This window comes from Xanthocytophaga flava (assembly GCF_030068545.1).
GTDB lineage: Bacteria > Bacteroidota > Bacteroidia > Cytophagales > 172606-1 > Xanthocytophaga > Xanthocytophaga flava.
Genome location: NZ_JASJOR010000004.1, coordinates 403,699 through 461,369, shown reverse-complemented (window position 1 = coordinate 461,369; position 57,671 = coordinate 403,699). Strand labels below are relative to the sequence as shown.

Here is a 57,671-nt window from a genome sequence, read left to right as displayed (position 1 = left end):
TTTTAACTGATTCATTGCCCGATGTACTTTCACTTTCACAGCACCTTCTGTTGTATTCAGGATTCGGGCTATTTCTTCATATTTAAGCTCCTGAAAGCGACTCAATACCAATATTTCACGATATTCTTCCGGAAGTTTTCCCAGTGAATCGTACAAGGTTGTCAGTTCCTGCTCCTTATAAATAGAGTCATCTGCACCAGCTCCACTACTGATTCGTTCAGAATAGTTTTGTACATCTTCATGCAAAACCGATCGCTTGTTTTTCTGACTGTGATCAGCTAATACATTGCGAGCCAGATGGTACATCCATGTTTTAAATTCTCCCTCACCTGTGAATGTATGACGATATTTCAGCATCCGAAAAAACACATTCTGCACCAGATCCTCACTTGCATCATCTTTGCCTGTCATATAATAAAGAAAGCTGAACAGTTTACGATGGTATCGTTCAAAGAGCAATCCCATCTTATTCAGATCGCCAGCTTTTACCTGGAACATAAGTGAATTGTCAGTTGGTGAGTTCAAGTCTGATTCAATAGGTTTTGCATCTGTTACAGTAAGGGAAACCGACCGTGTGAAAGAAGGTTACAGTAGAAAATGATTTTTTTATGATTTTTTTTTGAGTCGGCTCTAGATCGGACAGTGATATATTTTCGGACATAATTCTTAGATTATTTCCACTAGAACACAGAAACGATTTACTTCAGTTTGATGTCTTTAATTGTTAGAAAAGGAGATTATTAGTTAATTATAGAAAATATTTTCTCAAAGAACTACTTACTCCTGTTTTTGGAACAATCTTTGATGATTGTTTTCAATAACGGTTTGTATATCAGTACATTCCTTCGGGTCAAAATAGATTAGATAGCTTATTATCTGAGAATCTGGACTTTTGTGCTGCTAGTGATTAATAGTAAACTGGCATGATAATTTATATTAGTTTTTTGGTGTATGGATTACACTCTTAGAATTTTAAGTATATATAAAGTCATCTGATTAATTAAATCAATGTGTTTTAAAGCAGATTCTTAATGAGAATAAAACAGGTGATCAGATAATTTTATCATTGAGAGTCTAATGGATAATATCAGCATAAGCATAGATGCTGAACAGCTTATTTACATCTATGGAAACAATTACACTTGCAATTAATGCGACAGGAACATTTACAAGTATTGCTATAGTTCTGGGAGTACTTTCTCTTATCTATTTTGTAATCTATTACCGTATCCGGCAACAGGTCAGTTCCAATAATAAAGCACGGGTTTGGGCTGGTATCTCTACTATTATTGGTACACCTCTTCTAACTATAATGATTGTAGGGACTACCATGGCCTATTATTATTATGAAGATATTTTGTCCAGCAAGCCGATGAGTTATAGTTTGTATGATGTGACAGATGATATGATTCGGGAAATGAATCTGGTTGGTAAAACCAAAAAGGAGGTAGTCAATCTCTTAGGGGTAACAGATACAACTCATTCTGAATTAATTTATGACTTTTCCAGAGAAGAAGATCCGGGAGATCAGTCGGTTAAGCAGCAGTTGGGGAAATATATTCTGATTGTTTCCTGCCAGGGAGATAGAGTGGTAAGTTACCATCGAAAGAAATAATGACATACTCAGTAATCTCTGAGACAGACTACTTTGAGTCTGTCTCAGAGATTACTGAGTATTATAAATAGAGTCAGGGAACTATGCGCCACAGATACATGCCCTCATTCGGACTAGTAAGTATAGTATCACCAAAAGTGGCGGATTGAATAAAGAGACCTGTAATATAAGGGTTATTATCCTCATCCAAGGCGATTCCCTTACCGTGATCCATATTAGCTCCTCCTGCATTTTTAGCCCACAGAATATTTCCCGTAGGATTGTACTTTATTACAAAGATATCTGCAGACCCGTTGGAGGTTAAAGCCTCATTTCCAAAAGATATAGTGTTATAAAAATATCCGGTAGCATATACATTTCCAGATAGATCCGTAGTGATAGCAAATGCATTCTCCTGGCTGTCTGTTCCTGCACTAATTGCCCATTGTACCTGTCCTGAAGTAGTATACTTTACCAGAAACATGTCTGCCCATCCATTGGATGTTAGAGTTCTATTGTCAAAAGTGATAGTTTTATTAAAAGATCCGGCAATATATACACCTGAAGATCCATCTAATGCAATGCTGTATCCATAGTCTTCTTCTGTATTACCTGCACTTTTAGCCCATTGAAACTCTCCGTCAGTTGTGAAATTGGCAATGAAAACATCTTCTTTACCTTTGGAAGTGAGAGTTGTTGATCCAAAAGTTAGGGAATATTTGAATATACCAGTAATATACACAGTACCCTTATTGTCTACTGCAATATCTTTCCCATAAGAAGCAAGTTCATCACCTGTGGTTTTGACCCATAGAAGTGCCCCTGAAGGAGTGTATTTGGCAATGAAAACAGTGTATCCTGTTGAGGTTAAGGTAATTGTACCAAATGTGGCATTAGTATGAAAGCTTCCGGTTATATAGATGTTTCCTGATTTGTCCAATGCAATACCTTCTGCAGATATACTGCCATCACCAGATGCTTTTTTTGCCCATTGCACATCCCCATCTGCATTGTACTTGGCCACATACATAGCCAGACCTTTGTCGTGGGTTGTCATAGTGGTTGTGCCAAAAGTAATAGAACCAAAGAAGTAACCAGTTATATACGGATTGCCAGATAGATCTATAGCTATATCCAATGCAGCCGCTTGACCCGTACATCCTGCAATTTTAGCCCATAACAATTGACCAGTTGAATCATACTTAGCTATAAATATGTCATTGTTTCCTGCTGAACTAAGAACTGTGGTTTGAAAAGTACCTGTTCCATACAAGCTACCAGCAACATATGTATTACCTGATTTATCAACGGCTACTGATTGAGAGTAAATTTCTCCAGTAGCTTTGCTTGCAAAAGATGTAATTGATTTTGCTGGTTCCTGTGGTCCGGGTATGGGAGATGTGGGGTCTTTTTTACAGGAGAAGAAAAATAAAGGAATACTAGTGAATAAGACATATGTTGCCCATAAATGCTTTTTTTTCATAGCATGAGAGTTTAGTACATGAAAAATGACAATAGCAGATATTGTTCTTTTTAGGAGGGAAAGATTGTGTAAGCACAAGGCTATGACATTACTCGTCAGACACGCTGAATAACAAAAAGGTTGTATGGATTGTGAATTTTTTGTTCTTATTATCTTAATACTTGCGATTTTACTGATGCCTCTTAAAAGAGTTTAATCAAGATAAACGTGAAAAATACGGTGTAATTACCGTAAAAACACCCTCTGTTTTTATTTTTTTGGAATGCATATTACAGAAATCTACCACAGTCAGGTAGTCGTATGTATCCTCTATTCAGCGAAGTGTTAGTATATGCCTAATCTTGACATTATTACGGACAGTAAAAAATCTATTCAGCATTCATTTGACCGGATTGCAACAGATCTTATTCACAACTGGCACTTAAAGGTAAATGATACATTGTACTCCTTTACAGAAATTGAATTTTACTTTTTTATGACAGACATCCACCAGGATACTGCTTCCCGTGAACATAATTATGATAAAGGCTTCTGGCGTTTTCATCAGAAAGGGCTTGATATAACTTTTCAGTCACAAGATAATAGTGATGGCGGTATTCTGATCAGAGGGTTGAAAACTCATACAGAATATATTAATGGACCTGTATTGGTATTGGAGCATATTTTTCGCAAGATGGATTCTATAATTATGTTGAATAAAGAATTCGGGCTTGTGCTCAAACCAGAACCCAGTGATGAACTTATCTATAAAACCCAACGCCATGGATTACCCAATAATCCGGAAAATGAGTTTAAGGAAGAGTTATACAGGTATTTTATCAATCTGGAACATTGGAACAAGCGGCATATTAATCCATTGGAAAAGGCACGTATCAAGAAAAACTCTGTGTTAGTAGGAAATTCATAGTACACAAAATACCAGAAAGATGTAGATAGAAGCCTATTTTTTTGATAGTAAGGCTCTTGCAAATGCATACATAACCTGTAATTTAGCTGTCCCATTTAGTCTGGATGACTTATAACAGACAAAACCAGCTTGTTATCTCAATACTTTGTATGCTTTTAGACATTACACCGCTTAGGCGTTTTCGGGATTACCGCTTGCTTTTTTTTGGTCAGTTGATTTCCTTCTTCGGGTCAATGATGACATTTGTTGTTGTACCTGTACAGATGTTTCAACTGACACATTCCAACCTATATGTAGGATTATTAGGTGTATCGGAATTTATACCTATGTTTTTACTGGCATTCGTGGGTGGGGCATTGGCTGATGCTGTGGATCGTCGTAAAATGTTACGTATTACAGAAATCGGACAGACTATTACCATAGGGATTCTACTAGCAAACTCATTACTGCCGAATCCTCAAATCTGGATTTTATTTCTGGTAGTTGCTATTCAGGCCGGACTAGCCGGACTACAACGGCCTTCCTTCGAAGCCTTGATTCCACGTATAGTACCACCTGAGTATATGACAGCAGTTTCCGCGTTGAACTCACTGCGATTTAATATTGGAGCAATCATTAGTCCTATTGTAGGTGGATTGATTGCTTCTCAGTTTAGTGCCTCCTGGGCTTATGCGATTGATCTGGTTACATTTATGGCTTCATTACTGGCTGTATGGATGATCCAGTCTGTTCCACCTCCTGACAATGCTGACCAGCCTAATCTTGAATCTATAAAAAAAGGTTTCCGATACGCTATAAGTCGGCAGGAATTGCTGGGTACATATCTGATTGATATCAATGCTATGTTATTTGGTATGCCTAAAGCTTTGTTTCCAGCATTGGCAGTGAGTTTTGGTGCTAATTCTATAGGATTTTTTTATTCAGCTATTGCAGGTGGAGCATTGGTTGCAACACTGACTTCCGGATGGGCAAAACATACACATAAACATGGACTATTTATTGTTATTGCTGCAGCCTTATGGGGTGTAGCTATCATCTTTTTTGGATTATCGTCTAATCTATACTATGCGTTGGTATTTTTGGGAGTAGCTGGATTCTTTGATATGATTAGCGGACTTTTTCGGGGAACTATCTGGAATCAAACAATTCCGGACCATTTGCGTGGACGGCTTGCTGGCATTGAGATGATAAGCTTTATGACAGGACCTATGCTGGGTGATGCAGAAGCCGGATTAATAGCCTATTGGTTTGATCTGAAGACTTCTATTATTTCTGGCGGTGTTATGACTGTAGTAGGTTCGGTTGTGCTGGCATTACTTTTACCAAAGTTTGTGAGCTATGATGGACGGGAGGGATTGAAGCGAAAGATGGAAGAAGAAGAAATACGGCAAACAGAGTTGTCAGTATAAGAAAATGTGATGATATAGAATGGTTTATGGGTGTTGGGGATAGTAATAATTGTACATCTAACAATTATTTTTTTGGAAGAAGATAATGGATAACTGCAAAAAACTGTTAGTCTATTGAATGGTAAGTATGTAGATTTGGGGTCTGAACTTGTTTTCTGGCAAGGACTTTTTTGCTCAGCCTCATCTCTATAGTATTACGCTTATGTCTCATGTACCTCAATTAATTATAGACCTGGCTTTGATCTTAGGTGCTGCTGGTGTCACTACTCTCTTATTTAAAGTTCTCAAACAACCTCTGGTACTAGGATATATTCTGGCTGGTGTATTGGTAGGCCCTAACTTCTCACTATTTCCAACTATTACAGATATAGAAACCATTAGGATCTGGGCTGACATTGGAGTTATTTTTTTATTGTTTGGCCTGGGATTGGAGTTTAGTTTTAAGAAGCTGGTTGAGGTAGGAGGAACTTCATCCATAACAGGAATCTTTGAAGTAGGTGCTATGCTACTGCTCGGATATGGTACCGGAAAACTACTTGGGTGGTCTCGAATGGATAGTTTATTTTTGGGTGGCATTATTGCCATTTCTTCTACTACCATTATAATTCGTGCATTTGAAGAACTAAATGTCAAAAGCCAGAAGTTTGCCGGATTAGTCTTTGGTATTTTGGTAATTGAAGACCTTGTGGCTATTTTATTACTGGTATTGTTAAGCACCTTAGCTGCAAGTCAGCAATTTGCTGGAATGCAATTGTTAACCTCTATATTAAAGCTGGCCTTCTTTTTAACAGTATGGTTTCTGGCTGGGATCTATCTGATTCCTACATTTTTGCGTAAGATTCGTAAACATATGACAGATGAGATGCTGCTTGTCATTTCCATTGCATTGTGTTTGCTTATGGTAGTATTGGTTACAGAAGCAGGTTTCTCAGCTGCATTGGGGGCTTTTGTTATGGGATCTATCTTATCGGAGACTATCTTTGTTGAGAAGATCGAGCATATGATGCAGCCAGTGAAAAATCTGTTTGGTGCTGTATTTTTTGTGTCGGTAGGTATGTTAATCGACTATCATATGCTGATTGAACATGCAGGTCCTATTATGCTTATTGCTGGAGTAGTTATAGTTGGGAAATCCCTCAATGTAACATTGGGAGCATTGATCTCCGGACAACCCTTAAAACAAGCTGTTCAGACAGGAATGAGTTTGACACAGATTGGTGAGTTTTCATTTATCATTGCAACTCTTGGATTAACTCTCAAAGTAACTAGTGATTTTTTATATCCTGTAGCGGTTGCTGTTTCTGCGGTCACCACTTTCACTACACCTTATATGATCAGGTTGGCAGAGCCAGTATGTCACCAGATTGACAAATGGCTGCCTGCACGATGGAGAGCATTTTTGAATAGTTATAGTTCTGGTACACAAACAATAACTCATGTCAGTGACTGGCAGGGCGTATTGAAAAATTTTGCTCAGATTATTATCCTTAATACAGTAGTTATTGTTGGCATTATCTTGTTGACTACTTATTTTCTTACCGATGTGATCAAAGCAAAACTGGTCGCTAACTCCTGGGGAAATGTAGTAACTGCTTTCATTGCTTTGACGCTAATGCTACCTTTTTTATGGGCATTGTCTGTACGTAGAATTCGTACCCATTCTTATAACGCACTTTGGTCAAACAGAATATTTAATCGTGGACCGCTAGTGGCTCTGGAGGCAGGACGGGTTATTATTGGCATTGTATTGGTTGGTTTTTTACTGGATCAGCTTTTCTCTCCGCTGATCGCCTTTGTTTCGGCAATATTATTGATAGGGGTGGTACTCCCTCTGTTTACGCAACGATTACAGCAAACCTATGCCCGTATTGAAAAGAGGTTTCTTTATAATCTCACCGCAAAATCGCAGCCAGAAGAACTTGCTCCTGTTAAGTCACAATTACTTCCCTGGGATGCTCACCTGACTCAATTCGAAATCAGTCCTGACTCCCAGATTATCGGGCAAACATTAACAGAACTTGCTTTTCGTGAAAGATATGGAGTGAATGTGGCGCAAATTGAACGTGGCAGTAGAGTTATTCTCGCTCCCCGAGGCAATGAGCATGTTTATCCGGCTGATACCTTGACCGTTGTTGGGACAGATGCACAATTGAAACAATTCCGAACAGTTGTTGAACCATTGCAAAATAATCAGACTGTAGTAGTACCAGATGTAACATTAAAGCAGCTAGTAGTAGATAATAAATTTCCGTTTTTAGGTAAAAGCATAAGAGAGTCTCTTATACGTGAAAAAACCAGAGGTATTGTGATTGGTATTGAACGAAACGGAAATCGTATCATTAACCCTGATCCATCTACTGTTTTTGAGAATGGTGATCTGATATGGCTGGCTGGAGAAAAACACGAGATTAAGAGCATTGAATAGATAAAGCAATAATTTTAAGTATTAACCGGATAATACGAATTTATCCTTATCGCCTGGATTGTTCTGGTATTTACCAGGCCAGTACAGGCGATTGGTTTTTTAAAAGCAGATAATTAGCAATCTCTATTGTCTTTCAATATGTTCTAACAATTTCACTCTCTGAGGATTTTACTGTATTTATAGAGGTTTTTGAAAAAAGATGCAACTATACCTGTTTGGTTAGTGTATATTTAGAAGGGAAGAAATAATACAATAAGAGTCTGCAGCTATGAGCAAAAAACACTATTTTATCCTAATTATGATTCTGGGGTCATTGGCTACTATCAGTCCGTTTTCGATTGATATGTATCTGCCTGGATTTCCAGCTATTGCAGAAGATTTACATACTTCTATTGCCAATGTGCAGTTGTCATTGACTGCCTATCTGGTAGGTATTTCTGTGGGACAGCTAATATACGGTCCATTACTAGACCGGTTCGGACGTAAAAATCCTTTATATGTAGGATTGAGTCTTTATACCCTGGCTTCACTGGGATGTGCTATGACTACATCTGTTGAAGCTCTGATTGTAATGCGTTTTTTACAGGCTTTGGGAGGTTGTGTAGGAATTGTGGCTTCACAGGCATTAGTTCGGGATATATTTCCGGTTGAGAAAATTGCTCAGGTACTTTCTACAATTATGTTGGTTATTGCCATATCACCTATGATTGCACCAACTGTAGGAGGATATCTAACATCTGTGTTGAGCTGGCACTGGGTGTTTGTGATTCTGGCTGCCATTACAGCTATTATGTTGTTAGGCATCCGGTATAAGTTGCCTAGTGGTAGCCCTCCTGATACTGAATTGTCACTTCGTCCAAAATCAGTAATTAATAACTTTCTTAGTGTAATTAAACAGCCTACTTTTTTGATTTATGCTCTGGTAGGAGGAATTGCTACTTCTGCACCATTTGCTTACATTGCCGGATCAGCAGATGTGTTTATGAACCTGTATAAAGTAAGCGAACAGGAATATGGATGGATATTTGCCTTTCTGGCATTTGCTATGATTGGGCCAACTCAGTTAAATCATATTTTGCTGAGACGGTTTAAAAGTGAACAACTGATTGCTACAGCTCTTATCGGACAGGTGATTATCGGAGCAATTATGATTACAGGTGTTAGCTATAATCTGTTTGGTAAGTATGAATTGATAGGGTTATTGTTTCTATTCTTAACCGGACAAGGGATTATCAACCCTAATACATCTGCTCTCTCGCTAGCACCTTTTGCTCGTCAGGCAGGTACCGCTGCTGCATTGATGGGTAGTTTTCGTATGGCTATGGGAGGATTGGTTTCTGCTGGCGTAAGTGTGATGCATAACAACACTGCTTTTCCGATGGTATTAATGATGGCTTTGTGTGCTTTCTGTGGTTTAGGTATTTTGTTATCAGGCACTCGTATGTTGTTACATGCTGATCAAAACCGCTCAGAATCCTCAATGGCGGCTTAAGAGATACATTACAGTATATACAAACAAAAAAGTCTGGCTATTTTAGTCAGACTTTTTTGTTTGTGGATAGTCTGCTACTAAAGTTATATAGTTCTGGTATAAACTAAGCAGTAATAGTTGTCCTATTCAAATTCTATTTGCAACCTTTGCATAAATACAGTCTTAACCTATATGAATATTTTAGTTGTTGAAGATGATGAAAGAGTGGCTGAACTGATCAAGAGGGGATTGGAGGAACAAGGTTATGATGTAACTCTAGCTTATGATGGGCAAATTGGTAAGAAATTGATACAGCAACAGGAATTTACACTGGTGATTCTGGATATCATCTTACCAAAAATTAATGGATTGGAGTTGTGCCAGCAGATTCGTAAGATCAAGCCTTCTCTTCCTATTATTATGCTTACTGCACTAGGTACTACCAATGATAAAGTGGAGGGATTTGATGCTGGTGCAGATGATTACCTGGTTAAGCCATTTGACTTGCGTGAGTTGTATGTACGCATACGTGCACGTTTGAACAGAAATTCATGGGATACACAAAGTCTGGGATTTTTATTGAAGTATGCAGATCTGGAAGTGAATGTGGATACAAAAACTGTAACGCGGAGTGGAAAATCCATCCAGCTTACGCCCAAGGAATATAAGTTATTGGAATATATGATGCGTAATGCGGGCCGTTTATTAACTCGTACAGAAATTGCTGAGAAGGTATGGGATACATTTTTTGATACAGGAACTAACTTTATTGATGTATACATCAATTATCTTCGAAAAAAGATTGATAAAGACTTTGATGTAAAACTCATTCATACCAAGACAGGAATGGGATTTATTTTCAGAGAAGAACCCCTGATATGAAAATTCGTACCCGGCTCACCTTGCTGTTTACAGCTGTAATGGCTATGTTATTAGTGGCTTTTGCTCTAGTGATTTATCTAGCGTATTCAGATAATCGGGAAGAGGAATTTTTTAAACGTATCAGACAACAGGCTATCACCAGAGCTGATTTACTGTTGAATGCCCGAGTGTCGCCTAAGACTCTACAGATCATCTATGATAATACGCCCAATGCTCTTTCCCGTGAAGAAGTAGCCATTTTCGACTCCACACATACCTTGTTGTATCACGATGCGGTAGAAAGTGATCTAATTAAAGAAACTCCTGAAATGATGCAGAAGATCGAGCAGAAAAAGCAGATACACTTTTATGAGCAGGGAAAGCAGGCTATCGGATTTATTTATCTTCACAACCAAAAACCTTACCTGATCACGGCAGCTGCATATGATGCTTATGGATTTGCTAAGCTACACAGGTTGGGTATTATTCTACTGATAACTTGTTTGGTTAGTACTATCTTCATATTTCTTGCGGCTCAGTTCCTCGCCTGGCAGGCATTAAAACCTGTATCTCAACTGGTACAGGAGGTAGAACATATTTCAGCAACGAAGTTGAATCTGCGTGTACAGGAGGGAAACCGAAAAGATGAGATAGCCGAACTGGGGATTACGTTTAACCGGATGCTGGATCGTCTGGAGCAGTCGTTTAATGCTCAGAAAGCGTTTGTTTCTCATATTTCACATGAATTACGTACTCCTCTTGCTGCCATTGTGGCAGAGTTAGGGTTGGCATCTTCCAGAGATCGTTCACTGGCAGAATATCAACAGGTAGTGCAGCGTACACAGGATGATGCTCAGAAGCTGGTTCGGTTATCTAATGATCTGCTGGATTTTGCCAAAGCAAGTTATGACGAAACCGAAATTGCATTTAAGACCATTCGTTTAGATGAATTACTACTGGATGCCCAACAAAAAGTACTCAAACAACAACCTGCTTATAAAGCCAGCTTTGAATTTCATAATGAACCAGAACAGGACGAATGGATTTCTGTAAATGGCAACTGGTATCTGCTGGAAGTTGCTTTTTCCAATCTTATTGAAAATGGATGTAAATTCTCACCTGACCAACATGTGACAGTAGGAATCAGCTATTCACAGCAGTTTACTATACTGGAATTTAAAGATCATGGTATTGGGATTTCTTCAGAGGATCTACCCTATATATTTCAACCCTTCTATAGAGGAAAAGATCATCCTACTATCACAGGGAATGGAATAGGATTGTCATTGGTTCAAAAGATTATTTCTCTTCATCATGGAATCGTTCTCGTCTCTTCGCAACCTGGTTCCGGTACAACATTTATTGTAAAGATACCTCATCTATAGTATAGATCTGTCTTTTATGAGATTAAAGATCGCTCTCTCTAAAAGCTCTATCTAATGTCACTCCTAAGGAATATAAACCTGAATCTTAATTACATTTTAATAGTATTCTAACAACTTTCTAATCCCGGCAGTAGAGTCTTACTGTACATTTGCCTGTGTTGATGAATCAGCCAGAAACCTCCCTTTTGTTGAATGTCCATAGTATTAAAAAGGTTGGTTAACAGATTGTAGTGAGGTTATAAGTTTTGAACAAGGCTGAAATTGTTATTTACCTGTAGCTTTTGGTGTATATGAAGCCTCTTTTTGCTTATGTCATTGCTTTTCTATTGCTGTGCAGCCGGGTATGGGGACAGAGTGTTCTCTCAATGGTTGAAGCCGTACAGCAGGCTCGTAGCAATAATCCTACATTAAAGGTAGCTGGTTACAATCTGGGTATAGCTCAGAGTGATCAGATCACTGCTACACTGCGACCCAATCTGACGCTGAACAACCAGTCTTTGTTTCTGCTCAGACAAAGTTTGTATCCGGAAGGGACTTCGATCTGGAATCGCCATAACCAGCAGATCTGGTGGCAGCTTACTAAAACTATCCAGTGGCCGGGGCAACGACAAAATAAAATAGAGTTAAGTACGCAGAATTATACATACAGCCAGAAGGTATTGGCTGATCAGGAAAGAAATATTAGTTTGGATGTGGCTCAGAAGTGGTTAGATGTATGGTTGTTGAGAGTAAATACAGAATTGATTAATCAGGCAAAGACCAATGCAGATAGTCTGGTACGGATTAATACCAATCGTCTGAAAAATCAGGTTATAACACTAAACGATCTGACCCGAACAGAATTGCTGGCTGAGCAATATGCCTTACAGTTAAGTACTTCACAACAGGAATATGTGAATGAACTGTCGCAGCTAAAATTTATGCTTGGCACAACAGACAGTCTGGACATTGCCTTTTCTGTACCGATAGAGAGTATACCTATTACTCTTTCGTTTGACAGTTTGCTTAATCAGACACTCTCCAGACGTACGGATATGGCTGTGGCTCAGGCAGGCATTAATGCTTCTGAAGTAAATATCCGGTTGCAGAAGTCTCTGGCAATACCTCAACCACAAATAGGCGTAATCTGGAACCCTCAGAATTCAGTTCCCTATCTGGGTTTTTTTGGCACGATAGACCTACCGTTTTTTAACCGAAATCAGGGGGAAATACAGAAGTCGAAAATAGTGCGTGAACAGGCTATACAAAACCAAAAAGCTGTAGCCCTTCAGATCCAAACAGAACTGCGTGCAGCCTATGACAATTATCAGGTTCAGCGAAAGAACGTAGATCGTTTTCAGACTATCCTGAATCAGTCAGATAAGGTATTGAATACGGTTCGGTATGCTTATCTACGTGGAGGAACCAGCATTATTGATTTTCTGGAAGCGCAGCGGTCCTGGGTCGATACCCGACAACTGTACTATAATACCGTACTCAGTTATCGTCAAAGTTATTTGCAATTGTTGTCTGTATCAGGCCTGATCAGTCAACTGTAATTTGTATGACTTCTTTTAGTGACTATATTATGAAACTCCAACATTTAATACTTATAGTGGTCGGTTGTCTATGGATTACGGCCTGTAGTAAAAAAAGTGAAAAAGCACCTGTACAGCAAGTTAGCCGTCCACAGGTGAAAGACGGAGGACAGACTATTGTCTTTTCCAATGAAAAAGAGTCCGACTTTTTTAAGGGAAAAGTTATCGAGAGTTCCAGCCAGCGGGCTGATCTCAAGGCTCCTGCCCGCGTAGTGGCTACAGTGGTTCGTTCAGATAAAGATGCAGGACAAAATCTGGTACTGTTTGATAATTCAGATTTGACTGCCAACTATACCCAATTGCTTCAGCACACAATTAATATTCAGCGAATCCGCAATGTAAATATTCGACAGAAACGTATTGAACTGGAACGAGCCAAAGATCTGCAAGCCAATGGTGCTGCTTCTGGTAAAGAAGTGCTGGAAGCGCAGACAGCTCTGGCTATGGAAGAAACTAATCTGGCTAATGAAAAGGCTGCAGAGATTGAACATGAAGCGATGCTTCGATTGGCAGGCTTTCAACCTGAAATGCTGCTTAATGCAAAAAATGGCACAGTCTGGATGATATGTGAAATGCCAGAAAATCAGTCTAACAAAGTAAAAGAGGGAGATCTGTGTGTAGTTGTATTCACGTCACTTCCTAACCAACCTTACAAAGGAAAAGTAGAGAGCATTGGCAATGTAGTAGACAATGTAACCCGGATGGTAAAAATGCGCATCAGCATTGTAAATCCTGACGCACAACTACGTGCAGGCATGTTTGCTACAGTTCAGTTTGATGTATCCGAGGGAAATTATATCTCTGTTCCCAAAGAGGCTTTAGTGACTGTACAGGGCAAGGATTATGTTTTTGTGCAAAAAGATAAACACACCTTTGAACGAAGACCTGTAATGACAGGGCAACAACTGGGCTCTTCTATTATTATATACAATGGACTAGCTGCTAACGATAAGGTAGTAACTGAAGGTGCTATGCAACTGAAAGGTCTATCATTCGGCTATTAATAGTATTATCATTCGAATTTCAGTACTTCATCTTACTAAAAGTTGGTTAGTATGTTACAGGCTCAGATTTTCATTGATAAAGGTGAGCGAAAAGACTCCCGTTTATTATTTCGATATATACTTGAATTCCTGATCATCCATAAGATAGAAGGTGCGACAGTATTTGAAGGCATTGCCGGGTTTGGTCCAAACCAACATATTACAGATCCACATTCACTGTTTTCATTTGATGAGCCACCTGTTCTGATCACCTTCATCGATCAGGATGAGAAAGTTCGTCAGGTGCTGACTCTTCTGCGCCATGAAATGTCTCATGGCTTGATTATTACTCACCAGGTGGAAATCTGGTAACGAACATTCTAAGACTTACCCTTTATGATTCGTAATACACTTGTTTTTGCCCTAACCAACCGATGGGTAGTGATTGCTATCAGCCTGGTGCTGATGGGTGTTGGATACTGGTGCTTTACCATGCTCAAGATTGAAGCCTATCCGGATATTGCAGATACCAATGTTATTGTGATTGCTACCTATCCAGGTCGGGCAGCCGAAGAAGTAGAACAACAGGTGACTATTCCTATTGAACGGGCTCTTAATAATGTGCCTCGTGTGTTGGATCGTAGGTCTCGTACTATCTTTGGACTTTCTGTAGTGCAGCTTACATTTCAGGATGGCACAGACGACTATTTTGCACGTCAGCAGGTCAATGAACGACTGGCAACTGCCGAACTCCCCGACGGTGTGAGTCCGGAACTGGCTCCACTTACCACTGCTGTTGGTGAAATTTATCGGTATGTAGTAGAGGCTCCACCTACTTATACTCCTATGCAGTTACGGGATTTGCAGGACTGGGTCATTCGTCCTTATCTACTTCAGGTGCCAGGCATTGCGGATATCACAACCTTTGGCGGACCCATGAAGCAATTTCATGTTCTAACATCTCCAGATAAGTTACATAAGTATAATCTCACACTGCCAGATGTGATAGATGCTATTGAGAAAAATAATCAGAATACAGGAGGCAATGTGATTGAAAGAGGAGGGCAGGGATTTGCTATTCGTGGATTAGGGGCTATCAAGACAGAAAACGATATAGAAAATATTGTACTTACTGCTGTAAGTGGTGTCCCTGTATTCGTACGGGATGTGGCTTCTGTTGAGGTTGCTCCACCACCACCTTCTGGTATTATGGGCTATGCAGTGCCTTCTGAGGGACTAGACGTGGGTAGCGCTACAGAAGGTATTATTTTGCTAAGAAGAGGAGAAAATCCCAGTGAAGTATTAGGAAAGCTGAAAAAGCAAATTGAGACGTTGGAGACGCAACAGCTACCTGAAGGAGTAAAACTACGTGTACTCTATGACCGAAGCTTTCTGATCAATCACTCATTAGAGACTGTAGGGCATACCCTGTTTGAGGGAGTGTCTATTGTGATTATTTTACTGATTTTGTTTCTGGGAAGCTGGAGGGCAGCTCTGGTAGTGACCATCACTATTCCATTCTCTTTGTTATTTGCCTTCATTCTGATGAAGATCAGTGGGATTCCTGCAAACCTGCTTTCGCTGGGTGCTATTGACTTCGGGATTATTGTAGACGGAGCCTGCGTTATGGCGGAACATCTAATCCGTAAATACCGGACAGCAACTGATGTAGAGAAACGAGAGGGTATTATTCGCATTACCATGTCCGCCGCTCAGGAAGTAGGACGTGAGATATTTTTCTCTGTCACAATTATTATCCTGGCCTATATGCCTATTCTGTTAATGACTCGGGTAGAGGGAAAACTATTTTCACCAATGGCTTTGACACTAGCTTTTGCCGTGATTGGCTCTATGGTTTGTGCTATGACATTGATTCCGGTACTGATTTCATTTGCCTATAAGAAATCGTTGACTTCTACTACCAAACCACTAAAAGAACATAAAAATCTGGTACTGGACTTTCTGGATAAAATGTATCATAAGACACTAGTATCTTTCCTAAAGAAACCTCGTGCAATTGTATTAGGTGGATTTGGTGTAGTGATACTATTAATTCTGGTAGGAGGGAGTCTGGGAACAGAGTTCCTGCCAGAATTGGACGAAGGATCTATATTTATGCGTTCGTTTATGCCTGCTGGAGTAACTATCCAGGAAAACGCGAAACTTGCTCCCGAAATACGCAAAATTGTTTCTGAATATAAACCCGTATCGTATGTCATAACCCAGACGGGACGCAATGATGATGGTACAGACCCTTTTCCAACTAACCGTACAGAGATACTGATTGGATTGAAGGACTATAGTTTATGGGCAGATAGTGTGTCCAAAAAAGAGCTTCTTCAGGAAATGCAGACACGTTTGCAGAACCGTTTTCCAGGAGCTTTTTTCTCATCCGGACAGCCCATCATTGACCAGGTGATGGAGATAGTAACTGGAAGTGCTGCGGATCTTGCAATCTCTATAGTGGGTGAAGATCTGGAACTAATGCGTCCTAAAGCAGATAGCATTGCGGCAATTGTTCGTAGTACCGCTGGAGCCGCTTCTGTGAATATTGAACAGGAAGGTACTCAGGATCAGTTGGCAATTGCAATAAATAGAGAAAATGCTGCTCGGTTTGGGATCAATGTATCAGACATCGAACGTATGATTGAAGCAGCAATTGGAGGTAAGACTATTTCTACGTTGTATGATGGTACCAAGCGGTATGATGTTGTAATCCGATATCTGCCTGAAAACAGAGGAAGTATCAATGATATTCAAAAGATACAGGTTCCTTCTGCTACAGGCGCATTAATCCCAATGCAACAACTGGCTGATATCCGTTTTGTAGCTGGGCAAACTAATATTTATCGTCTCAATAGCAAACGTATGGTGACTGTCCGGACGAATATCCGGGGTCGTGACCAGGGCGGATTTGTGACAGAAATAAGTCGGAAAATCAACCAGACTATACATGTTCCCAAAGGGTATGAGGTCATCTATGGCGGACAATACGAAAACCTGGGACGTGCAGGCAAACAGTTGATCGTAACCATACCTCTGACAATTATTGTAGTGTTTGTGTTTCTGTTTATGCTTTTCAGGCAATTTAGCCATACCTTGATTACAATGGCCTGTATCACCTTTGCATTGTCAGGAGGCATTGTAGCGCTCTGGCTGCGTGATTATCACTTTAATGTATCTGCTGGGGTAGGGTTTGTATCTATCTTTGGTATTTCTGTAATGGCCGGAGTGTTACTGGTATCGGCAATTAACAGGGAAGTGGGGTATGGACATACAGATCTGGATAATCGAATCATTCATGCCTCTGTTCATCAGCTTCGGGCTATTTTATCCATTCTGGTGGTGGCAATTATTGGATTGGTACCCGCTGCAATATCCAAAGGAATTGGTTCTGATGTGCAGCGGCCATTGGCTACAGTAATCATTGGAGGATTGACATCTACTTTATTGTTTGCGCCTGTCCTTATTCCTCCACTATACTATTGGGTAATACGTAAAAAAATACATTCTGAGCCACCCTCGGGTGCAGAAGAGGGATCCAAAGATATAGAGACTGTACCTGTATAAGTCATGAAGGTGGTGGAAATTTGTGAGATTATGTTTTATGCTGTATCATTGAGATATGATTCGCTGTCTATTAGATAACCATTGTACAGAAAAAAGCGACCTGGATGTAGTTGCTTTATCTGGTTTTCGCTGGATGGATATTACTCAGCCTGACCCTGAGGAAATCCAGGAGATTGCAAATGAGTTTGGATTGCCTCACTATGCAATCAAAGACTGTCTGGAACCTGATCACCTTCCTAAATATGAAAATACAGGGGCCTATAAGTTTATCATTGTACGTTTTTATAGTCCGCGCAATGGTGGAGCAAAAAATGGTGAGGCTGGCAAGCATGATATACATACGGTGCAGGAACTCTCCTCCAAAATAGGATTTTTTTATAACAACGGGTTTCTGCTCACGATTCATCGCCGCCAGATCCCCTTTATAGATGAGATTAAAGAGAAATATGTAGATACAGGCTATGTAACTTTTCCTGAAGAGGCTGTTGTGAAAGTGGTTTGGAATGTGTTGCATACATATGAACAAGAAGCCGAAGCCTTGGTGAGTCAGGTAGATACATTGGAACGACGAGTGTTTTTAAAAGAACGCATTCCGGATCTGCAACAACGACTCTATGTATTGAAACGAAAAGCTAGTATCTGTCAGCGCATCCTATTTGTGACCCGTGATGTGTTAGCTAAAATTACCACAACTCCCAGAGATACCGCCGCTTTGCAAGATGTTAGGGATTTGCATACTAAACTGGAAGTTGCCTACGCCCAGTTACTGGATGATATCAGTAACTTGTTGAATGTATACATTTCTTTATCTGCTCAGCGTACCAATGACATTGTAAAAGTCCTCACAATTTTTTCGGTGTTTTTTATGCCTCTTACCTTTATTGCAGGTATCTACGGGATGAATTTCGATTATATGCCAGAACTAAGGCACAAGTGGGGATATCCAATATCACTAGGCGCCATGGTAGCTATTTCATTGGGCATTTATATCTGGTTTAAGCGAAAACGTTGGTTATGATAAACTTCGCTATTGTGCTAGATAATCTAGCTTCCAGCTCAGTATGTCAATAAAATCTGTTATGAATATAATGCTCTTAGAAGAAGTAACTGAGCTGTATACACAATATACCCAAACTATACTTGCAAAAGATAATGCTCAAATGCTAGCATTTATCTATCCAAAGTTATTTGATTATATTTCGAAAGATCTGCTTATTAAAAGCTTGAATGCTAGTCAGAAAGATAAATCATTAGAGATATCGTTTGATAATTTTGAGATCATATCAATAGATAAACAATATGTCATAAATGAAGTTGTCTATGTCTTGTTTCAAACGACAAATACAACTGTATGGAAGTTTACTGAGCATGACATAGCTTGTAATCGAAAGCAACGGCAAAAGAAAAATGCCGATTTTGAGAAATTTATCTATATAGGATTTAAGGAAAGATATGGAGAGTCTAATGTTTCTTACAATGAAGAAAATAGCTCCATGTTTGCGAAAGTTGCCAATAAGTTATTAGCGATTAAAGAAGAGAATAAATGGTATTTACTGGAGATAAAAAGTCATTTGTTAGAACTATATCAAAAATTTCTACCTCAGGACCTTGTATCTGAATGTAAATCATACTTACCTCTTGAAATAGAAAGCGAGCCTTTGGATACCAGCCAACAAGACATTATTAAACAAGACGTTTTATCTGCGGATAATCTGGATAGGGTTTACCTGGCAGGTTGGGAGATAAGCTTTAATGATAAGCAACAATTTGAAAATTTTGTGATTACTCAGGCTACAGACAAAGAGACAATTTTGGCTATTTATTCTGGAACTGAACTTGTTTTTGAAGACAAGAAACTCATTCAGGCATATGAGTACACTGACGGAGAAAGAAAAGAACTAGCCTTACAGAAGCATGAATTAGGTTTACCTTTGCCTGCTTTTGAACCTCATCGAATAGTGCAATTGGTTGAAGCATCTGAGGGATTACACCAGCTTGGAGGAGAAGTACCTGCCAATTTTGTACTGCCAGAGGCCAATTGTATAGTTCCTTTCCAATATCTGGGATATATAAATAATGAAGATGTCAACTTTCAATGGTTGCCTTTCCAATTACATTTGACATGTCCTATTTATTTGAACATCCAAAATGTATTTCTTGATTACTCAGATCCTTTACATCCTGTATTACTAAATAAAGACGAGGTGGAAAGTGCGGATACATCATATGATGACCTGGATCAAAACACAGAAATTGTATTTCAAGAGATGGCATTTGATTTTGTAGAAGGTGTTGAGTTTTTAGGAGAAGGATATGCAGGAATTCCCAACTGGATTCAATATCCCGAATTTCCTGTATGTCCTAAATCTGGAAAGCTGATGCGGTTTCTGTGTCAGGTTTATGGAGGCGTAGACACAAAGCGATCCAATGTTGTACCCAGAAAAGAGTGGTATAGCAAATATTATGAAACACTAAACTTCTGGGGAGACGGTGCATTATATGTCTTCTTTGAGCCAACTTCGAGAGTTGCCTGTTATTTTATTCAGAATACATAATGAACTTTGTTGATAAGGGAGCCACTATGGCCTTTTACATTTTATGAAATATTTGCTTACCATTGACCTATTGCTATTTGTAAGTTGCCAACAGCGGACTAACACACTATGACTGAACAAGATATTCTTCATGAACTGGATGAAACAAAGAATAAATTTTTTCTTGATCTGGAGCACGGGTATTTTCATACAGCAGGGAGTCGGATTACTCTTTTTGCGGATAAATCTCGTTGGGCAATTGTAATGGAAAAGACAGGATATGGCAATAGAAGCATGAGTATTGAAATAGACATATGCTATTATTCCAACTGCCTAGCTATGGAAGAGTACACATTAGGTTTCAATAACACAGGTGTTGAATTGTTTTCCGAAATAGATTTCCAAAACATAGGCAAGGGTTTTGAACTAGTCGATACAGAAGCAAGATTTATCACTATCCGAGATAAAAAGTTACCCATAGAAAAGGATGAGAATAAATACAAAGAGAAAGGTATTAAGATTCGCGATTACGACAATCCGGATCATCAGATTGATTTCGTAGCATTAACCCGCTATCTGGATGAACAATACCCGGAATTGTTTAGGGCCTCTGACGCAGAAATACATAAATACCTACCAGCCGATCTCCCCAAACTAATGACGATTGATAAATGGCACCATAAAACCTACTGGGAAATATATGATTCTAATCCGTATGGTGAAGATACCCGCCCCAGTACCTATGAAACGTTTCAGATGATAGCAAAGATATTGGTTACGAAAGATACCACTTTATGGAAACCCACACTTCCTCCCAATAACGACTGGCGAAACTGGCCAGAAGCAGGCAGTTTATAACCTACTAAATACCAACAGATATGGAACAATCCTTCCCAGGTATTCTCATTCTTGTTTTTCCTGTTTTCTTTGTGTCAATATTTGTGGGAGTTATCTTCCTTATTTCACAGTTCGGATGGGCACGACTTGCTTCCAGTTATCGAAATGATTCCCCATTTGAGGGAAAGCGCATTGGCATTATCACCGCCAGAATTAATAGGGTAAATTACAAAAATTGTCTTTCTCTCAAGTGCAATGAAGAAGGACTGTACATGCGACCTATATTGTTTTTCAGACTGTTTCATCCTCCTGTTCTTATTCCCTGGAAAGACATTGTAGATGTTAAAGAGAAAAAGATTCTGTTTTTTACTACTAAAAAGCTTACTGTCGGTGAGCCTTCTGTTGCATCCATTGAAATTTCCAGATTTACTTATAGCCAGTTAGAACCTTATTATCTAAATGCTTCTGCTAACCAGAAGTCCAGATATAACTGAGCTAATAATAGAGTAGTAAACTCCATAGATTTGTCATGTTTGATTATTCCTAAAACAGAATCTGGATCAGATTGAGAGTTGGACTTCTTTAGTGATCGTAGGTTGTTGGTAATGAATAGAAATAGTCAAGGATTTGCAAGAAGCTTATGCGGCTTGCGAAACCTTGACTCTAAATTCTCTATTTTTCTGTTTTATTGATTTCTTAGTGTGTGTTTATCCTGTAATACAAAACGAGCAATCTCATCCTTTCGCATAAACCGGACACCTTTCTGCTTTTTGGCAAAACTGATAAACTCATGCATTACCTGAGCCATAGCAGGAGTGCCTCCAATACGATCATGTAAACTCACTGACATCATACGGCGTTTGGTGGCTGACTCGGCATATAGCCAGGTGAACTCATCTTTAAGCTGGTCAGCAAACTGACGGCTGGAAAAATGGCGGCCTTCCATTAGCAGAATATCATTGCAACGGAGAGTATAGGGAACTGTCACAAAGTCTTTTTCATTGACAGTTGAAATAAATGGTTCGTCACGGCTTATATCATCAATATGATACAGAAAGCCAAGTTCCTGCAATACATTTAGTGTATTGACACTTCTGCGCAGCCAGTTACAATTGTAACCAACAGGTGTTTGTCCGGTGACCCTTTTGATCGCATCCATGCCTGCGGCAACAAAAGCTTTTTCCTCACTGGCTGACATTGTGACCTGTGGTGTCCAGGACATACCATGTGCTGCCCCTTCATGTCCACGGTCTACGATTTCTTTTGCTAAAGCTGGATGATTTAACACGGCTTGGCCAACCATATGAGAAGTAACTTTAATCTGGTGCTTATCCCATAGATCAAGCATTCTGGGAATGCCTTCTTTGTAGCCATAGGCAAACCATGTACGAGCAGGCAGATCAGGTACGCCAGCTGGAAGATAATTGCCTGAAAATGGGCTATCCGCTCCAAAATCAAGTTCTCCGCCTGCTTCAAACTGCATCGAAAGTGAAATCACTAGTCGGGTATTATCTGGCCAGAAAGACGCTGAGTCCGAAGATGGTGCAACTAGATAAGGCAATGGAGAGCCAGATAACATAGTAAATGCTCCTGCTATAGAAGTTTTAGATAAAAAATGTCTGCGAGTTTCCATAAGCACTTATGTATCTCTATCTAATAGAAAAAAGTTTATCCAATGAATAACGATTGAATTGGAGATTCCAGATTAGAATGAAGAAAAAGATCACATAGATCATCTGAATTCCTACTGTATGCCAGTCCTGCTTGATACATAAACCTGAAATAAGACAGATCATCAACAGGAATCCCGTTGTGAGAGATAGACGTGTAAGCAGGCCTGTCAGTAACAAAAGTCCTAGTAGGGCTTCCAGATAGGGCAGGATAGAGGCAAATGGTGATACAAGTCCTGATGTAAGCAATGTGCCTTCAAAGTTTTTAATCATCCACTCTTTGAATCCGGATACACCATTGTAAATGCGTATAAAGCCATGTAAAAAGAAATTTACTCCTAAAGTAGCTCTTAGCAGTAAATAGGCAAGTTCGTGATTGTTGGTTTCCATAAAGTTTGTTTTGATTGTGATAGTACAAAGGTAGAGCCTGGCAGATTGAGGCTTCTGGTAAAAATCCATCATAAATTGGTATCTTTGTTCGCGATCTTTAGGTTGTATGAAGACTTACAAACAATACGAACTATTTAAGATTTCCCGGTTTGAAACAACAGAATGGAAACATCCTTTGCATAATCATACCTACTTTGAGATTATTTTTATTCAAAATGGCAATGGATGGCATACAATAAATGACAATCGCTTTCCCTATAAAGAAGGAAATGTGTTTTTATTGACACCAGGTGACTATCATACATTTGAAATAGAAACAGCTACCCGGTTTTGTTATTTGAAATTTACCGAGTTATATCTGAAAAATAATGGATTTTTACCAGAGCAGGATGAGTGGTTTCGACAGCTTGAATTTATACTGCATACACATAATCTGCTTCCAGGTGATGTACTCCGAAACGAACAGGACAGAATACTGGTAACACAATTGCTGGAAGTGCTTTTACATGAGTCAGATACAAGGAAGATGTACTCAGAAAACATTGTACAAAACTGTCTTAAAAGCATGTTGGATATTATATCCCGAAATATTATAGTAAAGAAAGAAGCAGTAAAACAACCCGATCGTGATTTGCTGACCGAATTAACTACGTATGTAAGACGGTATATATATGAACCGGAGAAGCTTCGTATTCAACACCTGGCAGAACAGTTTAATCTTTCTTCCAACTACATTGGAATTTATTTTAAACGAAAAATGGGTGAATCTCTGCAACAGTACATTCTTCAATACAAACTGAAACTGATTGAAACCCGCTTGTTGTACAGTGACCGCACTATTTCAGAGATAGGCTATGAATTAGGATTTACTGACGAGAGTCATCTCAATAAAACTTTCCGAAAGTATAAAGGCATGAGTCCCAAAGCCTTTCGTTTACAAAAGAGGCCAGGGTGAGGTGATTTATACAAAGATGGATACGAAAAGTATTAAATAAGTTATACTAAAACCGGAAAAAGTAGTAATCTTGTTTATACAATCTGACACCTGTAGCTATTATGTCCTCACCTCAGACGAACCGTCGCACACACCTCAAGCAGCTAAGTGCAGTAATGGGTATTTCTGCATTGCCTGACTTACAACCCATTGAAGCCACTGCAAAGCCCAACTTTATATACAGCCTGAATATGAGTACTATTCGGGGGCAAAACCTCGGATTTGCCAAAGAACTGGAAGTGGCTTCCAAAGCAGGCTTTCGTTCTGTAGAGATCTGGATGGACTCTCTGCAAACTTATCTTGATAAAGGTGGATCACTGTCAGATGCCCGAAAACGCATCTCTGATCTGGGACTGACAATTGAAAACGCCATCGGATTTGCTCAGTGGATTGTCGATGATGAGACTACACAACAAAAGGGTGTAGAGCAGCTTAAACGCGAAATGGATATGCTTGCTCAACTGGGATGCCATCGTACTGCAGCACCACCAATGGGAGCAACACAAGTACCCGGCCTGGATCTGAAACGTGCAGCAGAACGTTACCGAACTATTGTGGAACTAGGCGTCAAGATGACTGTAATACCTCAATTAGAACTATGGGGCTTTTCACAGAACCTGAGTCGTTTAAGTGAAGTATCCTATGTTGCTGTTGAAAGCGGGCATCCTTCAGCCCGTATGTTACTGGATGTATATCATTTGTTCAAAGGCGGTTCCAGCCTGGATAGCTTGCCATTAATTGGCAAAACGGGCATTGAAGTTTTTCATGTCAATGATTATGCTGCCTCTGCCAATCCTTCTACCATTACCGATGGCGACCGTGTTTACACAGGCGATGGCGTGGCACCAATAGGTCGTATTTTACAAGCTTTGGCCCCAACTGATCGTCCATTGGTTATCTCACTGGAAGTATTCAATAAGAATTACTATGCTCAGGATGCTTTGCTGGTTGCACAGAATGCGCTAGCCAAAATGAAACAGGTAACAAAAAGTTTGTAGTGAATCTATTGGTAGATTTGTGTGGATGGTCAATCTTTTGATGCAAAGCCAATTGTGAGCCAATACCGATTTTGCTGGCTATGTCAGTAGATCAGATCAAAATATTGATGGCATTCCCATACTATCAAATCCTTTACTACTCTTTTTCTTCTCTCAAAAGAATTACTCATTGTGTTCGTTTAGTAATTCTTTTGATGGCTGTAAATATCCAGTAAAACTTTTGATAGATTTACTGCTCATCAAAAGTTTTACTGGATCTGTTACATGTTTTCGGAAATATCCGCACCCACTCTTATACCTATTGGATTTGAATCATCACTTACTCTAAAAGAGATGATTCTCCTTATTATAATTTTACTGCTAATCGGATGGGCTATATTCCAGAGTTGTGTTTATGTAATCCTTAGATGGACAGGCCTGACCAATACACGTAAAATCCGTTTTCGTGCACTTGTCGCTACCTTCATTCTTACCCCACTGTTGATTGTTCTGGTGGTAGCGGTACTGGTTTTGTATACTATTCTGAAGGGATTAAAAACTGGAATTAGTCAACAATCGCAAACAACTGATATTATTGGTATTGAGACACAATATGTTTCGCCTGTAGGCATACTTATACTCATTACAATTCTATTGGTAATTGGTTTCCTTGTTTATCAGATGAGTTATTATGCGATTCGTCGAGGTATAAAAATATCTGATGTGCAAAAAATCCGAATTGGAGCATTTGTTGTCAGCATAATACTTACTCTATTGCTAACATTTTTGTTGGTAATAGCGTTTGTTTGGTATAGCATTTTGAATGAGTTAAAAGGAAATAACAACCTTAGTCCGCAATTGGATGAATCTTTGTATAATATGACTCGTGATAGTATAGACCAGATGCATTTGCAGGGTAAAACCAAATCCGAAGTCGTTGATTTACTTGGAAAAACAGACACAACTTCCAATGAGTTGGTTTATGATTTGTCGATGAATGGAGAACCTTTAGAGGAGAATCTAAACTATACACCGGAAGTGCTCTTTCTGGTAGTTACTATTGAGAATGGAAAAGTGATACGTTATAAGTTGAAGCAGGAGAAATAGATTTAATGGGACAAGATGATAGTATTGTATTAGAATAATTGTATCTTCTGGTTAATTTAAAAAATCTTCCTTACAGCTGTTTTAGATAATTATGCGGACTTATGTGCTAACTATATTTTCCTTTTGGTTGTATAGCCTATGCTATGCTCAAACCAACTTTTTTGCTTATCGCTTGTTTCACAAGGGAGATAATATGTCTTTTCCTGTTTTTACAGATTCAACCAATAGTCTGGCAGTACAAAAGATTAACCAAATGCTGCAGATAGTTGAACTGGAATTAGTAAAAAGTGCTAAACAAAGGAATATATTTGAACAGGCGTCTTTTGATGATGGAACTATTTATGGAGGAAAGGTAATCCTTACACCAACAATCTATCAGAACTCTGACAGACTACTTTCTATTGGGTTTTGGAATTCCAGTTGTGGGGCTACTTGTGCTTACTGGGTGAGTTATTATAACTTTAATCCTGGTAATGGTGATCTGATACATAAAGGACTTATTTACCGAAACAGGATATAAATTGTTTTCCGAAAAACCAAAAGTTTGATGAGATAAAGACTGTTTCTGCTTTCCGAATATCCGAATTTAAGAATTATCTCAATGCTTATGGAAAGGCCATATTTGGGTATAGTACAGATTCTGTATCCAACTTTCGATCTAAATCTCTTCCTCAAGTTTTTAATGGGAACATTGGGAACTCACCTGTTCTTATGGTGATTAATGTGAAAAATGATGAAATTAGCGCTGAATATGTCTATACAAAGTATAAGAGGGGTATTTTTGTCAGTGGAAAGCTTGAGAATGGAGCTTGTGAGTTGAAAGAAAGAGATCGAGGAATCATTGAGGCAAGGTTTGATGGCAATGAACTAAAAGGCACCTGGAAGAGTAAAGACAATTCCAGGTGTTACCCAGTTAGATTGACAAGGAAGTGATCGTCAGATATAATGAGAGATAGTTATTGACAGTTATACTTCAAAGTATCTGGTGCATAGTAAGTAAATGTATGTGTTTTATGGTCCTCATAGGTATAGGTGGCTGTGGCAGGATAACCCTTTTCGTTATACGTCATATCACAAGTATATGTGCCTATTTTTACACCATCACTGTTAAAAATGGAATAGGAGGTAAGATTATTTTTACTCAATATGTTGAGTCCAATCAACCAGCCAAGAACACCCCAATTTTCATAAGGACTCTTTTTGTCATCAAATACAGACTCTCCCTGATTCATATATTCTTTATCTCCTGAATATGTATAGCTTTTAGTACAATTATCATTGTCATCGTATTCATGTCTGTAGTATTGGTTATCTAATCGGGATGGAAGATAAATATGAGTTAATCGTCCTTTAGTATCATATTTTAACCGATGACGGGATGAGGTATCTGGATGATAATAAAATGAAGAAATTTTGCCTGAGTTATCATACTCAAATCGAAAGTCTGAACTGTATACTACTTTGTCCAGAGAATCTATGTGTTCCTGAAACATTTTAATTACTTGTCCCTGGACATTGTATTCAAGTGTATGCATACGTCTATGTACAAAGGTAACATAGGGAGGAAATACGATATTAGCAGTAATGAGATGATTATGACTATCATAGGTAAATGTTGATATAGCCTTGTTGGCTTGAGAACCATTGCTGAGTAAATTACATCCTTGACCATCAGGAGTAACATTGCCATCAGACTTATTACAAGATTGATTACTGATAAAAATGATAAGGCAAATAATAAGGAAAGATAATTTTTGATACATAAAGTCAATTGAGTATGAGTAAAAGGTAATGTAATGGCTATTTATGTGATTGGGAGGAACATTGTAAACAGAATTGGTTTTTGAAAGAAGGTTTGTTTAGTTCAATATCGATAGCATTCTTCTGAACCAAAAAGGTTTATCAATTATGATTGTGTATTTAAGAGCAAGTTCGTATTTGTGGATATACTACTTAAAATATTGTAAAAGAGATACTTGTTATAGCGAGAACTATATTGTTATGAGAGAATGTTATATATTTGTCAAATACCAGCCATAACTGGTTAGTTTAATATTTCGAGCAGTAGGGTATTTGAATCATACAAAAACAACAAGTGTATAATCTCTTAAGTATAAAATAAACTCAGCATTGACTTTTCAGGATTTTAATTTCGATACAAGACTGGCAGAGGGGTTGACCGCAATGGGCTTTACTCAGCCAACTCCCATACAAGAACAAAGCATTCCTCTTATCTTAGAAAACAAGGATTTAATAGCTTGTGCCCAGACAGGTACAGGAAAAACAGCTGCCTATTTGCTGCCTATCCTTGATAAAATTGTGAGAGCCCCCGAAGATAAGCGGCATTTGAATACGCTTATTCTGGCACCTACCCGTGAACTGGCAACTCAGATTGATCAGCAGGTAGAAGGATTAGGATATTTTACGGGTGTCAGCTCGATCTCTGTATATGGAGGTGGGGATGGTGCTGCCTGGAGCCAGCAGCAGAAGGCATTATTGGAAGGTAGTGATGTTGTGATAGCCACTCCTGGCCGCCTGATTGCTTTATTACAGATGAAAGCAATTGACTTCTCCCGATTACAGCATTTAATTCTGGACGAAGCTGACCGGATGTTGGATATGGGATTTTATGATGACATTATCCGGATCATCAGTTATCTGCCCAGAAAACGTCAGACGTTGTTATTTTCTGCTACTATGCCGCCCAAAATTCGGACACTGGCAAACACGATTCTGATAAAACCTGAACAGATTAATATCTCTATCTCCAAACCAGCAGAAGGTATTCGTCAGGAGGCTTATCTGGCTTTTGATCATCAGAAAGTTGAGTTAATCCGACATATTTTTTCGGGTGATAGCTATGCCAGTGCTGTTATATTTGCTTCTACCAAAGAAGATGTACGAAACCTTGCAGGTGAACTACGTAAGATTGGCCTTCAGGTGAAGGCGTTTCACTCTGATTTGTTGCAAAAAGAGCGTGATGAGATATTGCGGGAGTTTAAGAATAAAACGCTGCCCGTTCTGATTGGCACAGATATTCTGTCGCGCGGTATTGATGTAGAAGGTATTAGCTTAGTAGTAAACTTCAACGTGCCACACGAACCAGAAGACTATATACATCGGATTGGTCGTACAGCCAGAGCCGCTACGACAGGCACAGCCATCACATTGGTCAATGAGAAAGACCAGCGTAAGTTTGCTTCTATTGAGCGTCTGATTGGCCGTGAAATTGACAAAGTGCCTCTTCCTGCCGAATTAGGCGAAGGACCCGTATATCATCCTCCTGTATCTGTAAAGAAGAAGTTTCGCAAAAAACGGCCATATGGGAAATCAGGCAATAAATCAGGAAAGAAACCTGTACAAAACAATAAGCCGAACTAGTGAAGTTCGGCTTATTGTTTTTGGGTCAATGGCAGAATCACTATTTAGTAACTGTCACTTTGATATGGGAAGGATATTGCTGACTGTGATAAAGTCTATGGGTTGCTTTCTGAAAATCAGCTTCCTCAGCCTCCCAGATGTGTTCTACATACTTCTGAGGATTGCGGTCTACCAATGGGAACCAGCTGCTTTGTACCTGAATCATGATCCGGTGTCCTTTGGGAAAAGTATGCGCTACATCGGGTAATTCATACATTACCTGCGACACCTGACCAGACACAAATGCTTCTGGTTTTTCAAAGCTGTTTCGGAATCGTCCCCGCATTACCTCTGCCCGTACCAGTCGTTGATAGCCGGCCATCTGAATGCCTTTGGGATTTGGAGCAGGATTAGGTGTATTGTCAGGCAGTACATCAATCAGTTTCACAATAAAGTCTGCATCAGTCCCTGTTGTAGATACAAATAAATCCGCTATTAGTTTGCCTGTGAGGGTAATGTCTTCAGTAAGCACCTCTGTCTGATAAACCAGCACATCCGGACGGCGTGACGCAAATCGCTGATCATCTGTCATATATTCGTTATTGCGTCTGGAATAAGTCCCATCTACATAGGGTACAGGTTTCGATGGATCACTGATGTATTCATCAAACGAGGTTTGTTCTGAGCTTTTTTCAAATGATAACTTGCCTCCAGGTGAGAAGTACAACTCTTTTACTGGTCCTTTTTTAGGAGGAAATGCCTCATACTGTTTCCATTGATTTGTACCTGTTTCAAAAACAGTTGCTTCGGGAAGAGTAAAGGTTCCTTTGTCTTTCAGAAAGAAATTGAAGAACGGTGTTTCAATCTGTTCGCGGTAATACTTAGCTGTATTTTGGCCAAAATCGTGTGTACCATACCGTGTCCAGTCTTCCCGTGACCAGGAACCATGTGTCCAAGGACCCATCACCAGGTAATTTTTATTGTTTGGAGACTGGCTTTCAATTGCTTCATAGGTGCGAAGTGCGCCAAACAAATCTTCTGCGTCAAACCATCCACCTACTACCAATGTGGCAGGCTTTACATTGGTAAGGTGAGTACGGATGTTACGGGCTTTCCAGTATTCGTTGTAGGTATCATTTTGCAGGTATTCATTCCAGATTTTACCCTTTCCCTTAAAGTATTGCTGATTTATATTTTTGAGTGGCCCCAGATTGAGATAGAACTCATAAGCATCTTTCATTTCTACTTGAGATAGTTGTTCATACTCTTTAACAGTTCCTTTCCGAGGTGAATCAAAGTAGTTCATAAACGAAAAGTTATCCATCAGAAAAAAGGCTCCTTTGTGGTATGCATCATCACCAATAAATTCATCTGTTACAGGTGCCTGAGGTGAAACAGCCTTTATAGCTGGATGGGCATTCGGTAGCGAAGCAGTTGCATAAAACCCTGGATAGGAAATTCCCCAAAGACCAACACGTGCATTATTGCCGGGGATATTCTTTATCAGCCATTCAACCGTATCATAGGTGTCTGTGCTTTCATCCGTTTCTTTTTTTGACTTTTTAACTGCCTTATGAGGTGTCATTTCTTCAAAGTTACCTTCACTCATATAGCGTCCGCGTACATCCTGGTATACAAAAATGTATTTCTCTCGCATAAGGAGTGAGTTAGCTCCCAGACGACGAGGATATTTGTCTTCTCCGTAAGGCCCTACCGAATAAGGAGTCCGCATCATCAGAAACGGATATTTCTGAGCTTTATCTTTGGGTACATAGATAGCTGTAAAGAGTTTGATTCCATCCCGCATGGTAATTTGCTTTTCCAGTTTGGTGTAGTTATCTCTGACAAAGGCAGAGTCTTCTTTGCTAGCTTGTCCAAATACAGGAATAATCAGAATAAATAAGAAAAATACAGTCAGTATGTTTTTGAGCATAGGTTTAGTGGTAAAATGGTTTTTAGTTTTGCGAAGATAGAATTTTGAAAAGATATGGGAATCCAATAAGTTAAGAAAAGAATTTATACGGGAGATTATGATTTCAGGCAAACGCTATCATACAGGATTTATTTCTGTCTATGATTTCATTAATCATATCTACATTCTATGCCCTAAATGTAGTAATCGTGCAGAAGTTCTTTCTGATGCAAAGGATAGAGTACATACCCGAATGACATGTGTACATTGTGGTATGAACCAACAATGGATGACCGATGAGGAACCCAAAGCAATATTGGTTGGTAAACCGGTAGATTGCTACTTCCGCTATCCGGTATGGTTACAATGTGTTGTAGGAGAAGAAATTTTGTTTGCCTATAACTATAAACATCTAACATTCTTAGAGCAGTTTATAACTGCCAGACTCAGAGAACGCAGTAAAGATCAGTATGGTTGGCGCAATAATAGTCTGCAAAGTCGACTACCTGCCTGGATGTTGAGTGCTAAGAATCGAATTAGGTTACTAAAGGCAATTGATAAACTAAAGAAGAAGTAGTATTTAGCAAAGTCTGGATAGATAATATGCTGATTAGAATAAGTTAGTCAAAAAAGTGAGGGTAGACTACCGATAAAGTAAGCTACCCTGCTATTCATACACCCTTTACAAACAATTTATCTTTCAGGCTCCTACTGTTTGCTGGGCAGGCATACGAAGCAACATGCTGGACTTTTTTACAAGCCAGTGAATAAATTGCATCTTTCTGACTACACCTGCTGTAAATACTTCTGGTACCAGATCCAGTAGACCCATGGTGCGATTCATTTCGTTGATTTTAATCCCCAATAATTCATAACGTTGTAGCATATTTAACAACTCATTTCCTGAGTTCTCAATAGGTTCATTGATAGTTAGTGCAACGTGTTCGGCTGTATCCAGAACTGCTACCATATCCAGATAAGCGCCAAAAGTCTCAGCGAAGTCTTCCCAAGGATGCATAGTAGCATAAGCACTAATATAATCTGTTTGCCAGTTTGGCTTAGGGCCATTCTGATAATAGCTATTCATCGCATCTGTATAAGACGGATTTTCATGATCTCCAAACACCTGTTTAAAGGAATCTTCACATTTGCCCTGTACCAACAATTGCCAGTAATAATGGGCAATCTCATGTCGGAAGTGCCCAATGAGTGTTCGATGTGGTTCTCCAAAGTCGACCCGAAGTTTTTCCCGTTCTACAGGATCTGCTTCCGTAATGTTGATAGTGATCTTGCCATCTGCATGACCTGTATATACTTTTTCCTCAATTGTTCCTGATCCTGAAGGGTCTGGAACAACTATATCTTCTTTAAAATCAAAGGAAAGAGGTAATTCGAACCCTTCAGCCGCAGTGCCATAAGGGAGTTTAAGAATATCTAAATTGTATAATAATCTCCGCTTGGCAACTTCTATCAAATACCAACGTTCTTTGTTTTTAGGATTGCTGATATCAGGAATAACATCATTGAACTTGCAATAATCGCAAAATTCATGTGTGTGTTCACCTTCATCATGAACACAACGATTACAAACCTGATGCACAGCATAATTAGTACATTTGCGTAATTGTGTGTTACAGTTCAGGCAGGTGTATGATGTACCATCTATTGGCTCCAGAGCTCTTATTCCCTGACATTCAGGGCACCAGCCTACCTCTCTTAAACAAGAGACACATTGAGAATTTTCAAAGTGAAGAGTATTGTTACATTTACAAGTATAAGTGTTCATATTTGCTACAATAGATATATCATATAACCCATTGTATATCAATAAAATTCTGTTCCTATATCTTATTTTGACTTACCAGATACTAAGTGTCGAAATTTCATATAGCTAAAAAACAGAAACCCTGTACGAATCCTCAGTCGAGCTAATGCTGCAATACTTTGAGATATAATATCAGAGCGACGCATTGCATGTAGTAAGTCCAGGTAGTCCTTTACCAAGCTAAAGTTTTCAGTAAAGAAGCTTTGACGTAGCAGATAACGTACCCTGTGTGCGAGTGCTTCATTTTCTGCTTCAGAAATATTTTGCCCATACGCTTTTCTGCAAACAGCTAAAGTAGAAGCTAGATGAGGATTATATCTCTTCCTATAGAATTGCTTTGATTCTGATTCTGGTGACTGCCGATAATAGGTTAGTAGTTCATCCTGATACCAATAGTTGTATTTACGGGTAGAACGTACAAAAAAATCGAAATCCTCATAAACCAGCGTTTCATCATATCCTTTCAGATCCTCATAGACCATTTTACGACTCATGATAGTTGGGGCACAAACACAATACCTGTGAAGTGTTTCCAGATAGATATTTCCAGAAGGCACCTTTTCCAACAGGGTTCCGTCTGGACTACGTTTATAAAAAGTCCCTATAACTTTAGAATTTTTATCTGTTAACCAAGCATCTGAAAAAACTACTCCATAGGAATTATCCAGTTGTTGGAATGATCTTACTTGTTTCTCAATACGTTCAGGATGTAATACATCATCACCTGCAAAATCCACAATAAACTCGCCCTCAGCTAATGTCAAAGCTTTGTTAAAGGCTTTTGTCATACCCATGTTCTGAGGTAATTGCAGGAACGTAATCGATGGATAGCGCTTCAGGAAATTAGTAATAACAGAAACACTACCATCTTTGCTGAAATCATCTACAACAATAAGTTGAATCTGCTGATAAGTTTGATCCATAACCGATTGTAAGGCCTCTGCAATAAATCTCTCATGGTTATAACAGAGGCATATAATAGTAACAAGCGGATCAGAATCTTTTGAGATTAGCATAGTTTATAAATGACTCGAGGGCTATAGTAACAGTTTCACACTGATTTGATAAACGAAGTGTAAGAGTAAATCGTGTTTGATGTGGATAGATATTACAATATATTATGGAAACATTCTTTCCATTGCATTAAGTAATTTAGGTTGCTAACTGAAAAATGCAACTGATTGAATGACAATCGAAGAGGTTTCATGTCGTGTGATTAAAATGAAAGATCGGCGTGCATAGGATGTAAAGCTCGCAGATGCTCAGCACGAGTATATAAAAGTGACCCGGTAACAATGAGTATTGTGGTGACGAATATGAGTATAGGAAAACGTGTGATTTTAGGAATCCAATGCATGAGTACAAGTACAAATGCAATATACAAATGCCATATAAAGAATGAGAAAACTCTATATTCAGGCAAAAGCCAGGTTATCCATGAAAAGACAAAAAATACTCCAACAGAAACGATAGCAAAGTAGATCCATATACGTATAGAACTATCCAGCTTTTTCTGAAAAAGTGTAATCAATATGATAATACCTACTGGAATGGCAACAAGAAAGGCATGTCTGAATAATAAAAATATTCCTAAGATATATTCAGTCCACTCTGCTATAAATACCAGAAATAAGGCATGTGCCTGTGATTGAGGATGGGCAGGTCCAGTGTGGATGATGCTGTCAAACCCCGATATGGCAATCACAGGAAGATAACAGAATAAAGTCCCTAGGGTAATCCATATTCCGCCCAGAATTAGGTTTTCAAAGAGTGCTTGGTCTTTATGAATAAGTGCATATCCCAAACCAAAAATACATAATGCAAATACATGTAACACAAATGTAGGAACGGTATATAAACCGAGTATACAACTTATAATGAATATAGGATAGTATACTTTGTGGCGATCTCTTAATTTGCCAAATAGAAGAATGAATGTAGAGATCAGACTAAATAAAACTATAGGTAGATGTCCTCTCCCCTGAAAAAAATAACGACTACTTTCATAAAAACTTGCTATCCATACTATGCTTAATAGTGCTGTAGTATAATTCCATCGTCGGGTAAGTTCACAAAATAACCATAAGAGCATAATCATACCTATCAGAATATTGGGAAGTGTCATATCCCAAAGTGATTGTCCTGGAAATATCCAGGAAAAAGGAAGGCATAAAAGATTGAAAAATATATGATTGTTTGTATCTGGGTAATAAGTTACTATCCCCCAGAATCCTTGTTCTACAAATTCTTTGAAAGACCCTGTTGCATCTTTGTTTTCTGGTATAGTGAGAAAAAAGTATAGCTTGAAACTATATAACCATACACCAGACACTGCAAGTATCCACTTATAGGAAATTGGAGTAGAGTACCATATAATCTTATATTGAGTTATAATCTGTCTCAGCTGTAACTTCCATTCATACAGGCGTTTTCTGGTGTCTGGTCGAAATAAAATGTATATTCCTATCATCCATATAAATAGTAAAGACCAGAGTATTGTACTTAAAAGAGGCATTCGGCCAGGATGAAAATATTTAATCTGGTATTCCTGTTTTCGTAGTGATGTATCAAAATAATGTGGCTTTAACAGACTTACTAAACCTTGATAATCCAGACTATGTACTTGATAGATCAGAAATATGGGGATGCAAATGCTAAAAAGAAGAAGAAAAGGATATAATTGAAATCTATCAGACATGTAGGTAGCAAAATTGACAATATGAACAAACGCAGACGTAAAAATAAGGGAAATGTGGTTATCTACCCAGGTCTAGTTAGAAAGAATGCATATAAGATAGAATGTATACTATTCCTGTGGGATAGTATAAAAAAAGCTACTCCAAAAGAAGTAGCTTTTTCGTTGAGTATAAAAAATTGAAGTAAGTACTATTATGGGATGTATAAAGACAAAAACTTTTTATACCAGCCAAGAGATCTTATGCAGGTATCCCAACTTCTTCCTGAGGAAAACGTAGTTGCCTTATTTGACCAAAGCAAATAGAAAGAATGTGGATGTGCAATTTATACTATGAAAATATAGATAAATAGAGGGGTGTGTGATAGGTAATATGTTGATATACAGTTTAGTGTATGGGTGTGGAGGCGTTAAAAATATTAATGGAATATGATCTGGAAATACAGTGTTTTGAGCGTTAAATCCTTACTTTAAAAGTATGAAAGGTTCTCTATCCTGTTTTGATTTTCATTAGCTCATCTTCAAAGTGTTCATTAGGTACTCTAGATTTATTCTTGACTTTGGTTTTATATGTATAGATTGTATTGATAGAGTAATCCAGTATCTTGGCAATCTTCTCGTTGTCTTTAATACCTAATCGGATCAATGCAAATATTCGTAATTCAACAGAGAGTTCTTGTCTCTCATGCAGGTTATAGTGATCTTCTTCTTTGAAGAGAGTATTAAAGTCAACTATGAAGTTTGGAAATATTCGGAGGAAAGTAGTATCAAAGCTATAAAATAACTTCTCCCGTTCAGTTTTAAGATTGATCTTTTGGACTATATCTCCTATTTCTTCTATACGTCGTGAAGTTATCTTTCGTGTGATTGCTTTTTTAAAAGCATCAATCTTGTCAATATACTCAGAGAAGGTTGTAAAAAAATGCCCGATGTATTCTTCTTTTATTTTGTTGGCCTCCTGCATTCTGTAATTAGCTTCGGTTAAGTATTCATTTGATGCTGCCAGACTGGATTTGGCCTGCAGCAGGCTTCTATTCTGTTTAAAAATAATAAATGCAAATAAAACTACCAGTACTGCAAGGATGGTAAGCACAATAGAATATTGTTGCAACGCCTTATTCTGGGTTTCTGTTTGGACAAGTTGATTGCCTTCAATGATAGGTAATATATCAGAGATCTGTAATTTCCGGTGTCGGGCTCCATATACTCCAGCATCTTCGAGAGCTATCTTTACATATTGATATGCTCTCTGACTCTCTCCCTGTTGATAGATTAATTCTGCCAGCACACGTGCTGCTACTGTTTCATGGTTAGATGCCTTGATGTCTGCTATTGTGGCCTGTGCCATCCATTTAATAGCGTTGTCTGATTGGTGGATACTCTTATAAGCTATACTTAGGCTTGATGCTGCAATAGCATATAGGTTCAAAGATAATTTGTAGTTTTTCAGCAAATACTCGTAATAGCCTATTGCTGCCTGGGTATTATGTAAACGCATGGCATACCATCCCTGAAAGTAATAATATTCCCAGGTATTGGGTTTGCATAGCAGTACTGCTTTTTGCAAATAGTGATTACCCAGATTATGATAAGTAGGTGAAAAATATTTGTCCTGACTATAATCAGACAAATCATAATAGGCACGAGCAATCTGACTATAGTATTCTTTCTGAAGGGTATCTGGAAGTTCTTCTACACGAATAGACTGCAAGGTGTCAAGACATTCATGTAACAAACCTGATGATAGTAAAAGAAAACTCAATTTTAGCTTTGACTCATTGATTTGAACAGGATGTTGTTGTAAACAAGCTGTTTGTAATAGTAGCTGAGCATATACGAAAGCAGAATCATATATAAATGATTTGTATTCATTGTATAATTTTTGATAGACTCTGGTTTTACCTTCTACATCTTCTTCCGTAAGCAGATTTTTGATGTACTGGATATGTTGTTGCTTTTCTATTGTAAAGGTAGAGCGTATGTGTATAATGTTGTCCAGTTCTTCCAATGTCTTGTCATATGGTTTTTGAGCAAAAGTGTGGTATAGAGGAAGAAATATAAGAAAACAAACAACTAAGTGGTTCTTCATAATTTGTAGATGTCAGGAAAATAGCCTGATCAAGTACAAATATAAAGAAACGTGGATTTTTTAGGAAAAATACTCTGGCAGTTGTGGCAACTTAATATTTTGCACAAAATGATTGAGAAAGACAACAAGGGATACCAATAGAAGTATATAAGATATTACCTTTTAGAGGATAAGGTTTCAGTACCATCTTCTAAAAGGCAGTATCTTGGAGTTATACTAGAAATTTTTCTTATTTCTGTATCAGAGAGCTTCTACATAAACTGGATAATGATTGCAACGTAAATCCAGGCAACCCAGAATATAAATGAAACTTCTTCAATAAGTTTGCTGCTAGTTTGAGCCCATAGGCGTAGAGATTGATATTTTCCACGGGTTGGATGGTCAATATCTGCCCAATCAAGGATTTGATTTACCAGATTAGTCATAGCCCAAGTGGGTAGTACAAGAAGTCTTTTGGTTACGATGTCAAGAAAAAACATAGGAACTTCAGGAAGTTAGATTATCTATTTTGTTTCAATTTGGAAAATAGTATGTGGCAGTTCGAGAAGTTGCATAAAACTATATCCTGATCATTCCTGTCAGATAGTAAATACAAACAGCATCGATCAAATTTAGGAAGGAAAACTCTGACAGAGCTTAGCCAAAGAAGTATAGTAAGTGATTTGTATGCAAAGATACGTAAGTACTTGAAAAAAAGATACACAAATGAAAGGTATTTATGCAAAATCTTTTAGTACTGCTGTTGTTTTTGACTCAATCATGCGTTTTCGGAAATCTCCTGGAGTATATTGGTAATATTTTTTGAATAATTTGTTGAGATGGCTTTCATCTGAGAACCCTAATTCAAAAGCAATTTGAGATATACTCCAGTCACTATATACTAAACGGCTCTCTACCAGTTTGAGTTTGTAACGAAGAATATACTGTTGGAGAGATTCTCCCATGTGCCGCTTGAAAAAAATACTTAGATAATTGGCAGAATAATGCAGATGATTTGCTAACTGCTCCATCCGGAGTTTTTCGGGTGAATAAATATGTTGTCTGACATATACTAATATTGAGTCCAGTAAATGTGATCGTTTAGGTGTTTCTTTTTCCGTCAAAAAAGATTGCTCAAATATGTTTCTTGCCAATAAACTTAGTACAGATCGCATAATGTATGTAAGGATATTCTCTGCAAATGGTTTTTGCCGATGTTCATACTCATGAATCAATACTGCCAGTAGTCCGTGCAAACGCTTTTTTTCTTCTTCCATTTTGACCAGACTGCCATGTATATGATAAGGTGTATTAAACAGATAATCAATGGTTTGTTGCCAGTGAGGCTCCTGATTGTTTTGAAAGAAAGATTCTGTAAATCTGAGATAGCAGAATTGTGTTGAAGAGGCTATTTCAAAGATATGATAATCTTGAGGGCGTAGTAAAAAAATATCCCCTTCCTGATAGGTAAACTGGTGTTCATTCAGACAATGTACACCTTGACCTTTTTCAATAAAAATAATCTCAAAATAACTGTGATTGTGCAAAGGATATGGCCATTCGGTTACTTCGAAACGGAATACATTGAATGGTTCATATTGATTAAAACGTTGCATAAAAATCAAAATACTAAAAAATAGTGAATTTGTACAAGAAATTCCATCTGCAGACAGATACATTTGTGATAATATTTCTACCTTATAACAATTTTTTAATTGTATATCAGCTTGTTATACCTAGTGAGACAGAAGCACTTTCTCACCTGATTATAGATATACAATATACTAAAATCACAAATACCTTATAACTTATGAAAAATACAGAGATATTCTCTATTACCCACAAAGCTTCCCGACGTTCTTTTCTTCAAAGTGCGGGTACCATGGCTTTGGGTGCTTCTTTTTTACCATGGCTGGCGGAATCCTCTCAGGCAGAAAATCTGCTGCAAGATAATAAACCACTAGGTATAGCTTTAGTGGGATTAGGATACTATAGTGCCTACCAACTGGCTCCTGCCTTGAAACAAACCAAATTTTGCAAACTTACAGGGATTGTAACTGGCACTCCTTCCAAAGCAACAGAATGGGAGAAAAAATATACAATTCCTAAGAAGAATATCTATGACTACAAGACAATAGACCGTATTGCAGATAATAAGGATATAGATATAGTATACATCGTATTACCTAATTCCATGCATGCCGAATATACAATTCGGGCTTTGCAGGCAGGTAAGCATGTGATTTGTGAAAAACCAATGGCAGTTTCTGTAAAAGAATGCCAGCAGATGATAGATGCTGCTAAAAAGGCCAATCGTCAGCTTTCTATAGGATATAGATTACACTATACCCCTCATCATCAGGAAGTGATGAAATACGGACGTGAGAAAACATTTGGAAAAGTTAAAATTGTAGAAACCAGTGATGGATTTAAGATTGGCGATCCCAATCAGTGGCGTTTGAAAAAGGCACTGGCTGGAGGAGGGGCTATGATGGATATTGGTATTTATGCCTTACAAGGAAGTCGCTATACAGTTGGAGAAGAGCCTGTTTCCGTATGGGCGCAGGAATTCAAAACAGATTCAGTGAAGTTTAAAGAAGTAGATGAAACGATCTTATGGCAGTTGAAGTTTCCAGGTGGTGCTGTTGCCAACTCTTCATGTAGCTATGCTGCAGGCTTGGAACGCTTGTTTGCTACCTGTGAAGATGGTTGGTTTGAAATGGGACCTTGTTATGGATATGGCGCTATTAAAGGGCGAACTAGCAAAGGGGATATGAATCTGCCACAGCTCAACCATCAGGCCGCTCAGATGGATGATTTTGCACAATGTATTTTGACCAATAAGCCTACTCGTACACCAGGTGAGGAAGGATTGAAAGATATGCGTGTAATTGAAGCTATTTACCGTTCCATAGAAACAGGAAAAGTAGTTCCAGTAAGTTAACTAGAATCTGTTATGAAAAAGGATACGAGATTTTTTATAGGTGGATGCCTATTGGTACTATCACTGATTAGCTTTACATTTTTGCAGAAAGAGGCGAAATGGAAAACGCTTACTCCTTCTAGTGAACCGGAAGTAAGAAGTGAAAATGCCTTTGTGTGTGTAGATAATCAATTTTACCTGTTTGGTGGACGAAAGAAAGAATCTATGTATGTGTACAATACTGCTTCCAATGAATGGCGTAAAGTATCTTCTGTACCTTTGGAAATGCACCATTTTCAGGCTATTGCCTATAAAGGTGAGATCTATGTATTGGGAGCTTTTACAGGCGATTTTCCTCATGAAACACCTATTCCCAATATTTATATTTATAATCCCAAAAAAGATCAATGGCGCAAGGGGACTGAAATTCCTGCCAATCGTCGTAGAGGAGCTGCCGGTGTGACTATCTATCAGAATAAGATTTATCTGGTCAATGGTATAACAGATGGTCATTGGGATGGGCATGTAAACTGGCTTGACGAATATGACCCTGAAACGGGGAAATGGAGTATTTTACCGGATGCTCCTCATGTTCGTGATCATGTACAGGCTGCTGTATCTGGAAATCAACTGCTCATTGCCGGAGGAAGACGTTCTACTCAAAAAATAGGGCATGTACTGGATCTGACTGTTCCGGAAGTAGATATCTATGATTTTACAAAGAAGCAATGGCGTACATTGCCAAAAGAACAAAATATACCTACACAGAGAGCTGGTTGTACTTCTGTTACATTAGGAGACAAGATTGTTGTTATTGGTGGGGAGAGTCCACAGAAGTTGGCACATAACCAAACAGAAGCTTTTGATTTTAAGACTCAATCATGGCATACTCTAGTTCCTATGCAAACAGGGCGTCATGGAACACAGGCGCTGGTTTACAATCAGAAAATATACATAGCAGCAGGATCTGCCAATCAGGGAGGTGGGCCGGAGTTGAATTCTCTTGAAGTGTTTGAGTAAAAATATCTGATAGTTATAACAGAGATTTCTTTTTGTATTTTATGGTTATAAATTATAGATGAAAATAGTCATTGGTAACTGCCACACAAGAGCCCATTCTATACAATTTTTCGATTTAATTATGGTGATTATTATAATTAGATTGATTTGAAGCACTCAGCTTTTGTAAAAAGCTATTTGTAGTGTCCGGCAATATATAGGTAAATAGGTGTGATGCTGATTGACAGGCTGAAAATTGTATTAGCCCGTTTAAAATGTAACTCAAAAAGCCTATGATCACTGAGAAAATAAACGTGGGTTTTGGTTTCTTTTTTATGTGTACTTCTTTCTGGTTTTTTCAAATACTGAAAAACATGTCAAATGCTAAAATTAAAATACTGTAAAATTAAAGATGCAGCTGAATGATATGTATATATTGTGATGGTTAGCTGTAACTATTTTTTTCTACTGAAAATAGTCTTATAGGCTGTTTTTAGCTATAATAAGGAAAGATTTATCAAATTGGTATTTCTATTGTTGTTCTACTTTTTCTCTTCTCACTGAATCTTCTGTAGAATAGTATTTCATTTTTCCTTATGAAATATTACAAACACCTGTAAATGCTCATTATCAGATTGTTGTTGCTTGTAGTTAGAAGTAGATTTGCAAAGGTTTATTATTGAAATCCTATTTCTTATCTCCAACTACTCCTTGTATGGCAAAGCGCGAATCATCTGTGAAGGCTTCTGAATCTGCTGGCAATAAGTCTGCTCAAACATCAAAAAGAGGCAGAAAAAAACGTGATACTTCATCAGAAATAGTTGCAGGGTTAGATCTGAGTGAACATACAGCCTTTGCAGAAATAGAAAAGATAGAAGCCTTAAACAAAGCATTGATTATGCAGGAGGGCGAGTTGCGTCAGAGTTTGGAAGAGCTTTCTGCTACACAGGAAGAAATGCAGCGTATTCTGAAAGATGTGGAGGAAAAAAATGCCTTCATTACAGATTTAATTGATGCTACAAATGACTCTATTATTGCAATTGACTGGAATTACAATGTAGTTGTATGTAATCAAAAGATTAAGGATACCTATAAGCATTATGGATTAACAGTTGATAAAGGATTTCCTATTCTGCAGGTGTTTGGAGATGAACAGAGAGAAATATATAGAGGGTATTATAATCGTGCATTGGCAGGTGAATCCTTTGAGATTACTGAAAAGTTTGATTTATATGGCACCCTGCAATATTTTGTTCAGACTTACAGCCCACTAAGAGATGATAGTGGGGCTGTAATTGCTATTGTCATTTTTGCCAAAGAAATAACTGAAACAATTCAGGCCAAGGAACAAGCTGAGACTTTGTTACAGGATGCACAAACTCATGCAGAGCAGATGAAGGCCCAGGAAGAAGAGTTGCGTCAAAATATGGAGGAAATTTCTGCCACACAGGAAGAAATGCAACGTCTGTTAAGTGATGTGCAAAAGAAAGAAACAGAAGTACGCGAATTGATCAACGTATCTAGTGACTCTATTCTTACATTAGACAGACATTATACACTTGTTCACTTTAATAGTGTTTTGGTAGAGACCTTACCAGGGTTTACTGTTGAAAAAGGATTTAACATCTTGCAGATGTTTAGCCCTGAGGAGCAGATTGAAAAAAAGAAAATATATGATCGTGTATTTGCAGGTGAGGTTGTTGAATCTATTGATCATTTGACAAATTCCGGTCAGGATAATTATTACAGTGTAAAACATGCTCCTCTATTTGATGAAAATAAAGAAGTAACATCCATTGCTATCTATGCAAGTGATATAACTGCCTTGTACAAAGCTAAACAGGATGCAGAAAATCTGGCAAGAGAAGCACAGGAGCAGACAGATGCACTGAAGGCTCAAGAAGAGGAATTACGCCAGAATATGGAAGAGATGGCTGCTACTCAGGAAGAGATGTTGCGAAAAGAGCAGGAACTAGTAGGACAAAATAGTGCTTTGAACAATGCTGCTATTGTTTCAGAAGTAGACTTGCAGGGAAATATCATTTTTGTTAATGATGAATTCTGTCGTGTGGCCAAATACACTAGAGAGGAACTTATTGGTCAGAAACAGAGTATTGTTCGTCATCCTGATATGCCTGCTTCTTTGTATGAAGATTTATGGCGTACGATTTCAAGAGGCAAAGTATGGAAGGGTGAAATTAAAAACAAAGCTAAAGATGGGTCTGCGTATTGGGTAGATGTGACTATTACACCAGTGTTAGGTAGTAACGGAAAACCAGTCAAATATATTGGAGTTCGTTTTGATATTACAACACAAAAAGAACAACGCAGTGAGATAGATGCCATGATGAATGCGATTGATTCTTCATACGCATCTGCAGAGTATCTGAAGGATGGTACTGTACTGAATGCAAACTCTCTGTTTTTAGAGACGATGGGATACGACTCACTGAGTGAACTTAGGGGGAAGCATCATCGTACATTGGTAGATGCGTCCTATGGACAAAGTGCGGAGTATACTGAGTTCTGGACTAATCTTTCCAATGGTATAGCTCAGTCTGGAGACTTTAAATGTATCTCACGTCAGGGTAGAGAAGTCTGGATTGCCACTACCTATACACCTGTATTAGATCCTACTGGTAAAGTAGTGAAATTGCTGCAACTGGCTACAGATGTGACTACGCAAAAGATAAGAAATGCAGATTATAAAGGTCAGTTAGAAGCTGTTAGTAAGGCCAATGCCGTGATTGAGTTTAATATGGATGGCACCATTATTACTGCAAATGAAAACTTCCTGAAAACAGTAGGATACACATTGGAGGAAATTAAGGGAAGACATCATCGTATATTTATAGATTCCGAATATGCTGCCAGTTATGAATATAAGGCTTTCTGGGAGAAGTTGAATCGTGGAGAGTTTGATGCCGCAACGTACAAACGTATTAGTAAGGACAAGAAAGATGTGTTTATACAGGCTAGCTATAACCCAATCTTTGATTTAAATGGAAAGCCATTTAAGATTGTAAAATATGCTACAGATGTAACCAATTTCACTGTAGGCTTCCAGGCTGCTACCAAATTTATAGAAGAAATCAAAAAAGGTAATCTGGATGCAGAAATGGAGTTGCAGGGTCTAAAACTGACTGGAGATATTGCTCAGGTAATTACTACCTTAAGAGGATTGAGACAGATGTTGAAAGAGTTAATCACTGAAATCAATCGTCTGGTAAAGTCAGCAGGTATAGAAGGACAGCTTAGAGAAAGGCTGACAATGACAGATGTTCATGGTATGTGGAAAGAATTGGGTGATGCGTTAAATCTTTTGTTGACAAATGTTTCTGCACCAGTACTGGAAATCAACCGTATTGTAACCGCAATGTCAATGGGTGATCTTACTCAGCAATTCCAGATGAATGCCGAAGGAGATCTGAAAGATATGGGTAATGCCATCAACATTGCACTGAAAAATATGAATAAGCTCTTCAGGATTATTGAAGAGAACGCAATTACGATTTCGGCTGCTTCAGACCAGATGATGGAAAAATCGGAAGGTATGAAGAGCAGTATTCTGGAAACAGCCTCTGCTATAACTCAAATGGCAGGAGGAGCACAGGAACAGGCCATCCGTACTGACGAATCATCTAAACTGGTAGAAGGTATCTTACGGGCATCCAATGAGATGGGTGGGAAAGCTGATACAATCAATAAGGCTGCCGAAAAAGGTCAGACAAGTTGCCAGGAAGGTATGAAGATCATACGTACAGTAGTAGATAATATGGGTGAAATATCGAACTCTGCTAATGTTACTGCCAATTCTATTGATATTCTGACTTCCCGTTCAGAAGAAATCTCAAGTACCTTACGAGTGATTACAGACATTGCTGCACAAACCAATCTGCTGGCTCTGAATGCGGCTATTGAGGCTGCACGGGCAGGTGATGCAGGACGTGGATTTGCTGTAGTGGCAGACGAAATCCGTAAGCTGGCCGAAGATTCCCGCAAATCAGCTATCGATATTGAACGGGTTGTGAAAGATGTACAGAAGGATACTGCATCTGCTTCTAAAGCAATAGATAAAATGAAAGACAGTGTGGTTGGTGGAACCCGTGCTACTCAGGATGCACAAACTGTCTTTGAAAGTATCAATATGTCAAGTAACGACACCTTAACTTTATCAAAACAGGTACAGGAGGCTACAAAAGAGCAACAGACCAATATTGGTGTAGTCGTAAAGAATATAGAGAAGATTGTTGTGGTAGCAGAAGAAACTGCGGCTGGTACACAGGAGATGGCTAGCTCTTCAAAAGCATTGAATAACGCAATGAATGATGTATCTGAAACAGGTAAAAATCTTTCAAAGATCGCGGAAGAGCTGAAAAAGAGTGTGAGTCAGTTTAAACTTGCACATTAAGCTTGTAAGATCATACATAGTGGATTTAGGCAACTTTAGTAAAAGTTAATTGTATGGAAGATATCCAAACTGTTCATAAACAAGAAGGAACCAACGCAGTCAAAAGTACTTTTCAGATCATTGTATTTCGATTGGAAGAGGAAGAGTATGCACTTTCCATTGATCAGATTAAAGAAGTAGTTATTACGCCATCCATTGCCCGCATTCCTCTGACCCAGAGTTATATTAAGGGTGTAGGTAATATTCGGGGCAATGTACTGGCTATTATGGATCTGGCAGACAAATTTGGGATTTCTACAGAAAAAGACATTACCAACGGTACACATAAGTATACTTTAGTGGTTGCTAGTGACGAATACAAAATGGGCATTCTGGTAAAAGATGTACCACAGACACTCAGAGTAACCAAAGATGATATTGACGAATCTCCTGCTATTGTGCAGTCTGCCACCTTGGAAAGCAACTATATCAAAGGGATTATTAAGTCTGGTAACCGGATGATTGTTCTGATAGATATTTTCAAAGTTATCTCAAAAGAGGAACAGAATCTACTGACACGTACTACTGATAAATTATAGAAACAATTCTTTACCAACGAAGTCTAGGCTAATTTAACTTTGAAACCATCCGTAATAAATTATATATGAAAAAGAAAGTACTTGTAGTTGATGACTCTTTATACATGAGGACACTTATCAAAGATGCTTTATCAGAGGCAGGATTTGAGATTGTAGGGATGGCTGCAACCGGAGAAGCCGCTATTGACATGGCTATTGAACTTCAGCCGGATATTGTAACACTAGATAATATTCTACCAGATATGCTGGGAATTGATATTCTGAAAGTATTCAAGGAAGAGGAAATGCAGTCCAAGGTAGTGATGATCAGTGCTGTAGGTCAGCAGTCTGTAGTTGCAGAAGGTTTGAGCCTGGGAGCGTCTGATTATATTGTCAAGCCTTTTACTGCCGAGCAACTGGTCGAAGCTATTCGTAAAATCGCCTGATCTTTATCAGATGCAGACATCTCCTATACAGGTATTGATAGCAGATGACTCCAGCTTCATGCGATTGGTTTTATCTGATATTGTTGGCTCTGACAAAGACCTGAACGTAATCGCTACAGCAGGAAACGGACTTGAGGCATATGAAAAAACACGTCAGCTAAAGCCTGATGTGATCTTAATGGATCTTATTATGCCTGAATACGATGGTTTGTATGCTGTTTCTCAAATTATGCGAGATTGTCCTACTCCTATTGTGGTTTTAAGTGGAGCCGGGTATTCCAATGACCTTACTGTATTTGACGCAATAAATGCAGGTGCTTTTGATTTTATTCATAAGCCTGACAGTACACGTAATGCCAAAATAAGAGATCTGGAACATGAGCTTACTGCTCGGCTAAAAAGTGCTGTAACTGTAAATAAGCAAGGTCTTGGAAAGAAAAGCAACAGAGAAAATGGACATGCACATACATTTTATTCTCGGCTGGAATATGAAGTCCTGGCTATCGGATCTTCTACCGGAGGAACAGGTGCTATTGAAGACATCCTGAAGAAATTACCTGGAAATTTTCCAATCCCTGTGGTTATTGCTCAACATATGCCCAAAGACTTTGTGCATTCTTTTAGTAACCGGCTTAATGACATGTTGCCATTAAAAGTAAAAGTTGCAGAAGAAAGAGAATATATACAACCAGGAGTAGTGTACCTAATGCCAGGAAATACCAATACTTACCTAAAAAGAGATATTTTACGGAATACTGTGTTTGTACAGTTTACAGACAAAAAATTTCCGGAATTCAATGATCCTTCTGTAGATTGTCTGTTTCAATCTATAGCAGACGTATACAAAGAAAAAGCACTGGCAGTTATATTATCAGGTATGGGAAGAGATGGAACCAGAGGGATGGAGCGACTATTTTATGAGAATGCCCATACTATTGCTCAGGATGAAAAAACAAGTGTCATTTTTGGTATGCCTAAATCTGCTATCGAAAAAGGTGTGATTACAAAGGTACTACCTATATACGATATGGCAGGATACATTGTAAGTTGTCTCTCCTGATACTTATTCTTAAAACCAACTACACAACTCTTATCAAATTAAATTGTTGATAGATTCCAATAATAGAATGTAAGTATGAAAGGAGACGACGAATTAAAAGAGATTTTTTTGGCGGAAGCTCTGGAAAATACTGAGCAGCTAAACAAGCTGTTTACGGATCTGGAAAAAGATAACTCGAATAAGAAGGCAATAGATGCGATTTTTCGGATTACCCATACACTGAAAGCTAATGCCGCAGGAATGGGATTTTCTGATCTTGCCACTATGGCTCATACCATGGAAGACGTTTTTAATGTAATTAAAAGCGGAAACATGGTAATTAATGCCGATATTTTTAATGACCTTTTTAAAGCTAATGACGTTTTGTGTGCTTTGATTGAGCAGGTTAAAACGCCTGAGAAGGTTGTTAAATTTAAAGGCATCAAAACGAAACTGGAAGTTCTGATACGAAATAGTAAAGAAAAGCCAGAAGAGAAAATTAGTGAAGAGCCAGTTAATATAGCTATTCAACCTGATAAGGCTGGCATTGTGCAGGCAGAAGTTGGTTCTGTTATAACACAGTTACCTGTAGAGGATGAAGTGAAAGAAGTTGAGAAGACAGAACACGAGGAAACTGCTATTGCATTTTCGGACAATATTCATGTCCCCATACGAAAACTGGATAATCTTCTGGATCTGATTGGAGAATTAATTATTGAAAAGGATCGTGTAATTGCAATGAATGGGAATACTGGACGATCCAGACAAAATGATTACGCTCGTCTGCAACGTATAACCTCTGAATTGCAATATTCTATCATGGATGTTCGGTTAGTACAGGTGAATGTATTGTTTAATAAATTTCATCGTATTGTCAGGGATGTTGCTGCTCTTGAAAATAAGAAAGTAGATCTGAGTCTGGAAGGGACAGAGATAGAAATAGACCGGACTATTCTACAAATTATAAGTGACTCACTGGTGCATTTGGTGCGTAATGCGGTTAGCCATGGTATTGAATCGACACAGGGACGATTGGCAAGTGGAAAGTCGGAGGCTGGTAAACTAAAATTGGCGGCAAGTAGTGAAAGGGAGGAAATTATCATCACTATTACAGATGATGGAAAAGGGATACATGCAGAAACAATAGCAAAAAAGGCAATAGAGAAAGGCATTATCACACGTGAAATGGCCTTGCTCATGAGTGAAGAAGAGAAGATACAGTTAATATTTGAACCAGGGTTCTCCAGTGCAGAAACGGTTACCGCTGTGTCAGGTAGAGGAGTAGGTATGGATGTGGTTCGAAAGGCAATAGATTCTATTGGTGGTGTTATTGGGATTGATTCAGTTGTAGGTATAGGTACTACTTTTACATTGCGGATGCCATCTTCTATGGCTGTAAAAGGTGCTCTTTTGTTTGAACTTCGGACAGGAGACTTTGCTGTGCCTTTATCTTATACAAAAGCTGTAGTTGCTATTCAGAAGAAAGCAATTCGGTCTATAGGAAATAACTTGTTTACAACCTATCTGGGCAAGACCATATCACTGGTTTATCTGAATGATTTATTTCAGCTAAAAGATAGAGAAGAGCTGACAAAAGGAGGGGTAATGCTTGAATCCTATCATAAGACAAATGATGACGAAAAAATTCAGGTGATTATCATCACATTTAACAATAAAGAAATTGGGTTTGTTGTTGACAAGCTGTTGCAACAAAAAGAGATTGTGGAAAAGCCCCTCAAAAAACCCCTTGAGAATGTGAAATTTATCAGCGGGGCCACTATTCTGGGAAATGGTAATGTCTGTCTGGTAGTAGATGTACCTTCTATTATTCAATCTCTTTTCCGAAATTCTAAAATAACTTCTGTTAAAACTCAACAGGTAGCGGTATGACGAATGTATTTAATGATTATGATGTAGCTGCTGTCCGTGACCTTATGAATGGTGCATTGTTACAGGCTGCTGATGCCTTTTCGAAAATGGTCAACGACACCCTGGAAGTAAAAGAGGTCAATTTAACGTGTACTCAACCTGTAGATCTGTTTGCGCATTATACAGAAGCGTTTTTGCTTACTACAGAAGTAAAGGGTGAAATTCAGGGTAAAAGTTATTTGTTGCTGGATAATGAGGAAGCACAGGTTGCTATAGCAAAGATGCGTGTTAATGATCCTTTCAATGCAGATGAACTGACTATATTCCAGAAATCTGCATTACTGGAGCTGGACAATGTATTATCTGCAGCTGCATTGACCTGGGTAGCTAACCGACTAAATATATTTTGTTATGGAGATGTTCCTCATCTGCAAAAGCTTACTCATACAGAGATACAATCATTTTTTAAAGCCGAGGCAGATTCGAGTTCATGGATCATTCAAAGTAAATTATACTCACATAAAGATCAAACAAGCCCTTCCTTTATCTGGCTTTTTGAACCAGATATGATTTATGCTATAAAAAAATCTACTAAGTAAGATGTAGGGGATAATTACACAATATGCGTAACTATACTTGCTTACTTTTGTTTAAGATCAAATGAGATATTACAACTGATTACCTTTTATGTTAAAGCATTTCAACGCTGGAACAAAGATCTTGCTCTTGCTGGGCTTTCAGGCTGGTCTTATAGTCACATATACGACTTTTTTTTCTGGAAAATCTACAGCTTTATATAAAGCAGGATTTATAATTATATCTCTGTTCCTGATTTTTTATATCGGGTATGCTATATGGAAACAGTGGATTGAGCCTTTAAAGCAGCTAGATATACTAACAGCAAGAATAGTTAATCAGGAAGCGGATATTGAATTTCAGAACCTTCGTGGGCAGGAAAACATTTCAGGTTATCTTACTGCTATTCATAAAGATAGAAATGAGGTGGTGAAGTTTGTAGAAGAAATATCACATGGAAACATGGAGGCTGATATACTAAATCTGGATAGGGATAAAGGAATAGGAAAGGCTTTGTTATCCATGCGTGCCAAACTAAAAGAGAAAGCAGATGAAGAAGGTAGACGAAACTGGGAAATTGCAGGAAGTACCTTATTAGGTGATGAACTTCGCAAGCATCAGCATCTGAATCTGAACCAGGTAAGCCTGCATTTTTTGCGTCAGTTGATTGAGTACTGTCGTTTGAACCAAGGCGGGGTATTTCTGATCCAGGAAGAAGATGAGAAAAAATATATTGAACTAACAGGATGTATAGCCTATAATAAACAGAAATTTATTGAGAAACGACTACAATGGGGACAAGGTCTTGTCGGGCAATGTATTTTAGAGAAAGAATCCATTTATATAGAAGAAGTTCCTTCTCACTATGTCTCTATTACATCAGGTTTAGGTGAGGCAACACCTCGCTCAATTCTATTGGTGCCCATTGCGTATAAGGAAGAAGTGCTGGGAGTAGTCGAAGTGGCCTCGTTCCGGAAGCTGCAGCCACATGAAATCCATTTTCTGGAAACCAGTTGTGAGATATTTGGTTCGGTGATCTACAATGCCAAAATCAATGAACATACGCAGAAGCTGTTAACCCAGACACAGAAAATAGCTGAAGAACTAGCTTCAAAAGAAGAAATGATGCGTAACAACGCACAAGAACTTATTGCAACGCAGGAAGAGCTCAATGTACAGCTTCGTCAGATTGAACGGCAGGCAAACCTGACTCAATCTATGATCGAGGCTATCAACAAAACGAATGCAAGTATCGAACTGGATAGAGAGGGAACCATAATTTCTGCCAATGAGATGTATCTGAGCCTAATGGAGTATTCCAGGGAAGAGATTGTTGGAAAGAAGGAGCGACAGTTTGTTGCTATGGATGAGCTCGTAAGTCAGCGGTATGAAATGATGTGGGATAGCATCAAAAATGGTTCGTTTAATTCTGGTGAATTCAAACGTATCAATAAACGAGGGAAAGAACTTTGGCTATCAGGTACGTATAGTCCAATATTTGATATTGATGGAAAACTACTGAAGATTGTTCAGCTGGCACAGTTTACCACAGAGCAACGGGAAAAGGAGATGGAATACATTCACAAGCTGAATGCTATGAACCAATCCATATACTGTCTGGAGTTAACATATGAAGGGCGAGTTATTTATTCTAATAATGTGTTCCAGAAAGAGTTTGGCTATAAACGTAGTGAAATCACGAGCCGTAACTTTAGAGATTTTCTGGCTGATCCAACCAAGACAGATGTCGATATAGAACATTTGTGTGATGCCACTAAGAACCCAATGCAGAATAGTGTTGTATTGAAGTTCTTGACAAAAGATAGCAGAGAGAAATATTTTGTATGCTCCTTTAGTCCAATTAAGAATCTCTCAGGTGAAGTAAGTAAGATATTGCTGATTATGATTGATTTTACCCGTCAGCATGAATTACAGGAAGAGATTGGCGATATATTAATTAAGGAACGAAGAGAGAAAGCCGTTCTTGCATTGAATTCTGCTATGGTAGGAGCCTTTGCAGATCATTTTGCCGGACTGGTTGTGGACCTGGAGAATAACTACGATTATGAAGATATTCTATATACTCTGAAAGGAAAAGAACACACTATCCCTCAGCTCACAGTTGGCAAAGATGGTATGATTATATCTATTAATGCCCGAGCCATGGACGCTTTAGGAATACCGGCATTGACAGGAAATTCAATGTTTATTCAAGATCACTTGTACTTTGTATGTGATGAAGAGCGGCAAGCCTTTTATGAAAGTATGGGGCAGGCATCCTTAAAAGAAATAAAATTAAAGGTGCAGGAGAAAGATGGTACCCTGACACGATTTATCGCATTCATTGCACCTGATTTTAAAGACAATAGATTTTCTTCTTCATTGGTTGTGTTTATTCATAGTGATCCCAATCAACAGCATTCCACTTCCTGATTCAGGTTATTTTAGGTCGTTATTAATAAGTTAAGTTGAATGCAGAATACAAATCAACTCACTCAGGAAGAATTGGATTCTTTAATCCGCGCTATTTATGGAAGATATGGCCTGGATTTTTCAAACTATGAACCTTTGTCATTGAGTAGGCGAATAAATCGGATTATTGCCAAATATAATCTGGAAAATTCACTGGGGCTGTGGCGAAAAATTATCTATGATGCCAGTTTTATTCAATGTTTCATTGATGAGATTACTGTAGGACTTACCGAAATGTTTCGGAATCAAGACTTCTGGGTCAAGTTACGTACAGAGATACTACCCGTATATGAGTCTAAGGAAAATCTTTCTATCTGGCATGCAGGATGCTCAACAGGTGAGGAAGTGTATTCGATGGCTATTACACTTGAAGAAGAGGAAATTAGTTCTAATGTATCTATAATTGCTACAGACCTTAATAGTAGTTCTATCCGAAATGCCCGGCAGGGTAAGTTCTCTTCTCTGTACCAGAAAACGTATACAGACAATTATACTGCTGCACAGGGAAAGAAGGAGCTAAATGCCTATTATTCTCTGGCCGAAGAGAATATGGTGTTTAATAAAGTTAGTACTCACAATATTGTCTTTGACCAGCACAATCTGGTAAAAGACGAAATGCCACAGGTGTTTGATATGATCTTATGCCGCAATGTGATGATCTATTTTGATGAAGTCTTAAAAATGAAAGTGTTGAAGCTTTTTCATGACTGTTTGCCAGAAGGAGGGTTTCTCAGTATTGGCTATTATGATACACTTCCCAAAGGCTACAAAGATCTGTTCTACACTTACGATGCTTCCTGCAAGATTTATCAGAAAATATAGTTTGTGTTCAATTTCCTGGAACTGGTTTTACTTAGCCTTTGTAGTTCTTATTGATCGATACGAAGGTAGGTTAATAAGTAATATACCTATAAGAATTACAACCAGTGCAAGCAATTGAAGTAGGGATAACGTTTCGTTTGCCAATATCCAGCCAAATAAAACTGCTACCACCGGATTTACATACGTATGAGTACTTACTAAAGCAGGAGGTAAGAAAGTAATAAGCCATACAAAGGACAGATATGCTGCCAGAGAACCCATAAAGATCAGGAATAACAACCCACTCCATGCTTGCCAGGATACATTTCGTATAGCAAAGGTAGACCATTCATGGGTGAAAGTACTTAATAGAAAGCATCCTATTCCTGCTGCAAATAATTGAATGCCGGCATTGGCAATAACAGATGCAGAAAAGGCATTGGTTTTGGAATACAAAGAACCTATAACCCAGAATACTGCACTCACTAATACTACTAGAGAGGCTATAAATGCATATTGACTGGATGAGGTAGCAAGTTGCGTCTGATCCTGCCATTGGAAAAATAAAATAATACCAACAAAGCCAATCAACAGACCTGCAATAATACTTTTATTGGCAAAATAGAAACTCCAGCGTTTTTTGTCCAATAACAAAAACCAGAAGGGCTCTGTTGCTATCAGAATAGCGGCCTGTCCTGAAGTAATATATTGTTCGGCCCAGGCAACCATGCCTGAACCTCCTACCAGCATCAAAATGCCACTGATTACATTGATTCTAATAGACCTGCCATCTGGTTGTTCTTCTTTGCGGGCACGACTTATAAGGTAAAGTAAGATTCCAGCTGTCAGGTAACGAATGCCAGATAGGATAAAGGGAGGGAAACCCTGAAGACCAAAGCGAACTGCCAGATAGGTTGAACCCCAGATTACATAAATATTAAAAAATGCCAGAATAATTAACCATCTGGGCGTTGATGAGGCTGATGTCATGAACAGAATTGTATGGTATAGTAATACAGTAAACTTACAGGAGTATTTTTGATAATCAAAGCTTCCATACATTTACTGTATTACTACTTCTATTTCTCAGAAACAGAGAGGTTATTGTAACTCCCCAGCTATCTGGAATATACTACCTTGCATTGCCTCTGAGATTCTAAGCTGGCAGGCAAGTCGGCTGTGATTGGTCGCATTTGGTAAAGTATCCAGCATATCCAGTTCCATATCCGAGGGCTGCGGTAGTAAATCATTACCCTGAAGTACCTGAACATGACAGGTTGCACACAAGGCCATGCCTCCACAGGTTGCCAGTATCTCATATTCAGATGCTTTCAACACTTCCATCAGGCTGAGGTTCATATCATCAGGAGCCTCTATCGATTGCCTTTCTCCATTGCGATCTTCAATTGTGAACTGAATCATAATTAAAATGCATTTACACCATTAACGGTGGTATATTTAAAACTTAATTTCTGATTAGGATATACATATTTAAAAGCACTTTGTGCCATCAATGCGGCTTCATGAAAACCACATAAAATCAACTTTAGCTTTCCAGGGTATGTGTTTATATCTCCAATGGCAAAGATACGTTCTACATTAGTAGAATAATCTTCTGTGTTGACCGAAATCGCTGATTTATCAATTGACAATCCCCAGTCTGCAATAGGCCCCAGTTTTGGAGTAAGTCCGAATAAGGGGATCAGGTGGTCTGCTGTCAGTGTAGTAATTGCATTATCCTTTCCAGAGATGGATACTGTGTTTAGATGTCCATTACCATTGATAGCTACTACATTTGATTTTAGCAAAAGATTAATTTTTCCCTGATGCGCTAATTCAAATACTTTCTCAGCAGAGTCTGGAGCTCCTCTGAATGTTTCTCCTCTGTGTACTAGCGTTACTTCTTTAGCTACGTTTGAAAGAAATAGTGTCCAATCTAGAGCGGAATCTCCTCCACCTGCCAGTACAATTCTGCGATCTCTGAACAGTTCCGGATTTTTAACCATATAGACTACTCCTTTGCCTTCAAACTCTTCAAGATGTTCAATCTCCGGTTTACGAGGTTCAAAACAACCAAGTCCGCCTGCAATAACTATTACCTGACAGGCAATTTCTGTTTTTTCATTGGTTGTTAATATAAAAGAACCATCAGTTTGTTTTTCGACAGAATCTACCCGTTCTCCCAATGTAAAGGTAGGATGAAAGGGAGCTATCTGTTCCATTAACCGATCTACCAGATCCTGTGCTTTTACTTCCGGGTATCCTGGAATATCATAAATCGGTTTTTGTGGATATATTTCTGATAATTGGCCACCTACCTGAGGCAACGCATCAACCAGATGACAACGCATTTTTAATAATCCTGCTTCAAATACTGCAAAAAGTCCAACTGGACCAGCTCCAATAATACATATATCGGTTACTATATTTTCCATTTTATTGTTTGTATGCTTATAGTATGTAATTCTTTGTAAAAGTGGAATAACTTGCAGAATACAGCCAATCAATATTTTTTATTGGTCATAACTTTTGGTTATATCCTATTAGAATAACATCTTGGTGAGGAGATTAGTTGAATTTGTTAAGTTTTATTTTAGAAATCTTTCCTTAGGATAATTATAAAACTATGTGGTGGATATATGCATTATTATCAGCTGTTTTTGCAGCATTGACAACCATTCTTGCTAAGGTAGGGATCAAAGGAGTAAACTCTGATCTGGCTACGGCTATTCGTACTCTGGTGGTTGTTATAGTGGCATGGATTATTGTTTGGAGTAAAAGAGAGGCGAAAGGGTTAATCACGTTGACTCAGGTAAACTGGATATTTCTGATCCTTTCCGGTTTAGCAACCGGGTTTTCATGGCTTTGCTACTTTAAAGCACTACAGTTAGGCGATGTATCGAAAGTAGCTCCTACTGATAAGTTAAGTGTAGCATTGGCGATTGTATTATCTGTCATATTTCTCGGCGAAACACTTACAGTCAAAACTGCAATAGGCGCTAGTTTGATTATTGTAGGTACCATGATTTTAATTCTATGATGGAAAAATAACCTTCTTTGTTCTATTGCATAATTCCGATAGCTATTTTTTGCTGAAAAAGGTTTTGTAAAAATGCTGAGAATAAAACCCCAATGGCAAAAAAACAGCATGAAAAAATGAAAATAATCTGTTATAAGAACATGGGTCTTTTAAGTGTAATTTTTATTTTCTTTTCGAAATATCTTTTGATAAACGATTTGTTTAGTGATGCGCAAAATAGATAACTTACATTCAAGCTAATGTATAGGTTGTATTTATTTTAATAGTTGTGTTAATTATGAAAAATTATTCCTGACTTAAGATAAGGTAGACTAAACACTTTTTTATAGAATAGTTATAATCAGGTACTTGGAGTAGAACCTTAAATGTGTTGTGGAAATAATAGGTTAACTACAAGAGATTTGGGTCTGTTATACATACTATTGAGACCTTAGTAAATAAAATAAATTGTATATAAGGGCACAATTGTAGCTTTACTACTTAACTAAAAAATGAGTATTTCTA

General features: G+C 38.3%; 47 protein-coding genes (1 of these 47 running past the window's edge). 32 read left to right on the top strand and 15 right to left on the bottom strand.

Annotation, left to right across the window (positions count from 1 at the left end; translation table 11 throughout):
• Positions 1–498: the 5' portion of an RNA polymerase sigma factor gene (locus tag QNI15_RS09045; protein ID WP_314031459.1), read on the bottom strand. The gene continues 27 nt to the left of window position 1, outside the view; only the first 498 of its 525 coding nucleotides appear in the window; its start codon is at positions 496–498; its stop codon lies beyond the left edge, outside the window.
• Positions 499–1,126: 628 nt separating this feature from the next.
• On the opposite strand from QNI15_RS09045, the gene QNI15_RS09040 reads away from it, so the two are divergent.
• A complete protein-coding gene (locus tag QNI15_RS09040; protein WP_314002426.1) occupies positions 1,127–1,615 on the top strand; it encodes a hypothetical protein in 489 nt (162 codons plus the stop codon).
• Positions 1,616–1,688: 73 nt separating this feature from the next.
• On the opposite strand, the gene QNI15_RS09035 is transcribed toward QNI15_RS09040, so the two are convergent.
• Positions 1,689–3,077, bottom strand: coding sequence for an SBBP repeat-containing protein (locus tag QNI15_RS09035; protein WP_314031458.1), 1,389 nt, complete (start codon positions 3,075–3,077; stop codon positions 1,689–1,691).
• Positions 3,078–3,408: 331 nt separating this feature from the next.
• On the opposite strand from QNI15_RS09035, the gene QNI15_RS09030 reads away from it, so the two are divergent.
• The 14 genes from QNI15_RS09030 to QNI15_RS08965 all read left to right on the top strand — a co-directional run bounded on the left by QNI15_RS09030 (position 3,409) and on the right by QNI15_RS08965 (position 21,530).
• On the top strand, positions 3,409–3,984 hold the full coding sequence (locus QNI15_RS09030) for a hypothetical protein (protein WP_314002422.1): 576 nt from the start codon (positions 3,409–3,411) through the stop codon (positions 3,982–3,984).
• Positions 3,985–4,133: 149 nt separating this feature from the next.
• Positions 4,134–5,393, top strand: coding sequence for an MFS transporter (locus tag QNI15_RS09025; protein WP_314002420.1), 1,260 nt, complete (start codon positions 4,134–4,136; stop codon positions 5,391–5,393).
• 202 nt (positions 5,394–5,595) lie between these two features.
• Positions 5,596–7,818, top strand: coding sequence for a cation:proton antiporter domain-containing protein (locus tag QNI15_RS09020; protein ID WP_314002418.1), 2,223 nt, complete (start codon positions 5,596–5,598; stop codon positions 7,816–7,818).
• Between the two features lie 268 nt (positions 7,819–8,086).
• Entirely contained in the window at positions 8,087–9,310 is a 1,224-nt protein-coding gene (locus QNI15_RS09015; RefSeq protein WP_313975818.1) for a multidrug effflux MFS transporter, read from the top strand.
• A gap of 171 nt (positions 9,311–9,481) precedes the next feature.
• Positions 9,482–10,171: a response regulator transcription factor gene (locus QNI15_RS09010; protein ID WP_313975820.1), complete on the top strand. Its 690-nt coding sequence runs from the start codon at positions 9,482–9,484 to the stop codon at positions 10,169–10,171.
• Entirely contained in the window at positions 10,168–11,535 is a 1,368-nt protein-coding gene (locus tag QNI15_RS09005; protein WP_314002412.1) for a sensor histidine kinase, read from the top strand. The genes QNI15_RS09010 and QNI15_RS09005 overlap by 4 nt, the downstream gene beginning before the upstream one ends.
• Before the next feature lie 290 nt (positions 11,536–11,825).
• A complete protein-coding gene (locus QNI15_RS09000; protein ID WP_314031457.1) occupies positions 11,826–13,073 on the top strand; it encodes a TolC family protein in 1,248 nt (415 codons plus the stop codon).
• Positions 13,074–13,102: 29 nt separating this feature from the next.
• Positions 13,103–14,116, top strand: coding sequence for an efflux RND transporter periplasmic adaptor subunit (locus QNI15_RS08995; RefSeq protein WP_314031455.1), 1,014 nt, complete (start codon positions 13,103–13,105; stop codon positions 14,114–14,116).
• 51 nt (positions 14,117–14,167) lie between these two features.
• The gene (locus QNI15_RS08990; protein ID WP_314002406.1) at positions 14,168–14,467 is read left to right on the top strand and encodes a DUF190 domain-containing protein; all 300 of its coding nucleotides are present in this window, start codon (positions 14,168–14,170) and stop codon (positions 14,465–14,467) included.
• A 24-nt stretch (positions 14,468–14,491) separates the two neighbouring features.
• On the top strand, positions 14,492–17,665 hold the full coding sequence (locus QNI15_RS08985) for an efflux RND transporter permease subunit (protein WP_314031454.1): 3,174 nt from the start codon (positions 14,492–14,494) through the stop codon (positions 17,663–17,665).
• Positions 17,666–17,720: 55 nt separating this feature from the next.
• Positions 17,721–18,683, top strand: coding sequence for a magnesium transporter CorA family protein (locus QNI15_RS08980; protein ID WP_314031453.1), 963 nt, complete (start codon positions 17,721–17,723; stop codon positions 18,681–18,683).
• 61 nt (positions 18,684–18,744) lie between these two features.
• A complete protein-coding gene (locus QNI15_RS08975) occupies positions 18,745–20,220 on the top strand; it encodes a hypothetical protein (protein ID WP_314031451.1) in 1,476 nt (491 codons plus the stop codon).
• 108 nt (positions 20,221–20,328) lie between these two features.
• Positions 20,329–21,057: a DUF7003 family protein gene (locus QNI15_RS08970; RefSeq protein WP_314002398.1), complete on the top strand. Its 729-nt coding sequence runs from the start codon at positions 20,329–20,331 to the stop codon at positions 21,055–21,057.
• Positions 21,058–21,077: 20 nt separating this feature from the next.
• The gene (locus QNI15_RS08965; protein WP_313975838.1) at positions 21,078–21,530 is read left to right on the top strand and encodes a hypothetical protein; all 453 of its coding nucleotides are present in this window, start codon (positions 21,078–21,080) and stop codon (positions 21,528–21,530) included.
• Between the two features lie 191 nt (positions 21,531–21,721).
• Here QNI15_RS08965 and QNI15_RS08960 read toward each other — a convergent pair whose 3' ends face one another.
• Positions 21,722–22,669 carry a polysaccharide deacetylase family protein gene (locus QNI15_RS08960; RefSeq protein WP_314031449.1) on the bottom strand — a complete coding sequence of 316 codons (948 nt, stop codon included), beginning with the start codon at positions 22,667–22,669 and terminating at the stop codon, positions 21,722–21,724.
• Positions 22,670–22,685: 16 nt separating this feature from the next.
• Positions 22,686–23,168 (bottom strand): DoxX family membrane protein, encoded by a 483-nt coding sequence (locus QNI15_RS08955; protein WP_314031448.1) that lies wholly within the window; start codon positions 23,166–23,168, stop codon positions 22,686–22,688.
• A 34-nt stretch (positions 23,169–23,202) separates the two neighbouring features.
• Here QNI15_RS08955 and QNI15_RS08950 point away from each other — a divergent pair, with 34 nt between their 5' ends.
• The 4 genes from QNI15_RS08950 (at position 23,203) to QNI15_RS08935 (ending at position 26,694) form a co-directional block, all read left to right on the top strand.
• Positions 23,203–24,051, top strand: coding sequence for a helix-turn-helix domain-containing protein (locus tag QNI15_RS08950; protein ID WP_314031446.1), 849 nt, complete (start codon positions 23,203–23,205; stop codon positions 24,049–24,051).
• A 101-nt stretch (positions 24,052–24,152) separates the two neighbouring features.
• Positions 24,153–25,088: a sugar phosphate isomerase/epimerase family protein gene (locus QNI15_RS08945; protein WP_314031444.1), complete on the top strand. Its 936-nt coding sequence runs from the start codon at positions 24,153–24,155 to the stop codon at positions 25,086–25,088.
• Positions 25,089–25,352: 264 nt separating this feature from the next.
• Positions 25,353–26,174, top strand: coding sequence for a hypothetical protein (locus QNI15_RS08940; RefSeq protein ID WP_314031443.1), 822 nt, complete (start codon positions 25,353–25,355; stop codon positions 26,172–26,174).
• 193 nt (positions 26,175–26,367) lie between these two features.
• A complete protein-coding gene (locus tag QNI15_RS08935; RefSeq protein WP_314031441.1) occupies positions 26,368–26,694 on the top strand; it encodes a hypothetical protein in 327 nt (108 codons plus the stop codon).
• 436 nt (positions 26,695–27,130) lie between these two features.
• Here QNI15_RS08935 and QNI15_RS08930 read toward each other — a convergent pair whose 3' ends face one another.
• A complete protein-coding gene (locus QNI15_RS08930) occupies positions 27,131–27,937 on the bottom strand; it encodes a hypothetical protein (RefSeq protein ID WP_314031440.1) in 807 nt (268 codons plus the stop codon).
• A gap of 367 nt (positions 27,938–28,304) precedes the next feature.
• Here QNI15_RS08930 and QNI15_RS08925 point away from each other — a divergent pair, with 367 nt between their 5' ends.
• Entirely contained in the window at positions 28,305–29,555 is a 1,251-nt protein-coding gene (locus QNI15_RS08925; protein WP_314031438.1) for a DEAD/DEAH box helicase, read from the top strand.
• A gap of 40 nt (positions 29,556–29,595) precedes the next feature.
• Here the strand turns inward: QNI15_RS08925 and QNI15_RS08920 are convergent, their stop codons facing one another.
• Complete coding sequence (locus QNI15_RS08920; RefSeq protein ID WP_314031436.1) at positions 29,596–31,467, bottom strand: CocE/NonD family hydrolase; 1,872 nt, start codon at positions 31,465–31,467, stop codon at positions 29,596–29,598.
• Positions 31,468–31,564: 97 nt separating this feature from the next.
• On the opposite strand from QNI15_RS08920, the gene QNI15_RS08915 reads away from it, so the two are divergent.
• The gene (locus QNI15_RS08915) at positions 31,565–32,023 is read left to right on the top strand and encodes a hypothetical protein (protein ID WP_314031435.1); all 459 of its coding nucleotides are present in this window, start codon (positions 31,565–31,567) and stop codon (positions 32,021–32,023) included.
• A 123-nt stretch (positions 32,024–32,146) separates the two neighbouring features.
• Here QNI15_RS08915 and QNI15_RS08910 read toward each other — a convergent pair whose 3' ends face one another.
• The 6 genes from QNI15_RS08910 to QNI15_RS08885 all read right to left on the bottom strand — a co-directional run bounded on the left by QNI15_RS08910 (position 32,147) and on the right by QNI15_RS08885 (position 39,650).
• On the bottom strand, positions 32,147–33,232 hold the full coding sequence (locus QNI15_RS08910; protein ID WP_314031433.1) for a zinc-binding metallopeptidase family protein: 1,086 nt from the start codon (positions 33,230–33,232) through the stop codon (positions 32,147–32,149).
• Positions 33,233–33,294: 62 nt separating this feature from the next.
• Entirely contained in the window at positions 33,295–34,287 is a 993-nt protein-coding gene (locus QNI15_RS08905; protein WP_314002376.1) for a glycosyltransferase family 2 protein, read from the bottom strand.
• Between the two features lie 200 nt (positions 34,288–34,487).
• On the bottom strand, positions 34,488–35,969 hold the full coding sequence (locus tag QNI15_RS08900; protein ID WP_314031432.1) for a hypothetical protein: 1,482 nt from the start codon (positions 35,967–35,969) through the stop codon (positions 34,488–34,490).
• A 487-nt stretch (positions 35,970–36,456) separates the two neighbouring features.
• Positions 36,457–38,055: a DUF6377 domain-containing protein gene (locus QNI15_RS08895; protein WP_314031431.1), complete on the bottom strand. Its 1,599-nt coding sequence runs from the start codon at positions 38,053–38,055 to the stop codon at positions 36,457–36,459.
• A 251-nt stretch (positions 38,056–38,306) separates the two neighbouring features.
• Positions 38,307–38,534, bottom strand: coding sequence for a hypothetical protein (locus tag QNI15_RS08890; RefSeq protein WP_313975864.1), 228 nt, complete (start codon positions 38,532–38,534; stop codon positions 38,307–38,309).
• Positions 38,535–38,771: 237 nt separating this feature from the next.
• Positions 38,772–39,650: a helix-turn-helix transcriptional regulator gene (locus QNI15_RS08885; protein WP_314031429.1), complete on the bottom strand. Its 879-nt coding sequence runs from the start codon at positions 39,648–39,650 to the stop codon at positions 38,772–38,774.
• Between the two features lie 194 nt (positions 39,651–39,844).
• Here QNI15_RS08885 and QNI15_RS08880 point away from each other — a divergent pair, with 194 nt between their 5' ends.
• The 10 genes from QNI15_RS08880 to QNI15_RS08835 all read left to right on the top strand — a co-directional run bounded on the left by QNI15_RS08880 (position 39,845) and on the right by QNI15_RS08835 (position 54,148).
• The gene (locus QNI15_RS08880; protein ID WP_314031427.1) at positions 39,845–40,978 is read left to right on the top strand and encodes a Gfo/Idh/MocA family protein; all 1,134 of its coding nucleotides are present in this window, start codon (positions 39,845–39,847) and stop codon (positions 40,976–40,978) included.
• Positions 40,979–40,990: 12 nt separating this feature from the next.
• Positions 40,991–41,977: a Kelch repeat-containing protein gene (locus tag QNI15_RS08875; protein ID WP_314031426.1), complete on the top strand. Its 987-nt coding sequence runs from the start codon at positions 40,991–40,993 to the stop codon at positions 41,975–41,977.
• A 694-nt stretch (positions 41,978–42,671) separates the two neighbouring features.
• Complete coding sequence (locus tag QNI15_RS08870; protein WP_314031424.1) at positions 42,672–46,367, top strand: PAS domain S-box protein; 3,696 nt, start codon at positions 42,672–42,674, stop codon at positions 46,365–46,367.
• Between the two features lie 53 nt (positions 46,368–46,420).
• On the top strand, positions 46,421–46,945 hold the full coding sequence (locus QNI15_RS08865) for a chemotaxis protein CheW (RefSeq protein ID WP_314002362.1): 525 nt from the start codon (positions 46,421–46,423) through the stop codon (positions 46,943–46,945).
• 65 nt (positions 46,946–47,010) lie between these two features.
• On the top strand, positions 47,011–47,370 hold the full coding sequence (locus QNI15_RS08860) for a response regulator (protein WP_313975876.1): 360 nt from the start codon (positions 47,011–47,013) through the stop codon (positions 47,368–47,370).
• Positions 47,371–47,380: 10 nt separating this feature from the next.
• Complete coding sequence (gene cheB / locus QNI15_RS08855) at positions 47,381–48,430, top strand: chemotaxis-specific protein-glutamate methyltransferase CheB (RefSeq protein ID WP_314031423.1); 1,050 nt, start codon at positions 47,381–47,383, stop codon at positions 48,428–48,430.
• Positions 48,431–48,505: 75 nt separating this feature from the next.
• Positions 48,506–50,299, top strand: coding sequence for a chemotaxis protein CheA (locus QNI15_RS08850; RefSeq protein ID WP_314002358.1), 1,794 nt, complete (start codon positions 48,506–48,508; stop codon positions 50,297–50,299).
• Positions 50,296–50,877: a hypothetical protein gene (locus QNI15_RS08845; protein WP_314002356.1), complete on the top strand. Its 582-nt coding sequence runs from the start codon at positions 50,296–50,298 to the stop codon at positions 50,875–50,877. Before QNI15_RS08850 ends, QNI15_RS08845 begins: the two co-directional genes overlap by 4 nt.
• Positions 50,878–50,965: 88 nt before the next feature.
• Positions 50,966–53,287, top strand: coding sequence for a PAS domain-containing protein (locus QNI15_RS08840; RefSeq protein ID WP_314002354.1), 2,322 nt, complete (start codon positions 50,966–50,968; stop codon positions 53,285–53,287).
• A gap of 39 nt (positions 53,288–53,326) precedes the next feature.
• The gene (locus QNI15_RS08835) at positions 53,327–54,148 is read left to right on the top strand and encodes a CheR family methyltransferase (protein ID WP_314002352.1); all 822 of its coding nucleotides are present in this window, start codon (positions 53,327–53,329) and stop codon (positions 54,146–54,148) included.
• Positions 54,149–54,175: 27 nt separating this feature from the next.
• Here the strand turns inward: QNI15_RS08835 and QNI15_RS08830 are convergent, their stop codons facing one another.
• The 3 genes from QNI15_RS08830 to QNI15_RS08820 all read right to left on the bottom strand — a co-directional run bounded on the left by QNI15_RS08830 (position 54,176) and on the right by QNI15_RS08820 (position 56,562).
• The gene (locus QNI15_RS08830) at positions 54,176–55,117 is read right to left on the bottom strand and encodes an EamA family transporter (protein WP_314002350.1); all 942 of its coding nucleotides are present in this window, start codon (positions 55,115–55,117) and stop codon (positions 54,176–54,178) included.
• 111 nt (positions 55,118–55,228) lie between these two features.
• A complete protein-coding gene (locus QNI15_RS08825) occupies positions 55,229–55,549 on the bottom strand; it encodes a 2Fe-2S iron-sulfur cluster-binding protein (RefSeq protein WP_314002348.1) in 321 nt (106 codons plus the stop codon).
• A gap of 2 nt (positions 55,550–55,551) precedes the next feature.
• Positions 55,552–56,562, bottom strand: coding sequence for an NAD(P)/FAD-dependent oxidoreductase (locus QNI15_RS08820; RefSeq protein ID WP_313975890.1), 1,011 nt, complete (start codon positions 56,560–56,562; stop codon positions 55,552–55,554).
• Between the two features lie 191 nt (positions 56,563–56,753).
• Between QNI15_RS08820 and QNI15_RS08815 the strand changes: the two genes are divergently transcribed.
• Positions 56,754–57,167: an EamA family transporter gene (locus QNI15_RS08815; protein ID WP_314031421.1), complete on the top strand. Its 414-nt coding sequence runs from the start codon at positions 56,754–56,756 to the stop codon at positions 57,165–57,167.
• Positions 57,168–57,671 lie beyond the last annotated feature (504 nt).

Coding starts and splice junctions, on each gene's coding strand:
- QNI15_RS09040 (WP_314002426.1), top strand. CDS start 1,127: ATGGAAACAATTACACTTGCAATTAATGCGACAGGAACATTTACAAGT.
- QNI15_RS09035 (WP_314031458.1), bottom strand. CDS start 3,077: ATGAAAAAAAAGCATTTATGGGCAACATATGTCTTATTCACTAGTATT.
- QNI15_RS09030 (WP_314002422.1), top strand. CDS start 3,409: ATGCCTAATCTTGACATTATTACGGACAGTAAAAAATCTATTCAGCAT.
- QNI15_RS09025 (WP_314002420.1), top strand. CDS start 4,134: ATGCTTTTAGACATTACACCGCTTAGGCGTTTTCGGGATTACCGCTTG.
- QNI15_RS09020 (WP_314002418.1), top strand. CDS start 5,596: ATGTCTCATGTACCTCAATTAATTATAGACCTGGCTTTGATCTTAGGT.
- QNI15_RS09015 (WP_313975818.1), top strand. CDS start 8,087: ATGAGCAAAAAACACTATTTTATCCTAATTATGATTCTGGGGTCATTG.
- QNI15_RS09010 (WP_313975820.1), top strand. CDS start 9,482: ATGAATATTTTAGTTGTTGAAGATGATGAAAGAGTGGCTGAACTGATC.
- QNI15_RS09005 (WP_314002412.1), top strand. CDS start 10,168: ATGAAAATTCGTACCCGGCTCACCTTGCTGTTTACAGCTGTAATGGCT.
- QNI15_RS09000 (WP_314031457.1), top strand. CDS start 11,826: ATGAAGCCTCTTTTTGCTTATGTCATTGCTTTTCTATTGCTGTGCAGC.
- QNI15_RS08995 (WP_314031455.1), top strand. CDS start 13,103: ATGAAACTCCAACATTTAATACTTATAGTGGTCGGTTGTCTATGGATT.
- QNI15_RS08990 (WP_314002406.1), top strand. CDS start 14,168: ATGTTACAGGCTCAGATTTTCATTGATAAAGGTGAGCGAAAAGACTCC.
- QNI15_RS08985 (WP_314031454.1), top strand. CDS start 14,492: ATGATTCGTAATACACTTGTTTTTGCCCTAACCAACCGATGGGTAGTG.
- QNI15_RS08980 (WP_314031453.1), top strand. CDS start 17,721: ATGATTCGCTGTCTATTAGATAACCATTGTACAGAAAAAAGCGACCTG.
- QNI15_RS08975 (WP_314031451.1), top strand. CDS start 18,745: ATGAATATAATGCTCTTAGAAGAAGTAACTGAGCTGTATACACAATAT.
- QNI15_RS08970 (WP_314002398.1), top strand. CDS start 20,329: ATGACTGAACAAGATATTCTTCATGAACTGGATGAAACAAAGAATAAA.
- QNI15_RS08965 (WP_313975838.1), top strand. CDS start 21,078: ATGGAACAATCCTTCCCAGGTATTCTCATTCTTGTTTTTCCTGTTTTC.
- QNI15_RS08960 (WP_314031449.1), bottom strand. CDS start 22,669: ATGGAAACTCGCAGACATTTTTTATCTAAAACTTCTATAGCAGGAGCA.
- QNI15_RS08955 (WP_314031448.1), bottom strand. CDS start 23,168: ATGATGGATTTTTACCAGAAGCCTCAATCTGCCAGGCTCTACCTTTGT.
- QNI15_RS08950 (WP_314031446.1), top strand. CDS start 23,203: ATGAAGACTTACAAACAATACGAACTATTTAAGATTTCCCGGTTTGAA.
- QNI15_RS08945 (WP_314031444.1), top strand. CDS start 24,153: ATGTCCTCACCTCAGACGAACCGTCGCACACACCTCAAGCAGCTAAGT.
- QNI15_RS08940 (WP_314031443.1), top strand. CDS start 25,353: ATGTTTTCGGAAATATCCGCACCCACTCTTATACCTATTGGATTTGAA.
- QNI15_RS08935 (WP_314031441.1), top strand. CDS start 26,368: ATGTCTTTTCCTGTTTTTACAGATTCAACCAATAGTCTGGCAGTACAA.
- QNI15_RS08930 (WP_314031440.1), bottom strand. CDS start 27,937: ATGTATCAAAAATTATCTTTCCTTATTATTTGCCTTATCATTTTTATC.
- QNI15_RS08920 (WP_314031436.1), bottom strand. CDS start 31,467: ATGCTCAAAAACATACTGACTGTATTTTTCTTATTTATTCTGATTATT.
- QNI15_RS08915 (WP_314031435.1), top strand. CDS start 31,565: ATGATTTCAGGCAAACGCTATCATACAGGATTTATTTCTGTCTATGAT.
- QNI15_RS08910 (WP_314031433.1), bottom strand. CDS start 33,232: ATGAACACTTATACTTGTAAATGTAACAATACTCTTCACTTTGAAAAT.
- QNI15_RS08905 (WP_314002376.1), bottom strand. CDS start 34,287: ATGCTAATCTCAAAAGATTCTGATCCGCTTGTTACTATTATATGCCTC.
- QNI15_RS08900 (WP_314031432.1), bottom strand. CDS start 35,969: ATGTCTGATAGATTTCAATTATATCCTTTTCTTCTTCTTTTTAGCATT.
- QNI15_RS08895 (WP_314031431.1), bottom strand. CDS start 38,055: ATGAAGAACCACTTAGTTGTTTGTTTTCTTATATTTCTTCCTCTATAC.
- QNI15_RS08890 (WP_313975864.1), bottom strand. CDS start 38,534: ATGTTTTTTCTTGACATCGTAACCAAAAGACTTCTTGTACTACCCACT.
- QNI15_RS08885 (WP_314031429.1), bottom strand. CDS start 39,650: ATGCAACGTTTTAATCAATATGAACCATTCAATGTATTCCGTTTCGAA.
- QNI15_RS08880 (WP_314031427.1), top strand. CDS start 39,845: ATGAAAAATACAGAGATATTCTCTATTACCCACAAAGCTTCCCGACGT.
- QNI15_RS08875 (WP_314031426.1), top strand. CDS start 40,991: ATGAAAAAGGATACGAGATTTTTTATAGGTGGATGCCTATTGGTACTA.
- QNI15_RS08870 (WP_314031424.1), top strand. CDS start 42,672: ATGGCAAAGCGCGAATCATCTGTGAAGGCTTCTGAATCTGCTGGCAAT.
- QNI15_RS08865 (WP_314002362.1), top strand. CDS start 46,421: ATGGAAGATATCCAAACTGTTCATAAACAAGAAGGAACCAACGCAGTC.
- QNI15_RS08860 (WP_313975876.1), top strand. CDS start 47,011: ATGAAAAAGAAAGTACTTGTAGTTGATGACTCTTTATACATGAGGACA.
- cheB (WP_314031423.1), top strand. CDS start 47,381: ATGCAGACATCTCCTATACAGGTATTGATAGCAGATGACTCCAGCTTC.
- QNI15_RS08850 (WP_314002358.1), top strand. CDS start 48,506: ATGAAAGGAGACGACGAATTAAAAGAGATTTTTTTGGCGGAAGCTCTG.
- QNI15_RS08845 (WP_314002356.1), top strand. CDS start 50,296: ATGACGAATGTATTTAATGATTATGATGTAGCTGCTGTCCGTGACCTT.
- QNI15_RS08840 (WP_314002354.1), top strand. CDS start 50,966: ATGTTAAAGCATTTCAACGCTGGAACAAAGATCTTGCTCTTGCTGGGC.
- QNI15_RS08835 (WP_314002352.1), top strand. CDS start 53,327: ATGCAGAATACAAATCAACTCACTCAGGAAGAATTGGATTCTTTAATC.
- QNI15_RS08830 (WP_314002350.1), bottom strand. CDS start 55,117: ATGACATCAGCCTCATCAACGCCCAGATGGTTAATTATTCTGGCATTT.
- QNI15_RS08825 (WP_314002348.1), bottom strand. CDS start 55,549: ATGATTCAGTTCACAATTGAAGATCGCAATGGAGAAAGGCAATCGATA.
- QNI15_RS08820 (WP_313975890.1), bottom strand. CDS start 56,562: ATGGAAAATATAGTAACCGATATATGTATTATTGGAGCTGGTCCAGTT.
- QNI15_RS08815 (WP_314031421.1), top strand. CDS start 56,754: ATGTGGTGGATATATGCATTATTATCAGCTGTTTTTGCAGCATTGACA.